Source organism: Methylobacterium sp. J-026, from assembly GCF_022829585.1.
Classification (GTDB): domain Bacteria; phylum Pseudomonadota; class Alphaproteobacteria; order Rhizobiales; family Beijerinckiaceae; genus Methylobacterium.
Genome location: NZ_JAKSYC010000156.1, coordinates 57,084 through 109,270, shown reverse-complemented (window position 1 = coordinate 109,270; position 52,187 = coordinate 57,084). Strand labels below are relative to the sequence as shown.

Genomic DNA, 52,187 nt, shown 5'->3' with positions numbered 1-52,187 from the left:
ATCACGGCCTTCGCGGGTTTCGCGGCGCCGGGTTCGGCCTCGGCCCCGGCATCCCGGGGGTCCAGGCGGCGCAGGGCCAGCCCGAGGCCGTCGCCGATGCCGGTGGAGCGGCCGCTGATGCCGATCGTCGCCTCGTCCAGGCCATCGCCAACGCCGTCCACCACGCCACCGGGCGGCGCATCCGGAGGCTGCCGATCCGGCTGGAGGACGTGGCGTAGAGGGGGGCCACCTCTCCCTCCCCCCTTTGCGGGGGAGGGTGGCCCGCCAAGCGGGTCGGGAGAGGGGAGCGACGGTGCAGGAGGACGCTATTGTCCGTCTTGAAGGCCTCGCCTCTTTCTGAAGCCGCGCTCCCCTCTCCCGACCCTCGCTGACGCGAGGGCCACCCTCCCCCGCAAAGGGGGGAGGGAGCGCGCGCCATTCGAACGGCGTTCGACCCGGTCCTTGCCCTACTCCATCGTCGGCGCGAGCTTCTGCACGCTCTGCACATCCTCGCCGAGCCACGCCGCGTTCTTGGCGGTGCCGTCGAAGGTGGCGCTCGTCTTGAACAGCTCGTACTTGCCCTCCAGCGCGTAGGGCCTGGACCGCGACAGCAGCTCGGCCACCGCCGCCTTGTCCATCGGCTCGAAGGTCTTCACCGCCTCGAACGCCTGGTCGAGGTCGCGCTGGTTCTGGATGCCGGTGATCACCACCGAGACCGGCAGGTTCAGCGAGAAGTGCAGGTACTCGATCGGCTTGATCGGGGCGTCCGCCTTCAGGATCACCCCGTCGCCAAACGTCTTCATGGCGAGCGGCGCGATGCCCTCGGCCACGAGGTGCGGCAGCACCAGATGGCCGAACGAGCGGAAATGCGCGTCCATCACGTTGAGCGGCATCTGGCAGGAATCGAAGTGGAAGCCCCGCTCCTGCGCCACCGCCAGCATCTGCAGGTGGATGCGCGGGTCCTTGTGGCCGGTGAAGCCGATGTAGCGCAGCTTGCCCTGCTTCTTGGCCTCTAAAAAACCCTCCATGGCGCCGCCCTCGGCGAAGACCCGGTCGGGATCGTCGAAGCGCAGGATCTCGTGGTGCTGGACGAGGTCGATCCGGTCCGTGCGCAGGCGCAGGAGTGACTGGTCGATCTGCTTGAGCGCCTCCGCCTTGGTCCGCCCGTCCATCTTGGACATCAGGAAGACCTTGTCGCGGTAGCCGCCCTGCGCCAGCGCCGCGCCCATGCGCAGCTCGGAGCGGCCGTCGTTGTAGTCCCAGCAATTGTCCATGAAGGTGATGCCGCGGTCGATCCCGGCATGGATCAGCCGGGTCGCCTCGTCGTCGGTCACGGCGCTCTTGCCGAGGTGGAACCCGCCCATGCCGATGGCGGAGATCTTTTCGGAGGTCTTGCCGAAGGTCCGGTAGAGCATCTCGCCCCGGCGCTCGCCGGGATCGGTGACGAAGGGCAGGTCGGCGGGGTCCTGCGGGCGGGTGTTCGGGAGTGCGGGGGCGTTCACGGCCGCACCTGCGCTGCCGGCGCCCGCCAGAGTAGTCCCTGTAAGCCCTGCGCCGAGCACGGCGCCCTGTAGGAAGCTGCGGCGTTCCATCGGCTGTCTCCGTTCGCGGATGTCCGGGTGAGGGGAGGTAACAGGTCGTACCGGGTCATCGTTCGCGCTCCTCGGCGAGGCGTCCTGCCGCGTTGAGCAGGCGCAGGGCGGCGCAGGCGGCGCCGTAGCCGTTGTCGATGTTGACCACCGTGATGCCCGGCGCGCAGCTCGCCAGCACGGCGTCGAGGGCCACGCGCCCGCCCGCGGCGACGCCGTAGCCCACGGAGGTCGGCACGGCGATCACCGCGCCGGCGACGAGGCCGCCGACCACGCTCGGCAGCGCCGCGTCCATGCCGGCGGCGACGATCACCATCGGATGCGCCCGGATCTCCTCCAGCCGCGTGGTCAGCCGCCACAGGCCGGCGACGCCGACATCGGCGAAGAGTGTCGCGGCCCGGCCGGCATAGGCCAGCGTCCGGAGCGCCTCGCGGGCGACGGGGACGTCCGAGGTGCCGGCCGCCACCACGGCGACCCGGGCCGGGCCCCTGACCTCCGGCGGCGCGCCGAACACGGCCGTGTGCGAGACCGGGCAATAGTCGAGCCGCGCCATCTCCCGGAGGCGGGCGCATTTCTCCGGGTCGAGGCGGGTGAGGAGGAGCGAGGCGCCCCGGGCGCCGGCGGTCGCCAGGATCGCGTCGATCTGTTCCGGATTCTTGCCGGCGCAGTAGATCGCCTCCTCCAGCCCGATCCGCTCGGGCCGGGCGAAATCGAGGGTGAATTCTTCCGTGACGCTCATGATGGGGACGCCCCCGTCAGGAACGCGCTGCCGACCCGGTAGGGGGCGAAGCGGACGAGCCCGGCCAGACGCGGTGGCGCGATCGCCCGGATGCCGGCCCCGAGTCGTTCGCGATCCTCCGCGGCGAGGGCGGCAAGGCTCTCGGCATCGAGCTCCACCACCACGCCCTCGGCGCGGACCCGGCATCGGACGGCCCGTTTGGCGCCGGCCCCGGCGTCGAGGGCCCCGCCCACCAGGCGCTCGACCGCGTGGATGAAGCCCAGGGTCTCCGGCTCGATGGCGATGCCGGTCTCGACCCGGCTCGACAGGCAGGGCGCGGCCGGCAGCTCCGCCACCGCGCCGAGGCCGAGGTCGCGGGCGAGCGCCCGGACCGCCGCCTTGTCGAACCCGGCCTCCACGTAGGGGTGGCGGACGCCGTGCGTCCGGGCGGCGTCGAGGCCGGGGCGGTACTCGCCGAGGTCGTCGCGATTGGCCCCCGACAGGATCTGCCGGTCGGTGACCTGCCGGACCGCCCCGTACAGGTTGGTCTTGCAGAAGAAGCAGCGGTTGACCGGGTTGGCCCGGTAGGCCGGGTCGGCGAATTCCCCGGCCTCGATCACGCGCAGGTCCCAGCCCTCGCGGGCGGCCTCGGCCCGGACCCGGGCGGTCGCCTCCCCGGGAACGGCCGGCGAGACCGCGTGGACCACCAGGGTCGCCCCCGGCGCCAGCCGGTGGGCGAGGGTGGCGAGCGTCAGGCTGTCGACCCCGCCGCTCACCGCCACCGCGACGGGGCCGAGCCCCGACAGGACCGATTCGAGATGCCGGCGCGTCACCGCCCCTCCTCCTGCTCGAGCGCGCGGCGCTCGGCCTCCCGGCGCAGGGTCGCCCGGGCCGCGTGGCCCGCCTGGTCCTGGGCGTCGTCGGCCTCGGCCTTGGCGGTGCGCCCGCCCGGCCGGTCGACGACCTTCACCCGGACCGGCCGGCCGCCCTGCTCCACCGTGCGGGCGTCGCGGTCGAGCACCGCGCCCTCCACCCGGTGGTAGCGCAGGCCGATCGTGGTGGTCTCCCGGAAGCAGGCCTCGATGGCGGCCTCCAGGCTGTCCGGCCGCACCAGGGCCTGGATATGGGCCATCATCCGGCCCTTCTTGCCGATGACCGGGGCCTGCACGACGTCCAGCATCCCGGGCTCGGCGCGCAGCCGGTCGAGGCCCAGGGCGAGATCCTCGCCCGACTGGTCGTCGACCTCGAAGGCGATCACCGCGAGATCCCGCCGGCTCCCCGCGGCGGCGTCATCCTCCAGCACCAGGGCGCGCAGGCAGTTGCTCAGGCCCGGCAGCACCTTCGTGCCGAAGCCGATGCCGGTGCGCCCGAGGATGCCCCGGGGGCGGCCCCGCCCGGGAGCGTCGCCGCAGAGATGGCGCAGGATCGCCGCCCCGGTGGGGGTGACGCGCTCGCCGGGCACGCCGTCGTCGAGGGTGGAAAACCCTTCGAGCAGCAGGGTCGTGGCCGGCGCCGGGACGGGGAGGGGGCCGTGCTGGGTCTTCACCCGGCCGGACCCGAGCGGCAGGGCCGAAACGCTCCAGCTCCGCGCCTCCAGGGCGGCGATCAGGTGGGCGGCGGCCACGATGTCGGCGATCGAGTCGACGGCGCCGACCTCGTGGAAGGCCACCGCCTCGACCGCGAGGCCGTGGACCCGGGCCTCGGCCTCGGCGAGGTGGCCGAAGATGGCGAGGGCATGCGCCCGGACGGCGGGGGCGAGCTCGGCCGCCGTCAGCGCGGCACGAATCTCCGACCAGGGCCGATGGCCGTGAGGCCCGTCATCGCCGTGATCATGCCCGTGATCGTGGTGCGTGTGGGCGTGTCCGGCGTGGGTGTGCCCTGCGTGGGCGTGCTCTGCGTGATCGTGCCCACCGTGATCGTGCCGATGCGGCGCGGGGGCCCGGTCCGCCCCGGGGGCCGAGACGGCGAAGCGCAGCCCGCGCAGGATGCCGTCGTTGTGGGCCTGAACCGCGCAGGCGATGCCCGCGTCGGCCGCGCGCACGCTGGCGCGCACGCCCTCCAGGTGTTCGGGAAAGGCGTCCAGCAGCGCGGCGGCGAACATGTCGCCGGCGACGCCGCCGAGCGCGTCGAGGTGGATGTGCATCGTCTGCCGGTCGACCTGCCGTGAATCACGACGTTTCGCACAGATCGGCCGCGGACGCGGCAAGGCAAGGTTCGGCGGATGACCGCGACCGCGGCGTTTCGCCCGAAACCCGCGGCTCGAACGGAGCCATCCTGGTCCCTCGATGGTGCAGGGCAGTGCCCTGCACCATCCGCGGGGCTCTGCCCCGAGACGCCGCCAAAGGGACGATCCCCTCGGAATCCACGCGATCGGGTCGACAGGCGATCCCGCGCGGCAACGGTCAACGATACGGTCTACGTGGCGGCCCCGACCGTATCGGCCATGTGCGCCCGGCGCGTGCCCAGGGGTTCCGGCTCGCCCACGGTCGTGTCCTCGGCGGTCTGATGCTCCATCTCGGCGTTCACCTGGGCGCCGGCCAGCACGATCATGGTCGAGAGCCAGATCCAGGTCATGAATCCGATGGCCGCGCCGAGCGAGCCGTAGGTCTTGTTGTAGCTGCCGAAATGGGCGACGTACCAGGAGAACAGCAGCGACGCGACCAGCCAGAGCAGGGCCGCCAGGCCGCCCCCCGGCGTGACCCAGCGCCAGCGCGGGGCGTCCCGGCTGGGACCGTAGCGGTAGAGCATGGCGAGGCCGAACAGGACCGCCACGAGCAGCGTCGGCCAGCGCAGGAGCGTCAGCCACCACGCATCCGTGCCGAGCCCGACATAGGACAGCACCACCGGCAGGACCACCACCGCCGCCAGGGCCAGGACGAGGAACAGCAGCGCCCCCGCGGTGAAGGCGAGGGAGGCGAGGTTGAGCATGACGACGTTGCGCTTCTCGCGCTCGTTGTAGACGAGGTTGAGCGCGTCGAAGACGTGCTTCATGCCGCCGTTGGCGCTCCAGATCGACAGGACGATGCCGAGGAGCAGGCTGAACCCGAGGGTGGTGTCGCCCTGCGCGTTCAGGCGCTTGACCTGGTCGCCCACGATCTCCAGCGCCCCCTGGGGCAGGATGCCCTGGAGGCTGGCGAGCTGGTCGTTGATGGTCGAGGCGTCGGCCACGAGGCCGTAGCAGGAGACCAGGGCCGCCACCGCGGGGAAGATCGCCAGGAGCGTGAAGAAGGTGACGCCGGCCGCGATCAGCGAGAGCCGGTTCTCGCCGATGGCGCGATAGGTGCGGAGCGCAATATCCTTCCAGCCCTTGGCGGGGATCTCGGTGGGTCCCGCGGCGGCGCGCCCGCGATCGGTCTGGCTGCGGGCGACGGCGTGCGCCGCGTCCCCCGCATGCGCGGGGGACGGCCGGCGCGCCCCGTCCTGGGCGGGGGCCGGTCCGGCGGGCCGCCCCCCGTGCGGGCGGGTTCGCGGGAGGGCGACCACGCCGATCAGCGCGGTGGCGAGGGCCAGCGTCCAGACCATGGAGGCGGGTCCCTGAGGACCGGCATCCTCGGGGCGGGCGGGTTCGGGGGCTGGCATGGCGGATCTCGGACGGGGTCGGGCCGGCGACGGGGCGGAGATTCCGAGGCGTGTGACGACGCGTCCGAAGAGCCGCAGCTGCGAGGGGAACGCCGCATCGCGTGCAACGGTTCGCCCTGCAGTTGAAACATGGACGGTGAACCACCCAGGCCGGCGGCCGCGGCCGAATGGCCTTCGGGGAAAGCGCTAACCCATGTTGCGGCATCGGCCGCCCGGGCACGTCACAACGATCCCGCGGGTTCGACCGGCCCGCGCCGACGCCCGGACCTGAATGCCCGACACCGCAGGCTCATCCCTCTTCGATCCCGTCGAGGAAGCCCGGCACGGCCTGCCGGAGGCCGTGCGCGCCCATCTCGGCAGCCTGCTCGGCCATACCTACGACCGGATCGGCCCGGCGCCGGGGTCCGCCTCGGACCGCTTCGCCGAGCTCCTGGCCCGCCTCGAGACCGCGCTCGCGCAGGAATCGGGCGCGCGGGAGGCGTCCTTCCGCGCCGGCCTCCTGGAGGTGGTGCCGGCGCTGCACCGCTTCGCCGTCTCCCTGACCCGCGACCCGGCGGCGGCCGACGACCTCGTGCAGGACACGCTGCTGCGCGGCTGGCGCGGCCGGGGCGGCTTCACCACCGGCACCAATCTGGAAGCGTGGCTGTTCACGATCCTGCGCAACGTCTTCTACAGCCAGCACCGCAAGCACGGCCGGGAGGTCGCCGACACCGACGGCAATTACGCCGAGCGGCTGACCAGCATCCCGGAGCAGGGCGGCCACCTCGACCTCCAGGATGTGCGCGCGGCCCTCGACCGGCTCGCGCCGATGATGCGGGAGGCGCTGGTCCTCGTGGCGATCGAGAACCTCAGCTACGAGGAAGCCGCCGCCGTGATGAACTGCCGGATCGGCACCGTGAAGAGCCGCGTCTGGCGCGCCCGCGAGCAGCTCGCGCGGATGCTCGGCTACGGAGGGGACGAGATCGGCAGCGACGGCGTGATGCTGTCGGTGACCGGCACCACGGCCTGATCGGCGGCGAGCGCCGTTTTCAACGTCGAACGATCAAATTCGGCATTTATCCAGATGTATTCATCAGGAATTTGACTTAGGTAAAAGCGCCCGGGCACAGACCTGGGCGATATGAGGAGGGTTGGGCCGATCCGTCGGCTCGGCTCGGCTCCCGTCGGTGTGACATCCCCCCGATCCACCGACGGGAGCCCCCTCGGATCCTCAGCGCGCAGCGCCGTCCGCCCGGTCCGCGTCGAGTTGCAGCAGCAGCTCCGCCAGGCGCGGATCCAGGACCTCGTCGATCACCGGATCGTACATCGCCCGCAGCTGGCGGCCGAGCCGCACGCGCGTCTGCGCGTCGAGGACCGGACCGCCCGCGACCGGGATGACCCGCAGGGCGGCGGGTGCTCCGCCGGGGCCCGTCCGCGCGGCCTGTCTGGAAGCGGCGGGTCTCGGGGCGGCGTTCTGGGGTTCGAAGTGAGGCATGCCTCCTACATCGGCCCGCGGCGGGGCGACGGCAACCGCCCGGCCGCACGGAGTTTCGGGACTGGAGCGATGGCGCATCGTCCCACCCCGGTCCGGGGGTCAGCGCAGCCCGTGGGCCGCGAGTTCCTCCGGTGCGTGCCCGGCCGCCGCCTGCCGCGCCAGGATCGCCTCCAGCGCGGCCGGACGGTCGTCCCAGGCATCGACGCCGACATCGCAGGACCGGGTCGTGTCGGCCAGCCAGCCGTGGCTGTGGCCGTAGAGGTGGCGCGTCTCCCGCCACAGGCCCGGCCAGGCCCGATGCGCGTAGTGCGAGAGGAACAGGCGGTGCTCCCGGCCCTCGGCGTCCGGGATCGACAGGCGGGCGCTGTCCACGGGCGGCTCCGCCCAGGGCAGATCCAGCACCCGGTTCGAATCGTGGTTGCCCCGAATCAGGCGCTTCGTCCCGTTCAGCCGGGCGAAGATGGCCGCGCAATGGGCGCGGCTCGCATGGGCGGCGAAGTCGCCCAGGTGCCAGACGCTGTCTCCGGGGCCGACGACGGCGTTCCAGCCGGCGACCAGGGCCTCGTCATGGGCCTCGACGGTGTCGAACCGGGCCCGGCGCTGCCGGAGGATGTGCGGATCGCCGAAATGCGTGTCCGCGGTGAAGAAGATCGCCATGCCGCCGAGACCCGCCCCCGCACTCGCATCCCTCGAGACCGTCACGCCGGACCGCGCGTTCGCGCATCCCGGTGGACCGGAGCGCACGCCCCGGAATCGGCATCCGGTCGACGGGCGCGGCGCCGGTCGCGCCGGTGGGTGCCGGCCTCAGCGGCCGACCGTCCGGCGCAGGGCCTCGACCATCGCCTCGACCGTTTGCTGGGCGGTCTCGCCGAGGTCGATCTGGGCCTCTCCGGCGGTGACGAGGCCGCGCCCCGCCAGTTCGGTGACGCCCTCGGGATCGGCCTCGTGGCCGGCGCCGTCCCGGCGGATCACCGAGGTGACGCGCTCGCCGCTGACGAGCCGATGGTAGGCCGCGAAGGCGAAGATCGAGAGCGCCTTGTCGGAGAGTCCGTTCACGTCGTCGGCCATGCCTGCTGTCCTCGCCTGCGATCCCTGCGTGCAGCCCCGGGGTCGGGCCCGACGGACGAACGCCGCACGCGGCCGGCGGCTCCGGATGCCGGCGGGGGTGCGACGACGGGTGCGGCATCGCCGACACGCGCGCATCGCACCGGGACTGTCTTCCTGCTAATCTGCCGCCCTCCATGACCGCACAGACCGACCTGACCGAAGTGGAACCCAGCCCCAGCGCGCCGCGGGGGCTTGCGCGTCCCGATCTCGACTATCGCCTGCGCCAGCAGGCGATCCTGTCGGAATTCGGCGTCGAGGCCCTGCGCGGCACCGACGTCGACCACCTGCTACAGCGGGCCGCGGCGCTGTGCGCGGAAGGCATGGGCGCCGAGTTCTGCAAGGCCCTGGAATACCGGCGCGGCGCCGACTCGCTGCTGGTATTGGCGGGCGTCGGCTGGGGGCCCGAGGTGATCGGTCGGGCCCGGGTCGGGGCCGACCTCGCCTCCCCGGCGGGCTTCGCCCTCAAGACCGGCCGGCCGGTGATCTCGAACCACCTCGCCGCGGAGACCCGGTTCCGCACGCCCCAGCTCATGGCCGACCACGGCATCCGCCGGGCGATCAACGTGCTGATCGAGAACCGGGACGGCGCCTTCGGGGTGCTGGAGGTGGACGACACCCGCGAGGGCATGTTCGAGGAGGCCGACATCGCCTTCATGCAGGGCTTCGCCAACCTGCTCGGCGGCGCCATCGAGCGCCAGCGCACCGAGAGCCTGCTGCGCGCCGCGCTCGCCCGCCAGGATCTCCTGGCCCGCGAGATGAGCCACCGGGTCAAGAACAGCCTCGCCATCGTGGCGAGCCTGCTCGCCCTCCAGGCCCGCGCCGCCGAGGCCGAGCCGGCCGTGCGGGCGGCCCTGTCGGACGCGCGCAGCCGCGTCGAGGCGATCGCGGGGGTCCACGACCAGCTCTGGCGGCAAGGCGACGAGGCCGAAGGGCAAGGCGAAGGGCAAGGCGGAGGGGAGGGGGTTCCGGGCGAGCTGGATCTGGCACCGTTCCTGGAGAAGCTCGTGGCCAATCTCGCCAGCGGCAAGCCGGGCCAGCGGCTCGTCTGCACGGCCGCCCCGCACCGGATCTCGGCCGACCGGGCGATCCCGATCGGGCTCCTGGTCAACGAACTCGTCACCAACGCGCTCAAATACGCCTACCCGCCCGGGACGCATCCGGAGGGCGGCGAGATCCGGGTCCGGGCCGAGGCCAGGCCCGAGGGCCTCGTGGTCGAGGTCGCCGACGACGGGGTCGGGCTGCCCCCGGGCTTCGCGATCGGGCGCGCCTCGAAGAGCCTCGGCATGCGGGTCGTCGGAAGCCTGACCGGCCAGCTCGGCGGCAGCCTCACGACGCCGCCGCGGGCGCGGGGGGCCTGCTTCCGGCTGGAGGTGCCGCTGACGGCGTGAGGGCAGGGGCCTTCTCGGGCTCCCCTGCGCCGGGCCCGCTCAGGCCGCCCGCAGGCGGCGGCGCGCGCCGGAATCCTGGGCCACGGGCATGTCGGATCCGGCGATCGGCCGGAAGCGCCCGCCCGCGCCGTCATAGGCCAGGAGCGCGCCGGTCTCGATCTCGAAGAACCAGCCGTGCAGGCGCAGGCTCCCCTTGGCCAGCGCGGCCGCGACGCTCGGATGGGTGCGCAGGTTGGCGAGCTGCACCACCACGTTCTCGAGGGCCAGGGCGTGGTGGCGGGCCTTCGCGTCCATGTCCTCGGGATAGGCCTCGCAGACGATCCGCTCGGCGGCCTCGGCGTGGCGCAGCCAGGCCGCGACGCTGGGCATCCGCGCCAGGAGATTCCGGTTCATCAGCCCGTGCATCGCGCCGCAATCGGAATGGCCGCAGACCACGATGTCGCGCACCTGGAGCGCCACCACGGCGTACTCGATCGCCGAGGAGACGCCGCCGATCACGTCGGAGGCCGGGGGCACGATGTTGCCGGCGTTGCGGCAGACGAACAGATCACCCGGCCCCGCCTGGGTGATGTGCTCGGGGGAGACGCGGGAATCCGCGCAGGCGATGACCAGCGCGCTCGGGTGCTGCCCGTCGCGCACGAGCTGCTCGTACATCGCGCGCTGGCCGGGGAAGACGGTGCCCTGGAAGCTGGCGATGCCCTGGATGAGGCTGTTCATGACGGGATCCCTGACGGTGGGGGGTCGGGGGGAGCGGGGGATGCGGCCGCCCGGGACGGAGCCCGGCCCGATCGCGTCGTCCCGCACGGTCATCCGCCGACGTCGGGCACGTGCCCGGGCCGTCGGAGCGACCATGGGCATAGGCACCGCCGGGACGGTCGGATGTGCGTCCCGACACGGGACCAGGCGGAGCTTCCCGATCCTCCGCCTCGGATCGACCCGGTGCGCGCACGCCTCTCGGCACGCCCGCGCGGGTTTGACGGGTTCAGCCAGCGGACGCGCGCCGCGGATCGATCGTCCCGCGCCGCCGAGCGCCTCCCGGGTCCGGGGCCATGAGAGCGCGGGTCGCGTTCCGCTGTCGGGCCAGGAACGAGATCAAGAGCGGGATCAGGAGCGGGATTGCCTGGCCCGCAGGCCCGGCGGCGGTGCCACGGCCTCCGCGCGGGCCACCGGCAGGGGGACCGCCGCCACGTAGACGAAGCCGTCGGCCTCGTAGGCGAGACGGGCCGAGTTTCGACCCGCCAGGCCCCGCTCCAGGAGGCGCGTGCCGAATCCCGTCCGGGCCGGGGGCACGACCGGGGGACCGCCGCGCTCGCGCCAGCTCAGCCGCAGGGTCCGGGCGCCCGGACCGGTCTCCAGCGTCCAGGCCAGCGCTACCCGGCCCCCCGGGACCGACAGGGCGCCGTGCTTGACCGCGTTGGTGCACAATTCGTGCAGGATCATCGTGAGCGCGAGCGCCCCTTCGGGCGGCAGCCGCAGGTCGGGGCCCTCCAGGGACAGGCGGGGCGACGCCCCGCCGGAGGCGGCCTCCGCGGGAAAAATCTCCCCCAGGAAGGGACGGACGGCCTGGTCGGCCACGCTGCGCAGATCCGCGCTCGCCCAGCTCTCCCGGGTCAGGATGTCGTGGGCGCGCGACAGGGCGAGGAGCCGCGCCTCGAAGGCGTCGCGCCCAGCCGCGGCCCCGCCGCCGAGATTGCGCAGGCTCTGGGCCGCCATCGACTGCACGGTCGCCAGGGTGTTCTTCACCCGGTGATTGAGCTCGTCGATCAGCAGCCGGTGGGCCTCCGCGCGCCGGGCGAGCTCGTCGGCCGCCGCGCCCAGGGCGTCGGCGATCATCTCGCCCTCGCACACGAGGGAGCGGGGGAGCGGCGGCAGGGGTCGGTCGCGGCCCAGCGCCCCGGCCGCGGCCGCCAAGTCCCGCAGGGGGCGGGCGATCAGGCCGGCGAGCAGCCACGCGAGCAGCGCCGCCGCGAGCGCCACCGCGCTGCCCGCCGCCAGGATGTCCCCGCGCAGGGCCGCCGCCGCCGCCAGGGCCCGGTCGGCGGTCTGGCGCACCACCACCTGCCAGCCGAGGCCGGGATAGTCGCGGTAGCCCGCCGTCGCGGCGCGCGCGCTGAGATAGGCGGTGCCATCGGGCCAGGGACCGACCCGGCTCGTGCCCTGCGGGTCGAGGACCCGCCCGCCCGCCAGCGCGTCCCGGGGCAGGGGGCCGCCCAGCAGGGCGGGGGGCCCGAGGAGCACGGTGCCGTCGCGGGCCAGGATCAGGATCTCGGCCCCCTCGCGGCGACCCCGGAGCGAGCCTTCGAGGGTGCGGGCCATGTCGCGCGCCCAGGTCCAGTCGAGATGGGCGGCGAGCACGCCGACGACGCGCCCGTCCGCGGCCCGGACCGGGGCCGCGACGTCGAGGAGGCGCAGGGGTTCATGGACGGGGCGGGGTTCATGGGCAGGGCCGGGCTCATGGACGGGACCGGGTTCACGGGCCGCATGGCCCGGGGCCAAGACCGCCTGCAGGAGCTTGGCCGGGTGCACGTCCTCCACGAACGGGGTCTCGCGGCCGCGGCGGAAATAGGACCGGCCGGAGACGTCCGTCCCCTCCAGGGCCCCGGTGCTGGTCACCGCGACGCGCCCGTCCGCATCGATCAGCCCGATGATCGCGTAGGCCGGATAGGTCGCCTGCATGCGTTCCATCAGGGCGCGCTTGGCGGCCGGCCCGATGCCGGGATCGCGCAGGCTGTCCGAGGCCGCGGCGATCTGGATGTCGCGCCAGCGCTCGAACATCCCGAGATCGAGGCTGCGGGCCATCTGGCCGGCGATCTCGGCGAGCTGGCCGCCGACCTCCGCCTCGAGGCGGCGGCTCGCCTCGCGGCTCACCAGGGCGGCGAGTGCCAGGGTGGCCAGGAAGCCGAGGGTGCCGAAGCCCAGCGCCAGGACCACGCGCAGCCGCGGCACCGGAAACCCGCGGCGCGGATCGGTCCGGCCCGGGGGATCGGCCGGCCCGGCCGTAGACGCGGTCGCAGAAGGGGCTGCAGAAGGGGATTTCGATCGCGCGACCGCTTGCATCCGATCTCCCGCGGATCCGGCCCGTCTCCGTCGACCAAGCCTTCTCGACTTCAAGCCGTCGTCCCACCGTCTGAGCACGCACCGGTGGGCGCAACAAGGGTGCGGCGCCTCAGGGGGATGCGGAATCTCCATCCTGAGTTGCAAATATGACCCGGCCGCCCCGGATCCTTCAGCCCACCAGCAGGGCGTGGGCCGCCCGGACCAGGATCCCGTCCGGCCGGCGCAGGGCGTCGAGGACCGAGAAGTGCTCGGCTCCGGGCACCGGCAGCAGCGGCCCGGGGGCGTGGGCGGCCGCCCGCAGGGCATGCAGGTTGCGGGCATCGTGGATCAGAGCCGGCAGTTCGCCGGTGCCGTAGGCGATGCACAGGGGCTTGCCCACCGCCGGCAGGCGCAGGGGCGAGAGGGTCTCGACCTCCGCGTCGCTGAGGCCGAGCTTGGCGTCGAGACCGGTCTGGCGGATCGGCGCGAGATCGTAGACGCCCGAGATGGCGAGCCCCGCCGCCACGGCCGGGTGGCCGAGCTGCACCGCGGTGAGCAGCGCCCCCGCCGACCAGCCCGACAGCACCAGGGGGCCGCGGATCCCGTGGGCGGGCCCCTGCGCGGCGAGCCAGTCGAGGGCCGTGCCGATCTCGGCCGCGATCTGAGTGAGGCGCGCCTCCGGGGCGAGGGTGTAGCCGACCATCGCCACGGACCAGCCGGCGGCGTTCGGTCCTTCCGCGAAGCAGGCGAACAGCTCCCGGGCGCCCCGCTGCCAGTAGCCGCCGTGGAGGAAGACCAGGCAGGGCGCGGTGCCGTCCCGGGCCGGATAGAGGTCGAGGGCGTTGCGGGCGCCCGGGCCGTAGGGCCGGTCGAGATGCCCCGGATGCGCGGCCCGGTAGGCGGCCGAGGCGGCGTCCCGGGCCGCGATCTGCCGGGCGCTGTCGGCCACCGCGCGGGTGTTGTCGTAGCAGGCGTCCCGCGCCTCCGGATCGAGGGCGGTCCAGTGGCGGCGCGGATCGGCGGGGGTCGGATCGTCCAGGCGGAAGTCCAGAACCATCGTGGGTTGTCTCCGGCATCCCCATCACCCGCACCATGGCAGGATGCCGGGATCGGGTCGAGGCGGGTCAGTAACCCGGCCAGGCTCCCGGAATCGTCCCGCCGTAGCCCCAGCCCGTGAAGGGCGGCGCCGCGACCCGCTCGCGCGTGGCCGGGGCGAAGATCCGGGCGAACGGCCGCGGCTCCTGCCAGGCCCGCCAGTCCCGCAGCCGGTCGCGGTCGGCCATCCGGGCGAGCGTCCGGTCCATCTCGGAGGCCGGCCGTGGATGCCGCCCCGGCTGTGGCCGGGCCTCGGCGCGGGCCAGGGTCAGCAGGAGGAGGGGGAGGATCAGGGCCGGGAAGATCGCCTTGGGCGGGGGGCGCATGGGTCTCGGGCTCGACGGGAGGGGCCTGCACCGGCAGCTACGCGGCGGGCGGTCCTCCGGTTCCGGGATCCCCCGACGGCCGAAAACCCCGTACAGTCCCGGCCGGTCCCTCCTGATGATTCGCGCGGTCCATGACAGAGCCCGGACAGAACGCCGCCCCGCGCGCCGCCGAGGCCCCCGACCCGGTGGCGCTGCTGGCAACCCTCGTCGGCTTCGATACGGTGAGCGACCGCTCGAACCGGCCGCTGATCGACTGGGCGGAGGCCTATTGCCGCCGCCACGGCGCCGCGGTGGAACGGGTGCCGGACGAGACCGGCCGGAAGGCCGCGCTGCTCGTCAGCCTCGGCCCGTTCGCGAGCCGCCCCGGCTACGTGCTCTCCGGCCACAGCGACGTGGTGCCGGTGGCGGGCCAGCCCTGGTCGTCGGACCCGTTCACCCTGCGGGAGGCGGGGGGCCGGCTCTACGGGCGGGGCACCTCCGACATGAAGGGGTTCCTGGCGGTCTGCCTCGCGCTCCTGCCCGAGATGGCGGCGGCGGACCTCGCCACCCCGCTCCACCTCGCGATCTCGTACGACGAGGAGGTCGGCTGCCTCGGGGTGCGGCCGCTGATCGCCCGGATGCTGGAGCGCGTACCCCGGCCGCTCGGCTGCTTCGTGGGCGAGCCCACCGGGATGGAGGTGGTGGTCGGCCACAAGGGCAAGGCCGCCGCCCGCCTCACCTTCCGGGGCAAGGCCAGCCACTCGGCCCTGGCGCCCCAGGGCGTCAACGCGGTGGAATACGCCGCCCGGTTCATCGAGCATGTCCGGCTGTCCGCGGAGGCGCTCGCCCGGGACGGCGCCCGCGACGGCCTCTACGACGTCCCCCACACCACCGGCCTGTCGAGCGTGGTCCAGGGCGGCGCGGCGCTCAACATCGTGCCCGACACCTGCAGCGTCAGCTTCGAGTACCGGGCGATCGGCGCGGACGATGCCGGGGCCCTGGCGGCTTCGGCGATCGCCTACGCCACCGACACGCTGGCGCCGCTGATGCGGGCCGTGGACCCGGCCTGCGGCGTCGAAGTCGAGCCGCTGATCGACTATCCGGGCCTCGACACCGACCCGGAGGCGCCGATCGTGACCCTGGCCAAGGGGCTCGCCGGCCGCAACGGCCATTCCAAGGTCTCGTACGGGACGGAGGGCGGCCTGTTCGAGCGGCTCGGCGGCGTGCCCGCCGTGGTGATCGGCCCCGGCTCCATCGCCCGCGCCCACCGGGCCGACGAGTACGTGACCCGGGCCGAGCTCGACGCCTGCGCGGGCTTCGTGCGCCGCCTGATCGCGACCTGCCGGACCTGAAATCAGGGGATCCCAAAGGGCGTGCCCTTTGGTGGGGTGTCGGGGTGAAACCCCGACGAACGGCTCTTCCACGCCCTCGCGAGGGGGTGGAAGAGCCGTACCGCAGGGCTCTGCCCTGCACCCGCGAAAGGTCTCGACCTTTCGAAACCATGATTATCGCCGATACGCCGCCCTATCGCGCGGGGATCTGATCCGAACCCCGGACCCCGCGATGGATGATCCCCGGCACGGCCGCTACGCCTACAGCGCCCTTCCCGACCGGCCGGTCTACGACTGGCCCGGCGGGCGGCGGCTCGCGGTCTATGTCGGGCTCAATCTCGAGACCTTCGATTTCGGGGCGGGGCTCGGGGCCGAACTCGCCCCGGGCGGCCCGCAGCCCGACGTGCTGAACTACGGCTGGCGCGACTGGGGCAACCGGATCGGGGCGTGGCGGCTGCGCGACACCCTCGAGGCCCTGGCCCTGCCGGCGAGCGTCCTGGTGAACAGTCGGCTGTACCGGGACTGCCCCGGCCTGATCGAGGCCTTCCGGGCGCGGGGCGACGAGATCGTCGGCCACGGCCGCACCAATGCCGAGCGCCAGGGGACGCTGCCGGAGGCGGAGGAGCGCGCCCTGATCGCGGAGGCCACCGCGATCCTGACCCGGCAGGAGGGCCGGGCGCCCGCGGGCTGGCTCGGCCCGTGGATCTCCCAGTCGCGGGTCACGCCAGACCTGCTCGCCGAGGCCGGCTACCGCTACCTGCTCGACTGGTGCCACGACGACCAGCCGACCTGGATGGCGACCCGCGGCGGCGGCCGGATCCTCGCCGTGCCCTACCCGCAGGAACTCAACGACATCCCGGCGATCGTCGCCCGCAAGGAGACGGGCCGCCAGTTCGCCGACGCGCTCGTCGACGCCTTCGACGAGATGCTGGAGCAATCCGCCACGGCCCCCCTGGTGATGGGGATCGCGCTCCACCCCTACATCGTCGGGCAGCCCCACCGGCTGCGGCCGCTCCGGGCGGCGCTGGCCCACATCGCGGCCCACCGGGACCGGATCTGGCTCACCACCGCGGGGGCGATCGCCGCGCAGGTCCCCGGCCCCGGCCCCGAGATCGGAACCGGGCCGAGGCCGTCGGCCTTTGACACCGCATCGTCTTTCTCCGAAACCCGGTGACCATCCTTCGGGACGATGCTCCAGACCGCCGCCATGCTGCGCCTGCGGGACTATCAGCGCGCCAGCCTCGACGCGCTCTCGGCCGCCTGGGGGCGGGGAGGGGGCGACGCGGCGGCGCCCGGCCACCTGGTCGTGCTGCCCACCGGGGCCGGCAAGGCCCTGGTCATCGCCGCCCTCGCCCGGGAGACGCTCGCCGAAAACCCCCGCGCCCGGGTGGCGATCGTCACCCATAGCCGCGAGCTCGTCGCCCAGAACTTTGCCGAACTGACCCGCTACTGGCCGGAGGCGCCGGCCGGGATCTTCTCCGCCGGGCTCCGGCGGCGGGAGGCCGGGGCGCAGGTGCTGGTCTGCGGCATCCAGTCGGTGGCCGACCGGCTCGACGCGGTGGGTCCGCGCGACCTCGTGATCGTCGACGAGGCCCACCTGATCCCCCGCGCCGCCGACACCCGCTACGGCCGGTTCCTGGCGGGCCTGCGGGCGGCGACCCCCGGCCTGCGGGTGGCGGGCTTCACCGCGACCCCCTACCGCCTCGATTCCGGTCGCCTCGACGAAGGCGCGGGCCGCTTGTTCTCCGGAATCGCCTACGAGGCCGACACGTTCGACCTGATCCGGCGGGGGTTTCTGGCGCCCCTCGTGTCCAAGGCGACGCTGACCCAGCTCGACGTCTCCGGGGTCGGACGGCGCGGGGGCGACTACATCCCGGGGGAGCTGGAGGCGGCGGTCAACCGCGACGGGATCACTCGGGCCGCGGTCGCGGAACTGGTGGATTATGGCCGGGGGCGGCGGGCGTGGCTCGCCTTCTGCGCCGGCCTCGCCCATGCCGATTCCGTGCGCGACGCCGTGCGGGCGGAGGGCTATGCCTGCGAGACTGTCTCGGGCGAGACGCCCCGCCGGGAGCGCGACCGGATCGTGGCGGGGTTCCGGGCCGGACGGACCCGCTGCCTGACCTCGGTGGGGGTACTCGGCACCGGTTTCAACGTTCCCGAGGTCGATCTCGTGGCGCTCCTGCGCCCGACCCGCAGCACCGGGCTCTACGTGCAGCAGGTCGGCCGGGCGCTGCGCTGCGCGCCGGACAAGGCCGACGCGCTGATCCTCGACTATGCCGGGCTGGTGCGGATGCACGGCCCGGTGGACGCCGTCACCGTCCGGAGCGCCGCCGAGGTCCAGGGCCAGCTGCGCGGCGGGGCAGGGGGCCTGCGCGCCAAGCCCTGCCCCGGCTGCGGTGCCCTGATCGCCCTCAACGCCTCGACCTGCGAGGCCTGCTGGACCGAGCCGGAGGCGGAGGCCCTGCCCCCGCACGACGCGGCGGCCGACGACGCGCTGCCGATCCTCTCGACCGATCTCGGCGGGCACGGCATCGGACCGGGCGGCCCTGCCCCCGTGCCGGAGCCCGCCTGGCATCCGGTCACGGGGCTGAGCCTGCAGGCCGCGCCGGACGGACTCGACCTCGTGATCGGCTGGCGGGACGGCGCCGCGGAGGCCGATTGGCACGTGCGCCTGCGACCCGAGCGGAGCGGCTACGAGCGCGAGAAGGCGGTGCATTGGTGGCGCGGCCTCGGCGGCGGCCGGGACGCGCCGATGACCGCAGCCGGGTTCCTAGACCGCGCCGCCTGCCTGACCCGGCCGGCGGCGATCCGGATCCGGCCCGGCCGGCTGTCGGAGCAGATCGAGTGCCGGGCGCCGGACGGGCGGATTCTCGGCGCTGTGCGGCGGCGGCCCGGGTACGACGCGTGACATCCGCGCGGGGAGGGGACCGGGACCGCCCTCGCCCGGTCGGCCCGGTGCGGATGCAGCGCAGCCTCGGCGGGTCCGGCGGAGCACGCCGCCCCGTCCGCCGCAGCGTTCCCGAAGGCTGGATTTCCTAAGGCCAGATTTCCCGAAGGCCGGATTTTTGCCGAACGGCGATCCAGGCCCCCTCACCCCGCCGCATCGATGTGTTTAGTTCCATAATATATCTTATGCGAATTCCGGATGGGCATGGGCCGAGAGCAGCCGGGGTGTCGTCTTTCGGTCTGTCGGCGGTTCCGGCGTCGCCGGACCGAAGCCGGGCCGCCGCTCCGCCGGGACGGCGGTGTCGGAGATCGTCCGCCTCTGAGTCGGAGGCAGCCCCGTGGCTGGACGGATCGGACCGCGCCGTCGATCGGGGGCAGGGCCGGTTGGGTCCCCTCCCCGCAGGTCGGACGCCGCTCCGGTCGCCTGCCGGCCTTGGCGGTGGTCGCCCGGGATGGGGCCACGGTGAGATCGTGGCCCGAGGGCATCGTCCTGAAGGTCGGGATCAGGATGATGGACTGTGATCGCGCCCGTTGCCGCGCAGGATCGCCTGTCGACCCGATCGCGTGGATTCCGGAGGGATCATCCCTTTGGCGGGGTCTCGGGGCAGAGCCCCGGGTCGGTGCGGTGGCCGGTCACCACCGCTCAGCCGGATCGGGGGTCACTTCGGGGACCGCGCGGCACGCGCGCCCGGTCGCTCCGTCAGCGGCTCCCGCATCGCCCCGGACGGTGCCGCCCCCGGCGGTCGGGATAGGCCGTCGCGCCCGGGGAATCGAACGTATCGATCGGCCGCACATCCGGCAGGGTCCGATCGTTTTCATAGACCAGACCGATATACGAACTTGGGACTTGGTTAATCCTAAATCTTGGCACGCTCTTAACGCGCCACCGCCTAGGGTCGCCCCGCCGGTCGGTCCTGCTGCGCAGGCCTGGCCGACAGGGTCATTCTCGGCAGGAGCTTCGTCGATGCTCAGGTTCCTCGCGGCGCCCGCCGCCTGTCTGATCCTGTGCGGCGCCGCCGCCGCGCAGGACATGCCGGGGCTCGCAACCCTGGCGCCCCCCGATCTGATGCAGCCGAGCCTCGTTGCGCCCGAACGGGGAGCCGATGCCGGCCGCCCCGACGCCGGCCCGGCCGTGCCGGTCGGCGCCAGGGCCGGCCAGTCCCCCCTCGGGGTCCGCGCGGCACGCGGCGATCCGGGTGGGAAACAGGCGCTCGCCGACCTGAAGTCCGGGCCCGCCCGGCCCTGGTGCGCCCAGGATCGCCGGGTCGGGACCGGCGCCGGCTTCTGCCTGATCAACTGAGCCGGCCGGTCCGGCGCGGGGCTCACGAGGCCGCGTAGACCGAAACCTCGTCGAAGGTCTCGTCGGCCCCCGGCGCGTAGGCGAGGGAGGCGACGAGCAGCACCAGCACGGCCGCGCCGATCGCCGCGGCGACGAGCAGGCGCGTGAGGAGTTCCGCGTGCGCCCGGGCGGCATGGATCACCGCGCAACCGAGCACGAACGCGCAGGCCTGCGCCGCCGGGCTCACGAGGGCCGGCGTCACCACCCGCCTCCGGGGCTCCGATCCCGGTCGATCCCGCCCATGGTCCCCTCCCCGGCCCGAACGGCCCATCTCCGGCACGGTCCATGCCGCCGCCTTCGAGACGGCGGATCGCCCTGCCGCGGCGACGGTACGATCCGGCTCGCCCGCCGCGCGACCCCAATATGGGGGACCCGGCCCCGCGGCCGGCGATCCGTCACGCGTTCGTGACCCGTCCGCGCAGGGTCACGCGGGCGTCGAATCCGGGGTTGCCAGCGCATAGGTGGCCTCGCCGACGCGGCGCAAAGGTCCGCCCGGGCCGGACCGCTTCCACAGGCGGGTGTTGAGGGCCGCCACGGGATCCCGGCCCGGCAGGGTGAAGCCCTGGCCCAGGAGGCGTTCCAGGATCTCGGCTGCGTGCAGCGGCCGGCCCGCCTGCGCGATCGCCGTGCAGGCGGCCTGGACCAGGGCCCGCCCGTAGCGCCGGGCACCGGCCGCATCCTCCGTGAAGGCCACGGCCGGCGGGACCGCCCCGCGCGTCTCCGCGGTCCCGGAGGATCCGCCGCCGGACGCGCGTGCCGCGATCGGCGGCGCGGGGAGCGGGACCGGCTCGGGCGCCGGACCGTCGGCGGGGCCGGCACCCGGTTCGGGCGTCCGGTCACGGGTCGCGGCCCCTGCCCCCAGGCGGCGGCCGAGGTCGCGGTACAGGATGAGATCCGCGATGTCCCGATCGAGCGCCTCGCGCTGCCGGCGCAGGGCTTCGAGCCGCATCGCGATCTCGGCGTCGGACAATCCCATCGGCCATTCCCTCTCGTCGGAGGGAACATACACGCTTTCCCTTTCTAGGGAACAGAGATCGCTATCTTCCCTGCGTAGCCGTCCGGAATATTCCATCATGATTGTCCGGTACCCGGCCGGCTCACGGATCGAGCGCGGTCTGCCGCGCGTGTCAGGGATCGCCGCCCACCGGCCGGGCCGGTCCCTCAGCGCCGCGCCCGTATTCCCTTGGCCGCCGGCCGGGGCGGAACCAGCAGCGCGCTCGGATCGGCCGGGTGCAGGGTCAGGCCGCCGTCGTCCAGCATCATCGGCAGGCGGGGGAAGACCTCGCGCAGGTGGGCGAGATCCGCCTTGAACGCCTGCCGGAAGCTGCGGATCGAGGCGTTCTCGGCGCCGAACTGCGCGTGGAGGTTGGACCATGTCAGCCGCAGCGGCCGCTGCAGGGACCGCAGCCGGTAGCCGGTCCAGAACAGGAGGTCGAGCTTGCGCGCCGAGCCCGAGAAGGCGCGGGCGGCCCGGACGTCGACCGGCAGGGCGTGCCGGATCAGGGTCTCGTAGAATTCCGGATCGAAGCGCACGGTGCGCCCCGCGGTGTCGTCGCCCTCGCCGGCGCGGGGGCGCCACAGTTCCAGGCTGCGGAAGGGCGGGACGTTGAGGGTGGTGGCGCTGTCGCGCCCGTCCCAGAGGCCGATCTGCATGGAGCAGGCGGCCAGGCGGTTCAGCTGCTCCTTGAACTGGCGGATGGTGCCGCGCTCGCCGCCCGTGACCGCGAAGCCCATCTCGCGCATGAAGCCCGACAGGGTCTCGGCGACCTTCACGGTGGGGCTGCGCTGGCGTACCGCCTCGGTGCAGAGGTGGAGCAGCACCAGCCGGGCCTTCGGCCCGTAGGGCAGCCCCTGGGGCGTGAACGCGCCGGTCTCGGGGTCCTTGATCCGTCCGGCGATCAGGCTGAGCGAGTTGCGCCCGTAGGTCCGCGAGAACTCGCGGACCGGCCCGGGGTCGCGGTAGGGCAGGCCGCACAGGGCCAGCACCGAGTGGATGTGCTGGAGGCTCGACGGCAGCGCCGGCTCGCTCTCGATCACGAGCCGCACGGCGTCGCGGCGGCGCTGGTCGCGCGAGAGGGCGGCGCGGCGGAGTTCCGCCTCCCCCAGGAGGGCGGCCTGTGCGTCGCGCTCGCGCTGGCGATGCAGGACGTGCTCGACGATCTGCGCGAACAGGAAGCCGCCGCGCGCCGCCTCGACCTCGGCCCGCAGGTCCGGATCGTGGATGTCGGCGATCTTCTCCTCGATGCCCATCGCCCCTCGGCCCGAATCGCACGGACGCGCGCCTTCCCGGCAGACGGGAGGGCGGCCCGATCCTGCCATGCCACGATTCGGCCGCCGAAGTCCGGGGGCGGTCCGGCTTGTCCCGGTAATCCCCGCTTCCCGCCCCGTTTCCCCGGGCCGCGGACAGCCGAGCGCGCAGACTTGCATACGGCCCGGATCGGTCGCCGCATCCGGCGCAGAGTTCGATACGGCCGGGGGTGCGCATTCCGTCCCCGCTATCCACCGCGCCCGGCTCGAATCCGCGCCGAATCGGATACGCCGCCGCGCAGACTCCGATACGCCGCCGTGCCGCACCGGCGCAGACTCCGATACGTCCGGGCGCAGAGTTCGATGCGCGACCGCGCAGAGTCGGATACGAGAAACAGGCTCAATCCCCTGGCGCAGCTCACGAATTTCGCACCCCATATAGCTTGCTGAACTGACTCTCTGAGAGATTCTTACAGATAATCTTCCTAGTGCGTCGGAGCTCGTTCGTTCTGACGAACGCACCTCTTGGCGGGCACGTCTGCACATGGTTTCAAGGGAATATGCCGGTCTTGTCCACATCCCGGATCCGCCCGGGACCACGGCACGGCCGCATCCCCGCTCCCGACCCGGTCGCCCACGGGCGCCTTGACGCGGACCGCGCCGCCCGGTTTCTCGGGAGCGCCCGAGAGGGCCTTCAGAAAGGCCGAGCCGATGCCCCCCTTCCCGATCGCGTTCCGATGACGGACCGCCGCACCGACGGCCGTTCCCCCGAAGGCCGGCCGCCCCGCCCCCGTCCGTCCGGACCCCGGGGGCCGGGCATCCGGCCCGGGAACCGGTCCTTCACGAAGGGACCACGGCGGGACCTCGACGACGACGGACCTGCGGTGCTCTACGGCTGGCATCCCGTGGTCCAGGCGCTCGGCAACACGGCCCGCGGCCTGCATCGGCTGCTCGCCACCGAGAACGCGGCCGCGCGGCTGGAGGCGGAGTTCGTTGGCGCCCTGCGGATCACCCCGGAACTGGTCCGCCCGAGCGAGATCGGCCGGCTGCTCGGCCCGGACGCCGTCCACCAGGGCCTCTATCTCGAGGCGGAGCCCCTGCCCGCCCCCGGGCTCGACGACCTGCCGGCCGACGCCCTGCTGCTGGCCCTCGACCAGATCACCGACCCGCACAATGTCGGGGCCATCGTGCGCACCGCCGCGGCCTTCGGGGTGTCGGGCATCCTCACCACCGCGCGCCACGCGCCGGGCGCCACCGGGGTCCTGGCGAAATCCGCCTCCGGCGGGCTGGAGCACGTGCCGTTCGTGACCGTCCGGAACCTCGCCGAGGCGCTGATCGCCCTGGGCGAGCGGGGGTTCACGCGGGTCGGGCTCGATTCCGACGCGCCGGAGAGCCTCGACGCGCTGACGGTGGCCCGGCCGCTGGTGATCGTGCTGGGCGCCGAGGGCAAGGGCCTGCGCGAGCGCACCCGGGGCTGCTGCGACGTCCTGGCCCGGATCCCGTTCTCGGGGGCGATCCGCAGCCTCAACGTCTCGAACGCCGCCGCCATCACCCTCTACGCCCTGGGCCGGGCCTGAGCGTCGCGGAGCGGCGCGACGGGGTTCCGGGGCGTTGCGCCGGACACGTTCGGAAACACCAAACCGGCCGCGGACGCCGCTGTCCCGCCTAGGCAAACTCCTCAACCTTCCGTAGAACGGGTGGCGAGGGGGGCGTAGGCTCAGAGGCACGCGCCGGATGCTGGACGATGCGTTTACCTACGGGGGCTGGGCCTTCAGCCTCGTCGCCGTCGGCGTGTGGATCTGGCTCGCGCGCCGGGCCTTCCCGAACTTCGACTCCTTCGTGAGGGGGTTCGACGACGAATTGCAGCTGGGCGCCAGTTCCGAGGAACGTGCGCGCAACGCGCGCTGGCGTCAGGTCCGGCAGGCCGCAATGGCCCTGACGGCGGTGGCGGCCCTGTGCCTGTCGATCGGCTTCGCGATCCCCGACTGACCAGGGGCCGACCGGGGCGCCGCGTCGTGCGTCGTCTCCGGTTCCGATCAGCGGGCCGCGTCCCCGCTGTCCGCGGCGGCGCGGTCACGGCGCAGCAGGTAGATATCCATGATCCAGCCGTGCCGGATGCGGGCCTCCGCCCGGATCCGGCGGATCTCGTCGCCCACGCTGCCCAGCCGGCCGGCGATCAGGATCTCGTCCGGGCCGCCGAGATAGGCGCCCCAGTGGATCGCCAGGTCCGGATCGAGATGGGCGAAACTCGGATCGCCGTCGAGCATCACCACGACGCTGTCGGCGCCGTCGGGCCAGCCGGCCGCGAGGCGCCGGCCGGTGGTGATCAGCACCGCGCCGCCGATGCCGTTCAGCGGCACCCCGTGGCGGGCGGCGAGCACCTGCACGCTGGACAGGCCGGGGATCACCGTGCGGGCGAAGGCCACGCGTCCGTGGGCGGCGATCCGGTCGAGGATCCGCAGGATGCTGTCGTAGAGGGCCGGGTCCCCCCAGACCAGGATCGCCCCGATCTGCCCGGCCCCGAGCTCCGCCGCGAAGGCCGCCTCCAGCCGCTCGGCCCGGGCCGCGTGCCAGGCCTCGACGGTGCTCCCGTAATCGGCCGGCCGGCGCTCCCGGGGCGGGTCCTCCACGGTGACGACCCGGTGGGCTTTCCGGATATGGGCCGCGCAGATCCGTTTGCGGATCGCCACGAGGTCGGCGGTCTCGGCGCGCTTGTCGAGCACGAACACGACGTCGATGTCGGAGAGCGCCCGCACCGCCTGGAGGGTCAGGTGCTCGGGATCGCCGGTGCCGATCCCGATGACCCGGATCTGCCTGTCCTGCATGCGCAATCCCGGTTTCAAAGGGGCCCCGACCGTTTGCGGGTGCGGGGCTTGCGCCCCGATCACCCGCCGGAGGGGTCATGCCCTCTGGACGCCCATTTGGCCAGGATCGCCCGGGCGATGGTCAGGTCCTGCAGGGCGATGCCGGAGGAGTCGAACACCGTGATCGCCTCCGGATCGGTCCGGCCCCCCTCCCCGGCCCGGAGCACGTCGCCGATCGCCCGCAGGCCCGCCAGGGCGCGCGCGGAGGCGTGCTGGAACTCGCCGAGGGTGCGCGCCTGCTCCGGCAGGTCGCAGAACAGCTGCGCCCGCTCCAGCAGGGCGGGGGGCAGCTCCTGCTTGCCCGTCGCGTCCGCCCCCATGGCGGCGACATGCGTGCCGGGCCGGACCCACGCGTCCTCGAACAGCGGGGCGCGCGCCGGCGTCGCCGTGACGATCACGTCGGCGGCCGCGCAGGCCTCCCGGGCGGCGGCGGCCCGCACCGCGATCCCGGATCCCCCCTGCCCCGCCAAGCGCTCGGCGAAGCCCGCGACCTTGGCCGTGTCCCGGGCCACGACCAGGACCTGGCGGATCGGCAGCACCCGGGCGAGCGCCGCGCACTCGAACGCCGCCTGGTTTCCGGCCCCGAACACGGCGAGCACCGTGGAATCCGGACGGGCCAGGACGCTGGCCGCCACCGCGTCGGCGGCGGCGGTGCGGTAGGCGTTGACCCGGCCCGCCTCGATCACCGTGTCGATGCGGCCGACCGCCTGGTCGAACAGCAGGATCACCGAATTGTGCCGGGGCAGGCCCCGGTCCGGGTTGCCGGGCCAGAACGAGCCGACCTTCAGGCCGGCATAGGCGGCGGTCGAGCCCGACTTGATCGAGAACCGGTTGGCCGGCTCCGAGCCGTGGCCGAGCACCGCCGGGAACAGGACGGTGCCGGGGGCGACCGCCGCGACCAGTGCCTCCCGGGCTGCCTCGAACGCCATGGCGTGATCGACCAGCGCCGCCGATTCGTCCTCCGAGATGAAGCGCATGGATTCATGGACCTCCCAAGTCATGGTTTCGAAAGGTCGGGACCTTTCGCGGGTGCAGGGCAGAGCCCTGCTGCCGGGCTTCGCCCGGTATCGGGGCGCCGCCCCGATACCCCGCCAAAGGGCCGAAGCCCTTTGGGAACCCGTTACGGCACGCGTGGCGTCACAGGGTCATGCCGCGGGCGGTGACCGGCCAGATCGCCTCGACCCGGCCGTTCCGCACGCCCACGTACCAGTCGTAGACGTTGACCGTCGGGTCGCAATGGCCGGGGATCAGCTTCAGGCGCTCGTTGAGCTTGAGGACGTTGCCGGGATCGCTGAGCACCCCGTGCTCGTCCGAGCACTTGATGTATTCGACGTCGTCCCGGCCGAAGACCTTCGGCAGGCCGCTGTCGATGCTCTGCGCCTTCAGGCCGGCATCGCAGATCGCGACATCCGCCTTCGCCTTGCTCATGATCGCCGTGTAGATGAACAGGCTGTTCTCGAAATCCGCGATCGGCCGGCCCTCGGCGTCCTTCACCCGCTGGTAATCCGCGTCCATGAAGACGTAGGAGCCGCATTGCAGCTCGTTGTAGACGCCGCTGCCGCCCTCCAGGGCGAAGCTGCCGGTCCCGGCCCCCGCCACGATGGCGCAGGCGAGACCCTCCGCCTTCAGCAGGTCGACGGTGCGCTTCGTGTCGTCGATCGCCGCCTGGATCAGGGCCCTGCGCTCGGCGTAGTCGCGCACGTGCTGGGCCTTGCCCTGATAGGCCTGCAGGCCCGCGAAGGTCAGCCCCGGCGCCGCCGCGATCTTCTTGGCGATCGCCAAAGCGGGCGCGCCCGGGGCGACCCCGCAGCGGCCGGCGCCGACATCGATCTCCACGAGGCATTCGAGGGTGACGCCGTACGTCACGGCCGCCGCCGAGAGGGCGTCGACATTGCCGGAATCGTCGACGCAGACCAGCACCCGCGCCCGCTTGGCCAGGGCCGCCAAGCGCTCGATCTTCCTCGGCGCGGTCACTTGGTTGGAGACCAGCACGTCGCGGATGCCGGCGCTCACCAGAGCCTCGGCCTCGCTGACCTTCTGGCAGCATATGCCGCAGGCGCCGCCCCGCTCGATCTGCATCACCGCGATGTCGGAGGATTTATGGGTCTTGGCGTGGGCCCGGTGGCGCAGGCCGTGCTCCGTCATGAAGCGGCCGAGCGTGTCGATGTTGCGCTCGAGGGCGTCGAGATCGACCAGCAGGCAGGGGGTGTCGACCTCCTCGACCGGCATTCCGACGCTGGCGGGGATGTTGTTGCGCATGGTGTTTCCTCCGGATCTGTATTGGCGGGTCCCGTCAGGGGGCGAGGCCCAGAAGCTCGGCGATGCGCGGCGTCGCCTTGATGCCGGTGCCGGTCAGCACCACCACGGTGGTCTCCCCGGGCCGGATCGCACCGCCGGCGGTGAGGTCGGTGAGCGCCGCCGCGGCCATCGCGCAGGTCGGCTCGACGTAGAGGCCCGAGCGGGCGAGCGCCATCAGGGCCGCCTCGATCGCGGCCTCGGAGACCGCCACGGTGCCGCCGCCGGACCGGCGCAGGGCCGCCAGCACCGCCCGGCCCCGGACGGGCTGGGCGATCGATGCGCCCTCGGCCAGCGTCGGGCGCGGGGTGACGGGCGCGTAATCCGCGGCGCCGGCCGTGAACCCCGCGTGCAGGGGCGCGCAATGGGCGGGCTGCACCGCGTAGAGGCGGGGCAGGCGGGTGATCGCGCCCCGGCGCAGCAGCTCCGAGAAGCCGATGTCGCAGCCGAGCACGTTGCTGCCCGCGCCGCAGGGGATGATGACATTGTCGGGCGCGGAGAAACCCAGATCCTCCCAGAGCTCGTAGGCGAGGGTCTTGGTGCCCTGGAGGAAATGGGCCTGCCAATTGTGGCTGGCGTAGAAGATCGTGTCGGACTGCCGGATCGCGGCGTCGGCGGTGTCCTGGCGGGTGCCGGGGACCAGCTCGACCTCGGCGCCGGCGGCGCGCATCTGCACGGTCTTGGCCGGGGAGGTCGAGGCCGGGACCAGGATCCTGGCCCGCATCCCGGCGGCGGCCGCGTAGGTCGCCACCGCGGCGCCGCCATTGCCCGAGGAATCCTCCAGCACCGCGTCGATCCCCTGCTGGCGCAGGATCGACAGCATCACGGACGCGCCGCGATCCTTGAAGCTGCCCGAGGGGGCGAACCATTCGAGCTTGAAATGGGCGTGGCCGCCCCGCCAGGGCCGCCGCACCAGCGGCGTGCAGCCCTCCCCGAGCGTGACCGGGTCGGTCACCGCCACCGGCAGCGCGGCGGCGTAGCGCCAGAGGGACCGCACCCCCGTGTCGATCGCGTCCCGGCCGATCCCCGGCAGGTCGGTGATCATCAGCGGGCCGCCCGAATCCGCCCGCCAGCGGGGCGTCTCGATCGGGTAGGTCTCCCGGGTGACGGGATCGAGATAGGCGGGGGGCGCGGGCATCGCGGCTCGGGTTCCGGGGCGTCTCGATGATAGAATACAAAATAATCTGGGGAAACGCGCCGTCCGTCCCCCCGAAAGGACGGCGCGTTTCATCCCGGTCCGGCCCCGTATGGCCGGCCCCGGACCGGGATCGTTTTCGCCGGTCGCCGCGGTGGTCAGGCCGCGAGCGGCAGGCTGGTCCCCTCCGGGGCATGCGCGGCGGCGAGCGCCCCGGCGACGATCTCGGCGGTGGCGCCGGACAGCGTCCAGCCGAGATGGCCGTGCCCGGTGTTGTAGAAGACCCCCGGCAGGCGGCCCCGGCCGACCTTGGGCAGCATGTTCGGCAGCATCGGGCGCAGGCCGCTCCAGGCCACCACCCGGTCGGTGTCGACCAGCGGGAACTGCTCCCGGGTCCAATCGACCAGCGGCTGGATCCGGTCGTGGCGGATGTCGCGGTTGAAGCCGTTGAACTCGGCCGTGCCGGCGACCCGCAGGCGCGCGTCGCCGAGGCGGCTGGTGACGATCTTGGCCGCCTCGTCGAGGATGCTCACCTCGGGGGCCGCCCGCTGCGCCTCCGGCGTCATCAGGTTCACGGTGATCGAGTAGCCCTTCACCGGATAGACGTTGACCCGGTCCCCGAGCATCGCGGCGAAGTGCCGGCTGGCGCAGCCCGCGCAGATCACCACGGCGTCGACGTGCAGGACCTGCTGGGCGCCGGCCGGACGGTCGGACTGCTGGCCCGCCTGCCGCCAGCCGATGGCGTAGCCCCCCTCCCCCGGCGCGATCGTCTCGACGGTGGCATCCTGGATGAAGCGGACACCCTTGCGGGCGCAGGCGGCGGCGAGGCCGCGGGTGAACTTGTGGATGTCGCCGGTGGCGTCCGAGGGCGTGAAAAAGCCGCCGTGATAGGTCCCGGCGAGGGTCGGCTCGAGGGTGCGGATCTCCTCGGGGGTCACGGCGTGGCGCTCGAGCCCGCCCTCCCGCAGCAGGGCGTTGACGGCATGCGCCTTCTCGAAGCTCGCCCGGTCCCGGTAGAAATGCAGGATGCCGCGGGTCTTCAGGTCGAAATCGATGCCCTCCGCCTCCGCCATGGCGAACAGGGCCGCCCGCGCCTTCAGCGCCAGCCGCACGGTCTCGACGGTGTTCTCCCGGTAATGGGCGATCTCCCGCATGAACTCCGCCATCCAGGACAGCTTGTGCCAGGAGGGGGCGGGATTCATCAGCAGCGGCGCGTCGCGGCGCAGCATCCACTGGACGCCGTGGAGCACGGTGGAGAGCTTGTTCCAGACCTCGGCGTTGCAGGCCGAGAGCTGGCCGCCATTGGCGAAGGAGGTCTCCATGGCGGCGTAGCGCTGCCGGTCGAGGACGGTGACGCGGTAGCCGCGCTGGGTGAGCGCGTAGGCGGTCGTCACGCCGGTGATGCCGGCGCCGATCACGGCGATATGGGTCATGGGTCGGGAACTCCGGAACGTCTGGACGCGGGAAGGCCGCCCTCACGCGGTCGGCCGGTTTTCGCGCCCCATCTGTCCCGATGCCTGAGAGCTTGATCCGCGCGGCCCTGGCAAGGCTCCACGCGAACGTCCCCTTCGGCGGGTGCCCACGGGTATCCCCGCTGCACCGCTCTCCAGATCGCCCTGACGACACGGTTCCGGTGCCTGAGAGTTTCCGGGGCGGTTGCTCCGTCGGCGCCGGGTCCCCCTCTGTGGGGCGATCCCGGTCTCTCCCGCATCGTCGCGATGGGCTGATCCCTCGATACGCCGATTCGGCCGCGCGGGAGAAGCCCGGATTCCCCGCATCCTGCCCGTTCGGCGGACAGCGGGTGCGTGCTGTCACCGGCCGGGAGCGATCCCGGCCGCCGGCCGTTGACGGAGGATCCCTCAGGAGACGCCCGATGCTCACCAGAACCGCGATCTACGAGGGCACGGTGCGCGACGGCCAGGACGAGGCGTTCTTCCGCCGGGTGCGGGAGGAGCTGGAGCCGTTCTGGCGGCGCTTCCCGGGGGTGACCGCGGTGCGGGTCCAGCGTCTCGTCTCCAAGGATCCCGACGCGCGGCCGATCGCCATGATCCTGGAGATGGATTTTTTGGACCAAGCGGCCCTCGACGCCTGCCTGGCCTCTTCGATCCGCCCGGAATCCCACGCCGCCACCGAGGCGGTGATGCAGATGTTCGACGGCCGGTTCTACCACCTCGTCAGCGAAGGCCGGACCCTGCCGCCGGCCGATTAGCGCATCGTTCCGGACATCCAGGCCCGGATCGGCCGCTATCCGTGGCGATGTGTTACCGATCATAAACCTATCAATACGAAAATACCGGTCGAAGTGACAAATCTCTGCGAGATCCAAACGACTGGCAATCGATTTTAAGTCCCTCGGCACAGGATCCCTCAAGACGAAATCCCACCGGTCTCAGGCGGCGGCGCGATGGCGAAGTGGATACCGGGCGCGGCCATCTTCGGCCTGCTGTGCCTGATGGTCATCCCGGCTCCCGGGATCTGGGGCGTGCTGATCGGCGCCGCCTGCGTGCTGGCGATCGTCGGCAGCCTGTGCATGCTGCTCCTGGACCGGACCGCGACCGCCATCCTCGCGTGGCGCAGCCGGGCCCGGCAGACGCGCGGGAACCGGGCCCGGGCGGTGCGGGCCGGCTTCGGGATGACCCGGAAGGTCTGACGGTCCGGCGGGGACTGGATTCGCCGTCCCATCGGTGCGAGGTCCCGGCGGCGGCGCGCCCAGGGTGCCGCGACGACGCCACGACCAACCGGGACGGTCCGATGAAGCTCCTCTACTCCCCCGCCTCCCCCTATGCCCGCAAGGTGCTGGTCCTCGCCCACGAGACCGGGCTGATCGACCGGATCGAAGTCACGGCCGCCACGGCGTCCCCGACCGGCTCCGCCGCGGAGGTCGCCGCCCACAACCCGCTCGGCAAGATCCCCGCGCTGGTGCTGGAGGACGGGACCGCCCTCTACGACAGCCGGGTGATCTGCGAGTACCTCGACGGCCTCTCGGCCGGTCCGCGCCTGTTCCCCGAGGGTGCGGCGCGCTGGGACGCCCTGGTCCGGCAGGCGCTCGCCGACGGCCTGCTCGATGCGGCGCTGCTGACCCGCTACGAGCGGGTGCTGCGCCCGGAGGCGCAGCGCTGGGAGTCCTGGGAGGCCGGCCAGACCGGCAAGATCGCGGCGGCGCTCGACCGGTTCGAGGCCCTGGTCGCCGGCATGCCGACCCTCGACATCGGCACGGTCGCGATGGCCTGCGCGCTCGGCTACCTCGACCTGCGCTTCCCCGACCTCGCCTGGCGCGCGGGGCGCCCGGCCACCGCCGCCTGGTACGCGGCGTTCGAGGGCCGGCCCTCGATGACCGCCACGATCCCGAAGGGGTGAGGCGCCGGCAGAGGACTCCGCAGGGCCTGCGCCCTGCACCCGCAGGAGGTCCCCCGGATCGCTCGAAGCCAGGATCGGCCCCTACGGCCGGTCCTGGACCGCGTAGGGGTGGGACGAGGCGAGCGGGTCGGCGAAGAAGTCCTGGACCGTCCCGGCGCCGGTGCCGAAGGTGATGAGCAGGAAGCCGCCCGCCAGCGCCACGTTCTTCAGGAAATCCCAGAACAGCCCCCGGCCCGTGCCGCCGGACCAGAAGTCGCCCGGCACCCAGAACTGCTTCCAGAGCAGCGCCGTGACCCCGCAATAGCCGGCCAGCACGAAGGCGGCGGCCCGGTCGGCGGTGCCGGTCAGGATGCCCAGCGACATCCCGATCTCGACGCAGAGCCCGGCCAGGATCAGCGCCGTGGCGGGCGCGGTGGCGTGCACCGCCTCGCGCGCCTGCCCGACCGCCCCCCTGAAGTTCAGAATCTTGTCGAGGGCGCTGAACGGCAGGAACAGCAGCACGAGGAGCAGGCGAACGCCGAATGCGATCGCGACGCTGAGGCTGGCCATGGGCGTGACACGCTTCCCGATCCGGCCGTGCGGCCCGTTGCTCATCTAGCGTGCGTTCCGCCGAAGGGGATGCCGGTTCGGCGCAAGAAAGCACGTTCCGACACGGAGCCGGAGCCGTTCCCCGTCGCAACGCGGCCGGGGGCGGCTCTGCGCAGCGTCCCGAAAGGTGACCCCCCGCGATGATCCGCGCGCCACCGAAGCGGGCACCGGTCCGGTCAGGCCGCCCGCACCCGGGTCAGGAAGCCGCCCACGGCCTCGCGTAGGGCGCCCGCCTGCCGGGAGAGGTCGCCCGCCGCCTGCAGCACCTGGGCCGAGCCCTGGCTCGCGGTGTTCGCCGCCGTGCCCACCCCCGCCATGTGGCCCGAGACTTCGCGGGTGTCCTGCGAGGTCTGCGCGGTGGTCCGGGCGATCTCGGCGGTGGCCGCGCCCTGCTGCTCCACCATGGCGGCGATCTCGGCGCCGATCCGGGCGAGGGTGCGGATCACCTCGGTGATGCCGCCGATGGACCGGACCGAGGCCTCCGTGGAGTCGGTGATCTCCGCGACCTTGGCGGTGATCTCCCCGGTGGCCCTGCCGGTCTGCTCGGCGAGGTGCTTCACCTCGGCGGCGACCACCGCGAAGCCGCGGCCGGCCTCCCCGGCGCGGGCCGCCTCGATGGTGGCGTTGAGCGCCAGCAGGTTGGTCTGCCCGGCGATCTGCGAGATCATCGCGACGATCTCCCCGATGCTGCCGGCCGCCGCGGCAAGGCGCCGGACCTCCCCGGCCATGCCGTCCGCGTCCCGGGTCGCGGAGGCCGCGAGATCGGCCGAGGCCCCGACCTGCACGCCGATCTCCCGCACCGAGGCGGTGAGTTCCTCGGTGGCCGCCGCGACCGTATCGGCGGAGTGCGCGGCCGAATCCGCCGTCCCGGCCACCGCCCGGCTGAGGTCGGTGGTGTCCTGGGCGGCCCGGGCCATGCCGTGCGCGGAGGCCTCCAGCTGGGCGGCGGCGGCCGAGACCCCCTCGACGATGCCGCCGACCTGGCGCTCGAAGCTGTCGGCGAGGCCGAGCGCGGCCTGGCGCCGGGCGGCGTCGGTCTCGGAGGCGCGCCGCTCCTGCGCGGCCCGGGCCGCGCGGCGCTCGGCGACGCTGTCGCGGAACGTCAGAGCGGCCGCGGCGATCGCCCGGACCTCCTGGGGGCCGCCCGTGGGGATGTCCAGATCGGCGTCCATCCCCTCCTCCCGGCCGATCGCCGCCAGCACCCGGGCCATCCGGGCGAGCGGCCGGGCGATGGCCGTGCCGAGCCAGACCGCGAGGCCGGCCGAGAGGGCGAACAGGGCGAGGCCCCCGGCGGCCCAGAGGGTCAGCATCCGGTCGGCCCCGGCGCGCACGGCGCCGGCGGCGGCCACCAGATCGGCGGTCAGCCGGTCCTCCACGCCCTTCAGGGCATCGATGCGCTGCGTGGCGAGGCGGAACCAGGCGGGGGCGTCGCGGAAGGCGAGGGCCGCGCCCGGCATCGTCTCCTGGGCGGCCTGGCGCAGGCGCGCGACCTCCCGGGCCGGCTCCGTCGCCTCGGCGGCGTCGAGCAGGGCCGCCTGCCCGGCCCCGGCCCCGGCCCGGAACAGGCCCGCATAGGTCGCCTGCTCGGCCGAGAGGGTGACGAGCCGGCGGGCGGCCGCGAGGTCGAGGCTCCCGGACGCGAAGGCCGCCGAGGCGGCCGCCCGCTCCTGGCCGGCGGCCTCCTTCAGGGCCAGGAAGGCCGCGTAGGCGTTCGCCCGGGCGGCGAGGCCGGCCTCGTCGATCACCCCGCCCATCTCGCGCACGAGCCCCAGCCCCTCGCCGATCAGGCCGGTATAGAACGCCGCCGCCTGGGGCACGCCCGGCGTCAGGGCGTCCACCGCCCGGCGCTGCGCCGGGAGCCCGGCGAGCACCCGCGTGAAACCCGACCCGCGCGCCGCGAAGGCCGGGCCGAAGCCCGTCGCCGCCGCCATGGCCTCGGGCAGGCCGGCGAGCGCCGCATCGGTGCGCCCGCGCTGGGCCGCGAGTTCGGGCCCGAACTGCGCCCCCTTCGCGCCCAGGAACAGGCTGGAGGCACCGCGCTCGCGCTGGGCCTCGTGCACGAAGGCGCTGATCCGGGAGGCGAGGCCGACGAGGGTCTCCACCCGGTCCATCTCGGCGCGCCGCGCCCACTGGTCCGACACCGCCAGGCCCGCCGCCGCCGCGAAGGCCAGGGTCGGAGCGAGCGCCACCACCAGGATGCGGGCGCGGAGGGAGGAGAGGACGGGCATTGCGGCGGTCTCGGGTCTTGGCGGCTTCAGAACGCCCGATGTCGCCGCATTTGGTAAAGGTCCGGTTTACCAAGGCGATCGGCGATCTCTGTAGGTCTACATTCGGGCGGCGTTCTGATCAGCATCGGTGACTTCGATAGACGGATAGATAAAGATGTTTGCATTGAATATAGCTGTGCTGAAGGTGAGAAAAGCTTGTCGGCGGTGTATTAAACCGCTGGTTGTGATGTGGCGTAGATTTTCCGCGTGGCCAGACCGTCCGCCGCCATCTCGCGCAGCGGCGTCGTGATCCTGTTCGACCGGGCGCGCATGCCGGGTTGACCCGGGCCGCCTGCGCGCCATCCTGGGTGAGCATCACGGGCGGATCGACGCCGCGACCCTCCAGCGCGCCGAGGGCGCGATCGTGTCCCGGGCTTTGTGGCGTGAGGGGAACGCGATGGCCGAGGCGGATCCGGAGACCGGCATCTTCGACCTGGCGGCGCTGGCGGCGGCTTTGCCGGACAGCGCGGCGACGCTCCTGGTCGACACCTACCTGACCGACCGGGCGGCGGCGAGCGCCCGGGTGTTCCGGATCTACCGGCCGACCCCGCCGCATTACCATGCCACCTGCGACGAGTACCTCTACTGTCTCTCGGGCCGGGGCCGGGTCTGGCTGGGCGACCCGGCCGCCGTGACGGCGTTCGGCCCCGGCCAGCTGCTGTTCTTCGAAAAGGGCACGGTCCACGCGATGCCGGAGCTCGACCCCGGGGAACCGGTGGTGTTCCTGTCGATCGACACCCCCCGGCGGGCGCCCACCGACATCGTGTTCGTGAACCCGGAGGACGGCAGCCCCGCGACCTTCATGGCGCGCAACGCCGGGGCTTGAGCCTCAGACCCGCAGGGACCTCCCGGCCGCCGCCACGCCCAGGAGCAGGGCCGCCACGATCAGGAACGCCGCGGGCAGGCCGAGCGCCTGCGCCACGAAGCCGATCAGGGCCGGGCCCGCCAGCACCCCGGCATAGCCGAGCGTCGTCACCGCCGGCACCGCCACGCGCGCGGGCATCGCGGTCTGGCGGCCGGCCGCCGTGAACAGGACCGGGACGATGTTGGCGCAGCCCGCCCCGACCAGGGCGTAGCCGGCGAGCGCCGCCTCCCAGGCCGGGACCAGGACCGAGAGCGCGAGGCCGGCCGCCGCCAGGAGCCCGCCGAGCACGACCACCCGCCGCCGGCCGAGCCGGGCCACGATCCGGTCGCCCGCGAGCCGCCCGGCCGTCATGGTCACCGAGAAGGCCGCGTAGCCGAGCGCCGCCCAGGCGGGGTCGAGCCCGCGCTGCTGGATCAGGAATACGGCGCTCCAGTCGAGGGCCGAGCCCTCGGTGAGGAACACCACGAAGCAGAGCAGGCCGAGCACCAGCACCGGGCCGCGGGGCAGCGCGAAGGCGGGTCCGCCGCCGCCTGCTCCGTCCGCCGGCAGGATGCCGGGCCAGGAGGCCGCGAACAGGGAAGCGAGGCCGGCGACCAGGAGCAGCACGCTCCGATCCGCGCCGATCCCGGCAGCCAGCAGGCCGCTGGCGATGAGCGCCCCCAGGATGCAGCCGAGGCTGTAGAGGCCGTGGAAGCCCGACATCATCGGCCGGCCTCCGGCGCGCTCCACCGCCACCGCCTGCAGGTTCATGACGCAATCCACCGTCCCCATCCCGGCCCCGAACAGCAGCAGCGCCCCGGTGAGCGGCACGAGCCCCGAGGCCGTGGCCAGCACCGGCAGGGCGAGGCCGAGGGCCAGCGTCCCGGCGAGCAGGACCGGCCGGAAGCCGAGCCGCGAAGCCGCCGCCCCGGCGCTCGGCATCGCCAGGATCGAGCCGATGCCGAAGGTGAGGAGCAGCAGGCCGAGCCCCGCCGCGTCGAGGCCGGCGCGGGCCTTCACCAGCGGCACCAGGGGCGCCCAGGTGGCATTGGCGATGCCGACGATCAGGAACAGCAGCCGGGTGGACAGGCGCTGCCGGCCGGCGGCCCGGTCCTCGGCTCCGCCGCGGGCGGCCGGGGCGGTCAGGTCGAGCGTCGGCATCGGCACCAGCGGTCAGGAGGGTCTGGGGGCGGAACGGAAAAGCGCGCGCCGAAATCAGTCCGACGCGACGTGGGGCCTTGGCTGCTGCTGCGCAACATGGCGGATGGGTTGGGCCATACCGCTTTGGTTGCGCTCTCCGTCATCACGCGCGCAGCGCAGTGACCCCGGGCAGCGCGACACCGGGAAGCGTAGCGCCGACTGGATTGCTTCGCTTCGCTCGCAACGACGGTTGCCTTTCACCGCGTGGTTGCCGACGTACGCGTTTCGTTCTAGCAAGGGCGGCATATGACGGGCCTGCGTCCCGCCGGCCCCCACCTTGCCGTCGGCCCCCTCGGGCTCGACATGTGTCGGAGCGGCGGCTGGCCCGCGCGCGAATCCGATCCGGAATCCGATCCGACTGCGTCGACGCCTCGAAAGACCGCTGCCCTCATGGCCAAAGCCCAAGCTGGAAGTCGTGCCGCAAGCCGCGCCGGTGCTGCTCCGAAAGCCGCCGCCCCGGCACCTTCCAAGACGGCTCCAAAGGCGCCCTCCAAGACCCCTGTCGCCAAGACCCCCGTCGCTGCCAAGACCCCTGAGCGCAAGGCACCCCAGCCCAAGCCCGACCGCGCCGGATCCGAAAAGAGGCGCCCGGCCCGGCCCGGCGCGGCCGCGGAGGCCGCCACCGACGCCAAGCTGGAGGCCCTGTTCGACGCCGCGCCGACGCCCGACCTGGACCGGCGGGTCATCGCGGTCCGGGGCGCCCGGGAGCACAATCTCAAGAACGTCGACCTGACGATCCCCCGGGACAAGCTCGTGGTCTTCACCGGGCTCTCGGGCTCGGGCAAGTCGTCGCTCGCCTTCGACACGATCTACGCCGAGGGGCAGCGCCGCTACGTCGAGTCGCTCTCGGCCTATGCCCGCCAGTTCCTAGAGATGATGTCCAAGCCCGATGTCGACCAGATCGACGGGCTCTCGCCGGCGATCTCCATCGAGCAGAAGACGACCTCCAAGAACCCCCGCTCCACCGTGGGCACGGTCACCGAGATCTACGACTACATGCGCCTGCTCTGGGCGCGGGTCGGCATCCCCTATTCGCCCGCCACCGGCCTGCCGATCGAGAGCCAGACCGTCCAGCAGATGGTCGACCGGGTGCTGGAGCTGCCGGAGAAGACCCGGCTCTACCTGCTCGCCCCGGTGGTCCGCGGGCGGAAGGGCGAATACCGCAAGGAAATCGCCGAGTACCAAAAGAAAGGCTTTCAGCGGCTGCGCATCAACGGCGAATATTACGCGATCGACGACGTGCCGAAGCTCGACAAGAAGTTCAAGCACGACATCGACGTGGTGGTCGACCGGATCGTGGTCCGGGCCGACATCGCCGCGCGGCTGGCCGATTCCTTCGAGACGGCGCTGGAACTCGCCGACGGGATCGCCGAGATCGTGTTCGCCGACGTCCCGGAGGGCGAGACGCCCCGGACCATCACCTTCTCGTCGCGCTTCGCCTGCCCGGTCTCGGGCTTCACCATCGCGGAGATCGAGCCGCGGCTGTTCTCGTTCAACAACCCGTTCGGCGCCTGCCCGACCTGCAGCGGCATCGGCCACGAGATGCGGATCGACCCCGAGCTGGTGATCTCCGATCCGGCCCTGAGCCTGAAGCGCGGCGCGGTCGGCCCCTGGGCGAAGTCGACCTCGCCCTATTACGGCCAGACCCTCGACGCGCTGGCCGAGCATTACGGCTTCAAGACGAGCGTGCCCTGGCAGGGCCTGCCGGAGGCGGCCCGCGCCATCGTGCTGTACGGATCGGGCAGCCAGGCGGTCCGCTTCGCCTACGACGACGGGTTGCGCAAATACACGGTCAACAAGCCGTTCGAGGGCGTGATCCCGAACCTGGAGCGCCGCTACAAGGAGAGCGATTCCGACGCGGTGCGCGAGGAGATCGGGCGCTTCATGAGCGAGACGCCCTGCGCGGCCTGCGGCGGCAAGCGCCTCAAGCCCGAGGCCCTCGCCGTGAAGATCGCCATGGCCGACATCGCCGACGCGACCGCGCTCTCGGTCTCCGAGGCGCACCGCTGGTTCTCGGACTTGCCGGACAAACTCACGCCGAAGCAGAACGAGATCGCGGTCCGGATCCTGAAGGAAATCCGCGACCGCCTGAGTTTTCTGGTGGATGTCGGCCTCGAATACCTGACGCTCGCCCGGGGCTCCGGCTCGCTCTCCGGCGGCGAGAGCCAGCGGATCCGCCTCGCCTCGCAGATCGGCTCCGGGCTCACCGGGGTGCTCTACGTGCTGGACGAGCCCTCGATCGGCCTGCACCAGCGCGACAACGAGCGCCTGCTCGGCACGCTCAAGCGCCTGCGCGACCTCGGCAATTCGGTGATCGTCGTCGAGCACGACGAGGACGCGATCCTGCAGGCCGATTACGTGGTCGATGTCGGTCCGGGCGCCGGCATCCACGGCGGCGAGATCATCGCGCAGGGGACGCCCGCCGAGGTGCTGGCCAACCCGGCCTCGCTCACCGCCCAATACCTCACGGGCAAGATGTCCGTGCGCACGCCGACCGCGCGTCGCAAGGGCCGGAAGGGCAAGCTCGGGCTGTTCGGCGCACGGGGCAACAACCTCAAGGACGTGGATGTCGAGATCCCGCTCGGCACCTTCACCTGCATCACCGGCGTCTCGGGGGGCGGGAAGTCGACCCTGGTGATCGACACCCTGTACAAGGCCGTCGCAAAAAAACTGAACGGTGCCCTGGAGCACCCGGCCCCCTACGGCCGGCTGGAGGGGCTGGAGCACCTCGACAAGGTCATCGACATCGACCAGTCGCCGATCGGGCGCACGCCGCGCTCGAACCCCGCCACCTATATCGGCGCGTTCACGCCGATCCGCGACTGGTTCGCGGGCCTGCCGGAGGCCAAGGCGCGGGGCTACCAGCCCGGCCGCTTCTCGTTCAACGTCAAGGGCGGGCGCTGCGAGGCCTGCTCGGGCGACGGCGTGATCAAGATCGAGATGCACTTCCTGCCCGACGTCTACGTCACCTGCGACGTCTGCAAGGGCAAGCGCTACGACCGCGAGACCCTGGAGGTGAAGTACCGGGCCAAGTCGATCGCCGACGTGCTCGATTCCACCGTCGAGGAGGCGGCCGAACTGTTCAAGGCGGTGCCGGCGATCCGCGAGAAGCTCGAGACCCTCAAGCGCGTCGGCCTGCATTACGTCCATGTCGGCCAGCAGGCCACCACCCTGTCGGGGGGCGAGGCCCAGCGGGTGAAGCTGTCCAAGGAGCTGTCGAAGCGCGCCACCGGCCGCACCCTCTACATCCTCGACGAGCCGACCACCGGCCTGCACTTCCACGACGTCGCCAAGCTGATGGAGGTGCTCCACGAACTCGTGGACCAGGGCAACACGGTGGTGGTGATCGAGCACAACCTCGAAGTGATCAAGACCGCCGATTGGGTGATCGACATGGGTCCCGAGGGCGGCAACGGCGGCGGCCGGGTGGTGGCCCAGGGCACCCCGGAGGAGATCGCCCGCTCGACGGCGAGCCATACCGGCCGGTTCCTGCGCGCGGTGCTGGAGCGGCGTCCCGCCCGCCGCAGCGCCGCCGAGTAGCCCGCCGCGTCACCCGCCCGGTCGCCTACGACGCGCGAATCCGGTGGCGCAGGGTGCTCCGACCCGGCAGGTTCTGCCGGGTGGCAGCCGGATCCGGTCCGCATCCGGGGTGATTCGAGCCGTCCTGCCGCCGCCCGGACCCGGCGCCGACGCGTCCGGACGCGGATTTCGGCCGCCTCCGGGCCCGCAGGGTCGGCGCGCCCCATGCCCGATCGCCCCCCTCGGGCTTGCCGGTTTCTCCCGCGAACCGCGGCGCCAACAGCTTGACCATTCAACGATATTCTTCCGGATGGGACGCTCCGCGCCGGTCCTGTGGACAGTGTTGCATCGCCGCAAAAATGCGGCTTTTGCGCAACGGTTCGGCCGGTTGTGCCGTTTCAGCGAGCATTCCACTGTCTTTCCGCAGGTCTCTGTAGAATAGTTGCAGACGTTGAGACGGGCAGGCTCCGTGGGGGCGCTCGGCAGGTCCGAAGCCGGCAGCCGCGATGGGCGAGCAGACCGGCATGGAAATGCCGAATGCGGGACGGATGCCTTGGGACCTTGGGAAGGAATGAGAAAATGATGAAACACTGGCTCGCGGCCGGCGCGGTCGCGCTCACGGTCGGCATGACGTCGACGATCGCGCAGGCGCAGACCACGACCGTGCCGGGCGAGCAGGTCGGCCTCGCCGTCGGCGCGCCCCTGCCGGAAGGCATCTACGCGATCAACACGTTCACCTACCGCCGCACCGACGGCCGGAACGACGCCGACACGGCCGTCAACATCCCGGTCCTGGTCTGGTCGACCCCGCTGGTGCCGCTCGGCGGCCGGGTCGAGCTGCTCGTCGCCCCCCCGACCGTGTTCGCCTTCACCCGCAACCCGGCGGGCCAGGCCAACAAGGACATCTCGATCAACGTCGGCACCTTCGTCGGCGGCATCTGGGCGTTCGACCTCGGCAGCAACTTCGGCGTCAGCTTGCTCGGCGGCGTGTACCTGAACGACCTCGACGGCGACCGCGGGTCGATCAATGGCCGCGTCGTCAACGGCGTTGTCACCGGCACGCCTGTGCTGCCGCAGCTCTCCTCGAACACCTACCGCTTCGGCGTGGCCGGCAGCTACACCGGCGACGGCTGGAACATCACCGGCAACCTGACCGCCAATATCTACGACTCCCCCGGCCGCTTCCCGGGCCAGGTCGGCGCCGCGATCGGCCCGCTGCGCCTGTCGGACGCCCTGAACTTCGACATCACCGCGACGAAGAAGTTCGGCAACTTCGAGATCGGTCCGGTCGCCTACGGCACCTACAACTTCGACATCAGCCAGTACAGCGCGGCGGCCGGTAACCGCGGCCGCTTCGCCATCGGCGGGCTGGTCGGCTACGACTTCAAGATCTTCACCGTCCAGGCCTACGTCGCCCGCGACGTGGTGACCGGCGCGAGCTACACCAACGCGTTCGGCCGCACCCGCAGCGACTACTCCACCGACGGCTGGATCCGGTTCATCGTCCCGCTGTACTCGCCGGTCGCCGCCGCGTCGCCGATCCCGGCGCCGCTGGTCCGCAAGTACTGAGACGCGCCCCCCGGTCCCCCGCCCCGCGGCGGGTGACCGGGGGCTTCGACAGACCGTCCCTCCGGACGGTGGACCGCCCGGCCCCGGCCGGGCGGTCTCGTCGTTTGGCCGGTGCGGCGAATGGCGTGCGGGTGGCCTCGCATGGGTGTCGCCGGCGGCGCGGGCATCCTATCTTGTGCGCTTTCGTGCGCCCGGTTCCCGCCAGGGCGCGGACGAGCCGAAGGACTCTCATGGCGACGCAGGGTGAGTGGAAGATCCCCGCGCAGGCCCAGCCCAGGCCGGCGGATTACGGCTACGACCTCGACCGGGCGCTCTCGGCGGTGCTGGCCCTGTCGGCGCGGGTGCCGGACGGCGCCTTCACGGCCGAGACGCTGGGCACCGAGCGCGCCGGCAACGGCGTGGTGATCCGCGAGGACGGCCTCGTGCTCACCATCGGCTACCTCGTCACGGAGGCCGAGACCGTCTGGCTGACCACCCGGGACGGCCGCTCGGTGCCCGGCCACGTCCTGGGCTTCGACGCCGCCACCGGCTTCGGCCTCGTCCAGGCGCTGGGGGACCTCGGCGTGCCGGCCCTGCAGCTCGGCCGTTCGGCCGGGCTCAAGACCGGCGACCGGGCGGTGCTGGCGGGGGCGGGCGGGCGCCAGCGCTGCGTCGCCGTCGAGGTGGTCGCCCGCCAGGAATTCGCCGGCTACTGGGAATACGTCCTGGACGAGGCCCTGTTCACCGCCCCCGCGCACCCGCATTGGGGCGGCACCGCCCTGATCGGCCCCCAGGGCGAATTGCTCGGCATCGGCTCGCTGCAATTGCAGCAGGGCGGCTCCGGCAGCGCGCGCCCGATCAACATGGTGGTGCCCATCGACCTGCTGCCGCCGATCCTCGATGACCTCGCCACGCGTGGGCGGGTGAACCGGCCGCCGCGCCCGTGGCTCGGCCTCTACGCCACCGAGAGCGAGGAGGGCATCGTGGTGATGGGGCTGGCCGATGGCGGCCCGGCCGAGACCGGCGGCCTCCAGCCCGGCGACGTGATCGAGGCGGTGGCCGGCGAGCCCGTGGCGGATCTCGCCGCCCTGTTCCGCAGCGTCTGGGCGCTCGGCGCGGCGGGGGTGCGAGTGCCGCTCAACGTCCGCCGCGAGGGGCGCGGGGTGAAGCTCGCCCTGGTCTCCGCCGATCGGGAGCGGTTCCTGCGCACGCCCTCGCTGCACTGACGGTCCGGACACCCCTGCGGCGTGCGCGGCCTTGCCTGCACGGACTTGCCCGTGCGGACTTGCCCGTGCCGCCGCGAGCCTGTCCCCGGCACAACCTGTGGCTCAGCGTCGGTTCAGGCGGCCGCGCCGAATCTCCCGCGACCGGCCGTCGATCCGCCGGATGTGAACGAGGAGATCCCGTCATGACGATTCCGGGCGCATCGCGCGTGAAGGCGCTCATCCTGGTGGCCGCGGTCACCGGCGGCCTCGGGCTCGCCGGCTCCGCTCAGGCGGCCGGCGGCTGTGGCCCCGGCTTCCACCCCAATCCCTGGGGTCTCTGCCGCCCGAACTGGGGCCCCCGGCCCTACGGCTCCTGGCGCCGTCCGGTCTATTACGGCGGCTACGGCTACGGCCGGCCGCGGCCCGTCTACCGGCCCTACGGCTTCTACGGGCCGCGCCCGTTCTATTGATACCGGACCTCACGGATCCCGACCCGCGGTCGGGATCCGTGAGACCTGGGGGAGCGGGCACGCCCCTCGCTCCCGGTCATCGGGGCGCTCCGCGGCCGGCGCCACGCGCCAGAGGCCGGTGTCCCGGACCGACATGCGCCTAAAGAATGACCATTCGTAAACCTTGCCGATTTCTTAATCCGGTCATGCAATCATCGCAGGTCTGATGCTTGAGCTTGGGACTCCTGCTGCGCTGCAGCGGGTTTATATGTGCGTTGCACCAACAAGAGGCAGCGATGCGCAAGGAAGCGTCATCGTCTGCCCGAGCAGAGGTCACAGCACATATGTCCGCCGCCCGTAGCGTCCTGAGCCGCGTACGCGCCTATCTCCGGTACCGCGACACCGTTTCCCAGCTGTCGCGCCTGTCGGATCGCGATCTTGCCGATCTCGGCATCAACCGCAGCGAGATCCACGGCATCGCCCGCGCCTGATCGCAGCGTCCGCACGCCGATCGAAGGACCGCCGTCCGCTGATCCGGACGACGGTCCTTCGCGTATCGGGACCGCAGCCGGCCGGGCGCCCCGCACCGAAAGCGGCCGAAGCCGTCGGGATACGGCCGGGCCCCGCGCCCTTTTCACCGCCGGACCGGTGACCCTGCCGGCGAATGGTGCTTAATCGCGGGCATGACACAGACCATCCACATCGTCGGCGGCGGCCTCGCCGGGTCCGAGGCCGCCTGGCAGGTGGCCGAGGCCGGCCACCGCGCCGTCATCCACGAGATGCGCCCGGTGCGCGGCACCGAGGCCCACCGGACGGACGGGCTCGCCGAGCTCGTCTGCTCGAACTCCTTCCGGTCGGACGATCCCGAGGCCAACGCCGTCGGGCTGCTGCACCAGGAGATGCGCAGTCTCGGCTCGCTGATCATGCGGGCCGCCGACGCCAACCAGGTGCCGGCGGGCGGGGCGCTCGCGGTCGACCGTGAGGGCTTCTCCGCCGCGGTGACCCGGGCCCTGGAGCAGCACCCCAACGTCACCCTCGTGCGCGGCGAGGTCGAGGGCCTGCCGCCGGAGGATTGGGGGCCCTGCATCGTCGCCACCGGCCCGCTCACCGCCTCGGGCCTGGCCGAGGGCATCCGCGGGCTCACCGGCGCCGAGTCCCTCGCCTTCTTCGACGCCATCGCGCCGATCGTCCACCGCGACTCCATCGACATGGAGGTGGCGTGGTTCCAGTCCCGCTACGACAAGCCCGGCCCCGGCGGCACGGGGGCCGACTATCTCAACTGCCCGATGACCCGCGCACAGTACGACGGGTTCGTTGCCGCCCTCGTGGAGGGCGAAAAAATCGAGTTCCAGCAGTGGGAGGGCACGCCCTATTTCGACGGCTGTCTGCCGATCGAGGTGATGGCCGAGCGCGGCGCCGAGACCCTGCGGCACGGCCCGATGAAGCCCGTGGGGCTGACCAACCCGCGCGACCCGCTGGTCAAGGCCTGCGCGATCGTCCAGCTGCGCCAGGACAACGCGCTGGGCACCCTCTACAACATGGTCGGCTTCCAGACGAAGCTGACCTATGCCGAGCAGGTGCGGATCTTCCGCACCATCCCCGGCCTGGAGCGGGCCGAGTTCGCCCGGCTGGGCGGCCTGCACCGCAACACCTACCTCGACAGCCCGCGCCTGCTCGACGCCACCCTCCGGCTGAAGGCCCAGCCGTCCTTACGCTTCGCCGGCCAGATCACCGGCTGCGAGGGCTATGTCGAGAGCGCTGCGGTCGGGCTGATGGCCGGCCGCTTCGCGGTGGCGGAGGCCGCTGGCCACCCCCTCGCGCCGCTGCCCCAGACGACGGCGCTGGGGGCGCTGATCGCCCACATCACCGGCGGCCATGTCGCGGCGGATGGCGAGGCCAATGCCCCGCGCTCGTTCCAGCCGATGAACGTCAATTTCGGCCTGTTCCCGCCCCTGGCGCAGGCGCCCCGCAACGAGACCGGCCGGCGCCTGCGCGGGCCCGAGAAGGCGGTGCTGAAGAAGCGCGCCCTGACCGACCGGGCCCGGGCCGACCTCGGGGCCTGGATGGCGGGGGCGCAACCCGCGGACTGGAGACAGGCGGCGGAATAGCGCCGCGTCCCGGTTTCAAAAGGTCCGGGACCTTTTGCGGGTGCAGGGCAGCGCCCTGCTGTCGGGCTCCGCCCGATCGCGGGGCTCCGCCCGATTGCGGGGCTCCGCCCCACGACACCGCCAAAGGGCTGGAGCCCTTTGGAAACCCCGTACGCGCATGGGCCTTGCACGGTCCGGGTGTTCAGCACCCGGGCCGCCCATGACTGCGATCGACACCCAAGCCTTCCTGGCCGACCTCTACGAACTGCGCGCGATCGGCCGGTTCCGCACCGGCGTCCACCGCCCGACCTTCTCGGCCGCCGATATGGAATCCCGCCGCTGGCTGATGGCCAGGCTAGAGGCCTGCGGGCTGGAGGCATCCATCGACGGGATCGGCAACGTGCTGGGGCGCCATCGCGGCCCCGGCCCGCATCTCCTGGTCGGTAGCCACATCGAGACTCAGAACGAGGCCGGCTGGCTCGACGGGGCGCTCGGCGTCGTGGCCGGGGTGGCGTTGGCCCGGGCCGGGCTGGCGGTGGACGTCGTCGCCTTCGCCGACGAGGAGGGCCACTTCTCCGGCGGCTTCCTGGGCAGCCGCTCGGCGATCGGCGACCTGACCGAGGCCGAGATCGATGAAGCCCGCAACCGCACCGACGGCACCCCCTTGCGCGCGGCGCTCGCGACCGCCGGCCTCGCCGGCCTGCCCCGGATGCGGCTCGACCCGGACCGCTACCGCGGCTTCCTGGAGATGCATATCGAGCAGGGCACGCAGCTCGAATCCGCCGGCCTGCATCTCGGCGTGGTGAGCGGCATCGTGGCGATCTGGCAGTTCCGGATCGTGTTCGAAGGCAACCAGGACCACGCCGGCGGCACCACCATGGCCGAGCGCCGGGACGCGGGTCTCTCGGCGGTCCGGCTCCTGGCGGCGATCGACCGGGCATTCCCGACGGTCTGCGGCCCGCGCAGCACCTGGACCACGGGGCGGATCACCCTGGATCCCGGCGGCTACAGCATCATCCCCGGCCGGGCCGAGGTGGCCTTCCAGTTCCGCGACGTGGCGATGCCCGTGCTGGAGCGGATGGAGGCCTGCCTGGAGGCGCTGGTGCGCGAATCGAACCGGCGCGAGCGCTGCCCCGCCACGCTGACGGCCCTGTCCAAGGCGATCCCCGCCCCCTGCGATCCGGCGCTGATGCGCGCGCTCTCGGAGGCCGCCGAGGCGGTCTGCCCCGGGGGCTGGCAGGTGATGCCCTCGGGCGCCGGCCACGACGCCCAGAACGTCGCCCGGATCCTCCCGGCCGCGATGCTGTTCGTGCCCTCGATCGGCGGCATCAGCCACCATTGGGCGGAGGACACCAGCGACGCCGACCTGGCGCTGGGGGTGCGGGCGCTCGGGGATGCGGCGGCGCGGGTGCTGGCGGGGTGAGGGTGTCATGGAGCGTAAGGCCGCAGGGCACCGTCAAAGGCCTTCGACGGCAAAGCCGTAAGTATTTATTTCGATCATATGGGAAATTTCGTAAATAATTCAAAATATCGAACTCTAAGGTATCGGTATTTACTGCGTCGATCGAGTCAATGAAAGCTGATCCGACGCAACGGCTATGTCCAGGCGGATCCCGCGAGGCCTTGCCTGAACGCCGGTGGGCATCCTGGGAGGGAGGACCCACAACGCAAAGCCGGTTTCGGGCCGCGTCGTCGGGCGAGCATTTCCCAACGTCCAAGGTCTCGGCAAACGCAGACATGCTGCTCTGCGAGCTATTTAATCAAATCCTTCAAAATGATATAAAATCATCCCAGCGACACGCACCGTTTGGAAAGCCCTTTTTGGCGCAGGGCGACTGACGCGCGACTTGACCCATGCCGGGTGAAATTTTTTGAACAACTATACGATGATATAAATTTCTTATCTGTAATAAAGATTAGAATATTTACTTCGAAATAACTAGAAAAAATCGCGAGACGGTCGATTTTATGACCATAGACGACGCTTGACGCGTCTCTGTGTGGCATATAACTCACAAACTATGCTTGATAGGCATGTCATTGTTTGGAGATGAGCGAATCAGATCGATATGAATGTCCACAATAACGAATGTTATGCAAATAAAAACCTCGGAACGGCAATGATATTAGAGGATATATTATTATATGGAATATATAATCAGCAGTCTTGCTGGGAATAAGTGTCTCAATATTGAAAGTTGATCGAGCGTCGGGGTCGGAGGGACAGGTGGCCGCCACTGCCTTATCGGTCGGGGTCATCATACCGTCGCGCCTGCAGCGGATTGAGCCCGAGTCGCGGACGAGCAAGTATTTCGTAGAGCGCGCGATCGCCAGCGCATTGGCGCAGTCCGTCGTCGTAGAGAACAACGTCAGGCTCAGTTTCATTGTGGGCATCGACACGGATGCGGATATCCCGCCGCATCTTGCGGAGCGGAGCGATATCGTCTGGGCGCGCAGCGACGGTCGTTCTCAGGCTGGAGCTCTGAATGCCGGTATCGATGCGGTCGGAAGTCAATTCGACTGCATCGCATTCCTGGAAGACGATGATCGCTGGAACCAGAACTATCTGAATCTGTGCTCGGCGGCGCTGAGAAGCTACGGCTTCGTCTCGACGACCCAGCTCGAAGTCGACGAGGGCGGCGAGATCGTCCGCATCAACGACTTCCCGACGCCGTCCGGCTGGATCATGCGGCGCGACACCCTCCGGCGCGTCGGCCGCTTCGATCCCGCGATGCGCTGGCATCTCGATAACGAATGGCTCGGCCGGCTCGGTGACAGCGGAATCCGGCGTTGCCACCTCATCGACGCCCTGGCGCCCGCGACCGTCGCGCTCGCGGAGCAGGTGCGGCCTTGGATCGCCAACGTCGCGCGACTCGGCGGGGCCAATTCGGAGCTGCAGCGCCATACCCTGCTGGCGCCCCTGGTCACGCGCTTGGTGCATTCCCGCTCGGGCATGGCTCGGATCGCCGCCGATCCGGCCCTCATTCAGGAGAGCCGGACGGAATACGCGACGCTCAACCGCCGGTACGGCCGCATCCCCTGGTGAGACAGCCCTGGGCAAGGATCCGGCGTGATGAGACGGAGGCCAGAGATGGTGGACGGGATTGTGGAAGGGGCTGCGTTCAGTGTCCGAACAGCTGCATGTTGCGATCGACGCGCGGGCAAACCTCGGGGCGGCCGGCGGCGTGGCCGAGGTCACGCGCGGACTGGTGACGCATCTTTATCATCTCCCGCCGGACGCGTTCAGATTTTCTCTGATCGTGGATTCCGCGGCGCGCGACGATCTGCGCGCCATCATGCCCGATCATTGCAAATTGCTGCCGCTGCAGGGGGAGGCCCTACCCGTGCGCGAGCGCGAATTGAGGCTGGCCGGCACGCAAGTGGCCAAGCGGATGTTCAATTTCCAAGATGCGAGTGCGACCCTTCAGGTTAATCTCTTAGACGCCACCGGACCCTTGCGGGCCGCGGGTGTGGCGGCGGTGCACGCCCCGACGCAATTCACGCTCGATTCCGATCTGCCGCTCCTCTACCATCCGCACGATCTCCAGCATCTCCATCTGCCGCAGTTCTTCTCCGACGATGATCTCCGGCATCGCGAGGTCATCTATCAGTACTTTTGCAGAGCAGCGACGATCGTTCCGGTGGCCTCGCGCTGGATCGCCGATGATGTCCATCGGCAGTACCGCGTACCGCTCGAAAAGATGCCCATCATTCCGTTCGCGCCGCCCGCCTCCGACCGCACGCCGCCGACACCCGCCGAGGTTCGGGCGATCTGTGAGCGTCTCCAGCTTCAGCCGGGCGGTTTCCTGCTCTATCCGGCAGCCGGCTGGGAGCACAAGAATCACATCCGCCTGGTGGAGGCCGCCGCCCTGTTGCGGGCCCAGGGTCTGACGGCGCCACTCATGGTCTTCACGGGTGCGTTCACGCCGTTCTCGCTGCGCATCCTGGAGCGGGCGGCCGAACTGAACGTGACCGATTGCATCCGGTGGGGCGGTTACATCGCCCATCGCGATCTGGTCCTGCTCTATCACTTGGCTCGGGGTGTCGTCGTGCCAACGAAGTTCGAGGCCACCAGCTGCCCGATCTACGAGGCGTTCGCGATCGGTTGCCCTGTCGCCTGCTCCACCGCGACGTCGCTTCCGGCACAGACGGCCGGGGGGGCGCTCCTGTTCGATCCCGACAACAGCGGCGAAATCGCCAGCGCTCTCTTCAAGCTGTGGTCGGATGCGCCGATGCGGGACCAACTCGCCGCCCGCGGGCGGGAGGTCGTCGCCCAGCACACCTGGGAATCAGTCGTGCGTCGGTTCGGCGTGCTCTACCGCAAGGCCGCCGGTCGGCCGTTGAGCGAGGCGGACGAGAGACTGCTCGCAACCGGTCCGTCCGTCTGATCGGGACCGCGCGTCCCGCCCTCCGAGGGCGCGTCGCCCCGGCCTTGCCGGGCGGCAGTCGCCGCTTGACGCGGCTTGCGGAGCCCCTCCCCTCGGAGGGCGCCTGCGATCCCGGCAGCGCCGCGAAGGCCGCTCCGATGCGGGCCCGCCGAGGCAACGCTCTGCCGTCTCGCCCGTTGCTCCGAAGCGACACCGGAGGGCGGCCATGCAGATCCGCAAGGAAGCGACCTACGACGGGGTGTGGACCGTGTTCGTCGGCGAGGGGCTCTGCTTCAGCGATCTGAGCGAGCCGGCCGCCGACGCGCTGGTGGCGGCATTCGTGCGGTTCGCCCTCTCCCGGCACTGAGCCTCACCCCCCCGGCACCAGCGACCGGAGCGGGATCACGTCCGGCCGGTATTCCTGCATGCCGCCGGCGATCCGCTCCTCCACGGCGTCGAGGAATCTTTCCGGGTCGGTGATCGAACACTGGCGCAGGTCCCAGAAGGCGTAGCGCCACCATTGCACCTTCAGGTAGCGCTCGATCAGTGTGTCGGGGAAGCGCATCTTCACCACCCGGGCCGGGCTCCCGGCCACGATCGCGTAGGGCGGCACGTCCTTGGTCACCACCGCCATGGCGCCGACGATCGCCCCGTCGCCGATGGTGATGTCGGGCATCAGGAAGGCGCCGTGGCCGATATAGACGTCGTTGCCGATGCGGACGCGCTTGGGCCAGAGATACGGGCCGCAGATCTCGTAATCCTCGGCCCGCGGATCGACGCGGTCGAACACCGCCGCGTGGTGCGTGTAGAACAGCGGCGAGGTCGAGCCGCAATGCACCGGGTGGCTGCCGCGGCCGACCTGCACGCTCTCGCCGATCGAGCAGTAGCGGGCGATGTCGGCGCCGAAATAATAGCCGCTCACCGCGTAGGAGAACGCCCCCATGGTGAGGCAGTAATCGACCCCCATCCACTTGAGGCTGCACGGCGGCTCGAAGGTGCAATCCTCCGGCAGGCCGAACGGGGCCGGATGCAGCACCGAGATGCCGCGCCGCAGCATCTCCTGTTTCATGTCCTCGTTGACGGAGATCATGCGGCGTCCTCGGCGATGGGGCGTTCGGTCCGGACCCGCGCCCTGTCGGCGCCGACCCCGAGGCGGCGCCGGATCTGCTGCGGGGCGGAGGTCCCGCGGCGCGTCTCGGGGCTCGGCGGAGGCGCCCTCACCGCCTGCCGCCACGGGGCGCGGTCACGGCAGCGGTCTCGGATCGGGTCATGGGCGGCTGTCGGGGGGGGGGCGTCGGGATGTGCGGGATGGCGGCGTCGGTGACCGGTCGCACTAACGGAACCGGCGAGGCCCGTAAACCGGGTCGCCCCCGGACGATCCTGGTCCCGACGCGGCGGCCCCGCAGATCCGAGCGCCGGGTCGCCCGCCCGAGCCGTTGCATGCGGCGGAATTTCGATATATCTAAAAAAACGTCATATCGAGAGTGAGTCGACATAGGGGCATCCCGATCCCATGGACACCTTCCGCAGCGATCCGTTCCACACCCATCCCTTCGACGCCTATCGCGTCCGGGCCCATCGCGGCCCGATGGGGGGCGATCCCCACGGGCGGCACGGTCCCCACGGGCCACACGGCCGCGGCGAGCGCCGGATGTTCGGCCGCGGCGGCCGCGGCGACCTCGCGCGCTTCTTCGCCCATGGCGACCTGAGGCTCGTGATCCTGCACCTGATCGCCGAGAAGCCGCGGCACGGCTACGAAATCATCAAGGCCATCGAGGAGCGGGTCGGCGGCGCCTACAGCCCGAGCCCCGGCACGGTCTATCCGACGCTCACGCTCCTGGAGGAACTCGGCCACGTCACGGTGACCCAAGGGGAGGGCACCAAGCGGCTGCACACGATCACTCCCGAGGGCCAGGCCGTCCTCGACGGCAACCGCCCGACCCTGGAGGCGATCCTCGCCCGGATGGCGCAGGCGGAGGCCGCCCGGGGCGACGGGCCGCCGCCCGCGCTGGTGCGCGCCAGGGAGGGGCTGACGCTCGCCCTGCAGATGCGCCTCGCCCGCGGGCCGCTCGACGCCGGGCAGGTTGCCGCCATCACGGCCGCCCTGGAGGCGGTGACCGCCGCGGTGGAGCGGGCGTGACCGGCCGCCATCGGGATACGGCCGGTGCCTGATCCGCGGCTGGGGCGCGTCGCCGTCGGGATCACCCTGTTCCGGCCGGACCCGAGCCAGGTGGACCGCGTCCTGGCGCAGGTCCCGGCCGGCTACGCCGCGGTGATCGCCTTCGACAATGGCGGTCTCGCCGCCGGGGACGCGGCGCGCCTCGCCCGC

General features: G+C 72.1%; 49 protein-coding genes and 2 riboswitches (1 of these 51 only partly in view). Of the genes, 25 read left to right on the top strand and 24 right to left on the bottom strand.

All coding sequences use genetic code 11. From position 1 onward, the window contains the following. On the top strand, positions 1-218 hold a 218-nt coding region (locus MKK69_RS14705; protein ID WP_243968872.1), incomplete at its 5' end, for a hypothetical protein. Between the two features lie 228 nt (positions 219-446). Here the strand turns inward: MKK69_RS14705 and MKK69_RS14700 are convergent. The 5 genes from MKK69_RS14700 to MKK69_RS14680 form a co-directional block, all read right to left on the bottom strand. Beyond that, entirely contained in the window at positions 447-1,571 is a 1,125-nt protein-coding gene (locus MKK69_RS14700; protein WP_243968853.1) for an aldo/keto reductase, read from the bottom strand. Positions 1,572-1,626: 55 nt separating this feature from the next. Continuing rightward, on the bottom strand, positions 1,627-2,307 hold the full coding sequence (gene larB, locus MKK69_RS14695; protein WP_243968850.1) for a nickel pincer cofactor biosynthesis protein LarB: 681 nt from the start codon (positions 2,305-2,307) through the stop codon (positions 1,627-1,629). Next, a complete protein-coding gene (locus MKK69_RS14690; RefSeq protein ID WP_243968848.1) occupies positions 2,304-3,119 on the bottom strand; it encodes an adenine nucleotide alpha hydrolase in 816 nt (271 codons plus the stop codon). The genes larB and MKK69_RS14690 overlap by 4 nt, the downstream gene beginning before the upstream one ends. Next, entirely contained in the window at positions 3,116-4,429 is a 1,314-nt protein-coding gene (locus MKK69_RS14685; protein ID WP_243968847.1) for a LarC family nickel insertion protein, read from the bottom strand. The genes MKK69_RS14690 and MKK69_RS14685 overlap by 4 nt, the downstream gene beginning before the upstream one ends. A gap of 272 nt (positions 4,430-4,701) precedes the next feature. Continuing rightward, positions 4,702-5,865 (bottom strand): YihY/virulence factor BrkB family protein, encoded by a 1,164-nt coding sequence (locus MKK69_RS14680; protein ID WP_243968845.1) that lies wholly within the window; start codon positions 5,863-5,865, stop codon positions 4,702-4,704. 271 nt (positions 5,866-6,136) lie between these two features. Between MKK69_RS14680 and MKK69_RS14675 the strand changes: the two genes are divergently transcribed. Further along, positions 6,137-6,874: a sigma-70 family RNA polymerase sigma factor gene (locus tag MKK69_RS14675; RefSeq protein WP_243968843.1), complete on the top strand. Its 738-nt coding sequence runs from the start codon at positions 6,137-6,139 to the stop codon at positions 6,872-6,874. A 201-nt stretch (positions 6,875-7,075) separates the two neighbouring features. Here the strand turns inward: MKK69_RS14675 and MKK69_RS14670 are convergent, their stop codons facing one another. The 3 genes from MKK69_RS14670 to MKK69_RS14660 all read right to left on the bottom strand — a co-directional run bounded on the left by MKK69_RS14670 (position 7,076) and on the right by MKK69_RS14660 (position 8,407). Next, complete coding sequence (locus MKK69_RS14670; protein WP_243968842.1) at positions 7,076-7,339, bottom strand: hypothetical protein; 264 nt, start codon at positions 7,337-7,339, stop codon at positions 7,076-7,078. 99 nt (positions 7,340-7,438) lie between these two features. Then, positions 7,439-7,996, bottom strand: coding sequence for a metallophosphoesterase (locus MKK69_RS14665; RefSeq protein ID WP_243968870.1), 558 nt, complete (start codon positions 7,994-7,996; stop codon positions 7,439-7,441). Positions 7,997-8,143: 147 nt separating this feature from the next. Then, positions 8,144-8,407 (bottom strand): hypothetical protein, encoded by a 264-nt coding sequence (locus tag MKK69_RS14660; RefSeq protein WP_243968840.1) that lies wholly within the window; start codon positions 8,405-8,407, stop codon positions 8,144-8,146. A 173-nt stretch (positions 8,408-8,580) separates the two neighbouring features. Between MKK69_RS14660 and MKK69_RS14655 the strand changes: the two genes are divergently transcribed. Next, positions 8,581-9,834: a sensor histidine kinase gene (locus tag MKK69_RS14655; protein ID WP_243968838.1), complete on the top strand. Its 1,254-nt coding sequence runs from the start codon at positions 8,581-8,583 to the stop codon at positions 9,832-9,834. A 39-nt stretch (positions 9,835-9,873) separates the two neighbouring features. On the opposite strand, the gene MKK69_RS14650 is transcribed toward MKK69_RS14655, so the two are convergent. From MKK69_RS14650 to MKK69_RS14635, 4 genes are all read right to left on the bottom strand, one after another. Further along, the gene (locus MKK69_RS14650) at positions 9,874-10,551 is read right to left on the bottom strand and encodes a carbonic anhydrase (protein ID WP_243968836.1); all 678 of its coding nucleotides are present in this window, start codon (positions 10,549-10,551) and stop codon (positions 9,874-9,876) included. Between the two features lie 387 nt (positions 10,552-10,938). Further along, positions 10,939-12,891 carry a sensor histidine kinase gene (locus MKK69_RS14645; protein WP_243968834.1) on the bottom strand — a complete coding sequence of 651 codons (1,953 nt, stop codon included), beginning with the start codon at positions 12,889-12,891 and terminating at the stop codon, positions 10,939-10,941. 169 nt (positions 12,892-13,060) lie between these two features. Further along, the gene (locus tag MKK69_RS14640; protein ID WP_243968832.1) at positions 13,061-13,927 is read right to left on the bottom strand and encodes an alpha/beta hydrolase; all 867 of its coding nucleotides are present in this window, start codon (positions 13,925-13,927) and stop codon (positions 13,061-13,063) included. Between the two features lie 67 nt (positions 13,928-13,994). Then, positions 13,995-14,291, bottom strand: coding sequence for a hypothetical protein (locus MKK69_RS14635; protein ID WP_243968830.1), 297 nt, complete (start codon positions 14,289-14,291; stop codon positions 13,995-13,997). 131 nt (positions 14,292-14,422) lie between these two features. Here MKK69_RS14635 and argE point away from each other — a divergent pair, with 131 nt between their 5' ends. The 4 genes from argE (at position 14,423) to MKK69_RS14615 (ending at position 19,847) form a co-directional block, all read left to right on the top strand. Then, positions 14,423-15,622, top strand: a complete 1,200-nt coding sequence (gene argE / locus MKK69_RS14630; protein ID WP_243968828.1) for an acetylornithine deacetylase — start codon at positions 14,423-14,425, stop codon at positions 15,620-15,622. A gap of 211 nt (positions 15,623-15,833) precedes the next feature. After that, positions 15,834-16,775 carry a polysaccharide deacetylase family protein gene (locus tag MKK69_RS14625; RefSeq protein ID WP_243968826.1) on the top strand — a complete coding sequence of 314 codons (942 nt, stop codon included), beginning with the start codon at positions 15,834-15,836 and terminating at the stop codon, positions 16,773-16,775. Positions 16,776-16,808: 33 nt separating this feature from the next. Next, positions 16,809-18,509 (top strand): DEAD/DEAH box helicase, encoded by a 1,701-nt coding sequence (locus tag MKK69_RS14620; protein WP_243968868.1) that lies wholly within the window; start codon positions 16,809-16,811, stop codon positions 18,507-18,509. A 1,002-nt stretch (positions 18,510-19,511) separates the two neighbouring features. Continuing rightward, on the top strand, positions 19,512-19,847 hold the full coding sequence (locus MKK69_RS14615) for a hypothetical protein (RefSeq protein WP_243968824.1): 336 nt from the start codon (positions 19,512-19,514) through the stop codon (positions 19,845-19,847). A 22-nt stretch (positions 19,848-19,869) separates the two neighbouring features. Here the strand turns inward: MKK69_RS14615 and MKK69_RS14610 are convergent, their stop codons facing one another. The 3 genes from MKK69_RS14610 to MKK69_RS14600 form a co-directional block, all read right to left on the bottom strand. Next, positions 19,870-20,088, bottom strand: a complete 219-nt coding sequence (locus tag MKK69_RS14610; RefSeq protein ID WP_243968822.1) for a hypothetical protein — start codon at positions 20,086-20,088, stop codon at positions 19,870-19,872. A gap of 222 nt (positions 20,089-20,310) precedes the next feature. Further along, complete coding sequence (locus tag MKK69_RS14605; RefSeq protein ID WP_243968820.1) at positions 20,311-20,862, bottom strand: winged helix-turn-helix domain-containing protein; 552 nt, start codon at positions 20,860-20,862, stop codon at positions 20,311-20,313. A 185-nt stretch (positions 20,863-21,047) separates the two neighbouring features. Continuing rightward, positions 21,048-22,136: a replication protein RepA gene (locus tag MKK69_RS14600; RefSeq protein WP_243968818.1), complete on the bottom strand. Its 1,089-nt coding sequence runs from the start codon at positions 22,134-22,136 to the stop codon at positions 21,048-21,050. 734 nt (positions 22,137-22,870) lie between these two features. Here MKK69_RS14600 and MKK69_RS14595 point away from each other — a divergent pair. Beyond that, positions 22,871-23,710: a TrmH family RNA methyltransferase gene (locus MKK69_RS14595; RefSeq protein ID WP_243968816.1), complete on the top strand. Its 840-nt coding sequence runs from the start codon at positions 22,871-22,873 to the stop codon at positions 23,708-23,710. 157 nt (positions 23,711-23,867) lie between these two features. Further along, positions 23,868-24,122: a hypothetical protein gene (locus tag MKK69_RS14590; RefSeq protein ID WP_243968815.1), complete on the top strand. Its 255-nt coding sequence runs from the start codon at positions 23,868-23,870 to the stop codon at positions 24,120-24,122. Positions 24,123-24,169: 47 nt separating this feature from the next. On the opposite strand, the gene cobF is transcribed toward MKK69_RS14590, so the two are convergent. From cobF to MKK69_RS14565, 5 genes are all read right to left on the bottom strand, one after another. Continuing rightward, on the bottom strand, positions 24,170-24,958 hold the full coding sequence (gene cobF, locus MKK69_RS14585) for a precorrin-6A synthase (deacetylating) (RefSeq protein ID WP_243968813.1): 789 nt from the start codon (positions 24,956-24,958) through the stop codon (positions 24,170-24,172). Positions 24,959-25,017: 59 nt separating this feature from the next. After that, positions 25,018-25,974 (bottom strand): ornithine cyclodeaminase family protein, encoded by a 957-nt coding sequence (locus MKK69_RS14580; RefSeq protein WP_243968811.1) that lies wholly within the window; start codon positions 25,972-25,974, stop codon positions 25,018-25,020. Between the two features lie 160 nt (positions 25,975-26,134). After that, positions 26,135-27,256, bottom strand: coding sequence for a DSD1 family PLP-dependent enzyme (locus tag MKK69_RS14575; protein ID WP_243968809.1), 1,122 nt, complete (start codon positions 27,254-27,256; stop codon positions 26,135-26,137). A gap of 34 nt (positions 27,257-27,290) precedes the next feature. Beyond that, the gene (locus MKK69_RS14570; protein WP_243968807.1) at positions 27,291-28,430 is read right to left on the bottom strand and encodes a pyridoxal-phosphate dependent enzyme; all 1,140 of its coding nucleotides are present in this window, start codon (positions 28,428-28,430) and stop codon (positions 27,291-27,293) included. A gap of 155 nt (positions 28,431-28,585) precedes the next feature. Continuing rightward, a complete protein-coding gene (locus tag MKK69_RS14565; RefSeq protein WP_243968805.1) occupies positions 28,586-29,860 on the bottom strand; it encodes a D-amino acid dehydrogenase in 1,275 nt (424 codons plus the stop codon). 70 nt (positions 29,861-29,930) lie between these two features. Beyond that, positions 29,931-30,039, bottom strand: a riboswitch (glycine riboswitch). Between the two features lie 3 nt (positions 30,040-30,042). Next, positions 30,043-30,145, bottom strand: a riboswitch (glycine riboswitch). Positions 30,146-30,300: 155 nt separating this feature from the next. Here MKK69_RS14565 and MKK69_RS14560 point away from each other — a divergent pair. The 3 genes from MKK69_RS14560 (at position 30,301) to MKK69_RS14550 (ending at position 31,784) form a co-directional block, all read left to right on the top strand. Then, the gene (locus MKK69_RS14560; RefSeq protein ID WP_243968804.1) at positions 30,301-30,636 is read left to right on the top strand and encodes a hypothetical protein; all 336 of its coding nucleotides are present in this window, start codon (positions 30,301-30,303) and stop codon (positions 30,634-30,636) included. Positions 30,637-30,831: 195 nt separating this feature from the next. Beyond that, positions 30,832-31,077: a hypothetical protein gene (locus MKK69_RS14555; RefSeq protein ID WP_243968801.1), complete on the top strand. Its 246-nt coding sequence runs from the start codon at positions 30,832-30,834 to the stop codon at positions 31,075-31,077. A gap of 101 nt (positions 31,078-31,178) precedes the next feature. Next, positions 31,179-31,784, top strand: coding sequence for a glutathione S-transferase (locus tag MKK69_RS14550; protein ID WP_243968799.1), 606 nt, complete (start codon positions 31,179-31,181; stop codon positions 31,782-31,784). Positions 31,785-31,865: 81 nt separating this feature from the next. On the opposite strand, the gene MKK69_RS14545 is transcribed toward MKK69_RS14550, so the two are convergent. Together MKK69_RS14545 and MKK69_RS14540 are read right to left on the bottom strand one after the other, a co-directional pair. Continuing rightward, positions 31,866-32,333 (bottom strand): DoxX family membrane protein, encoded by a 468-nt coding sequence (locus MKK69_RS14545; RefSeq protein ID WP_313900856.1) that lies wholly within the window; start codon positions 32,331-32,333, stop codon positions 31,866-31,868. A gap of 215 nt (positions 32,334-32,548) precedes the next feature. Beyond that, the gene (locus tag MKK69_RS14540; protein WP_243968795.1) at positions 32,549-34,600 is read right to left on the bottom strand and encodes a methyl-accepting chemotaxis protein; all 2,052 of its coding nucleotides are present in this window, start codon (positions 34,598-34,600) and stop codon (positions 32,549-32,551) included. Between the two features lie 436 nt (positions 34,601-35,036). Here MKK69_RS14540 and MKK69_RS14535 point away from each other — a divergent pair, with 436 nt between their 5' ends. Further along, positions 35,037-35,465: a cupin domain-containing protein gene (locus MKK69_RS14535; protein ID WP_243968793.1), complete on the top strand. Its 429-nt coding sequence runs from the start codon at positions 35,037-35,039 to the stop codon at positions 35,463-35,465. A gap of 3 nt (positions 35,466-35,468) precedes the next feature. On the opposite strand, the gene MKK69_RS14530 is transcribed toward MKK69_RS14535, so the two are convergent. Continuing rightward, the gene (locus tag MKK69_RS14530; protein ID WP_243968866.1) at positions 35,469-36,644 is read right to left on the bottom strand and encodes an MFS transporter; all 1,176 of its coding nucleotides are present in this window, start codon (positions 36,642-36,644) and stop codon (positions 35,469-35,471) included. Between the two features lie 429 nt (positions 36,645-37,073). Here MKK69_RS14530 and uvrA point away from each other — a divergent pair, with 429 nt between their 5' ends. The 10 genes from uvrA to MKK69_RS14480 all read left to right on the top strand — a co-directional run bounded on the left by uvrA (position 37,074) and on the right by MKK69_RS14480 (position 50,225). Beyond that, positions 37,074-40,223, top strand: coding sequence for an excinuclease ABC subunit UvrA (gene uvrA, locus MKK69_RS14525; protein WP_243968791.1), 3,150 nt, complete (start codon positions 37,074-37,076; stop codon positions 40,221-40,223). A 558-nt stretch (positions 40,224-40,781) separates the two neighbouring features. Then, positions 40,782-41,771, top strand: coding sequence for a transporter (locus MKK69_RS14520; protein WP_243968789.1), 990 nt, complete (start codon positions 40,782-40,784; stop codon positions 41,769-41,771). A gap of 230 nt (positions 41,772-42,001) precedes the next feature. Further along, the gene (locus MKK69_RS14515; protein WP_243968786.1) at positions 42,002-42,976 is read left to right on the top strand and encodes a S1C family serine protease; all 975 of its coding nucleotides are present in this window, start codon (positions 42,002-42,004) and stop codon (positions 42,974-42,976) included. A gap of 182 nt (positions 42,977-43,158) precedes the next feature. After that, on the top strand, positions 43,159-43,425 hold the full coding sequence (locus MKK69_RS14510; RefSeq protein ID WP_243968785.1) for a GCG_CRPN prefix-to-repeats domain-containing protein: 267 nt from the start codon (positions 43,159-43,161) through the stop codon (positions 43,423-43,425). 323 nt (positions 43,426-43,748) lie between these two features. Next, complete coding sequence (locus tag MKK69_RS14505; RefSeq protein WP_243968864.1) at positions 43,749-43,895, top strand: DUF1127 domain-containing protein; 147 nt, start codon at positions 43,749-43,751, stop codon at positions 43,893-43,895. Between the two features lie 192 nt (positions 43,896-44,087). Then, positions 44,088-45,512 carry a methylenetetrahydrofolate--tRNA-(uracil(54)-C(5))-methyltransferase (FADH(2)-oxidizing) TrmFO gene (gene trmFO, locus MKK69_RS14500; protein ID WP_243968783.1) on the top strand — a complete coding sequence of 475 codons (1,425 nt, stop codon included), beginning with the start codon at positions 44,088-44,090 and terminating at the stop codon, positions 45,510-45,512. A gap of 199 nt (positions 45,513-45,711) precedes the next feature. Next, positions 45,712-46,914 carry a Zn-dependent hydrolase gene (locus MKK69_RS14495; RefSeq protein ID WP_243968781.1) on the top strand — a complete coding sequence of 401 codons (1,203 nt, stop codon included), beginning with the start codon at positions 45,712-45,714 and terminating at the stop codon, positions 46,912-46,914. A gap of 804 nt (positions 46,915-47,718) precedes the next feature. After that, positions 47,719-48,537, top strand: a complete 819-nt coding sequence (locus MKK69_RS14490) for a glycosyltransferase family A protein (RefSeq protein ID WP_243968780.1) — start codon at positions 47,719-47,721, stop codon at positions 48,535-48,537. A 79-nt stretch (positions 48,538-48,616) separates the two neighbouring features. Beyond that, entirely contained in the window at positions 48,617-49,879 is a 1,263-nt protein-coding gene (locus MKK69_RS31205) for a glycosyltransferase family 4 protein (protein WP_243968778.1), read from the top strand. 205 nt (positions 49,880-50,084) lie between these two features. After that, positions 50,085-50,225, top strand: a complete 141-nt coding sequence (locus MKK69_RS14480; protein WP_243968777.1) for a hypothetical protein — start codon at positions 50,085-50,087, stop codon at positions 50,223-50,225. Positions 50,226-50,228: 3 nt separating this feature from the next. Here the strand turns inward: MKK69_RS14480 and MKK69_RS31000 are convergent, their stop codons facing one another. Beyond that, positions 50,229-50,948 (bottom strand): CatB-related O-acetyltransferase, encoded by a 720-nt coding sequence (locus MKK69_RS31000; RefSeq protein WP_279598382.1) that lies wholly within the window; start codon positions 50,946-50,948, stop codon positions 50,229-50,231. Between the two features lie 423 nt (positions 50,949-51,371). Here MKK69_RS31000 and MKK69_RS14470 point away from each other — a divergent pair, with 423 nt between their 5' ends. Together MKK69_RS14470 and MKK69_RS14465 are read left to right on the top strand one after the other, a co-directional pair. Beyond that, positions 51,372-51,998, top strand: coding sequence for a PadR family transcriptional regulator (locus tag MKK69_RS14470; RefSeq protein ID WP_243968775.1), 627 nt, complete (start codon positions 51,372-51,374; stop codon positions 51,996-51,998). A gap of 24 nt (positions 51,999-52,022) precedes the next feature. After that, on the top strand, positions 52,023-52,187 hold the 5' portion of the coding sequence (locus tag MKK69_RS14465) for a glycosyltransferase family 2 protein (protein WP_243968773.1). Its footprint extends 729 nt past the window's final position; only the first 165 of its 894 coding nucleotides appear in the window; its start codon is at positions 52,023-52,025; its stop codon lies off the right edge, out of view.

Excerpts from the sequence above, each read along its gene's own strand:
- MKK69_RS14700 (WP_243968853.1), bottom strand. The coding sequence starts at position 1,571 with ATGGAACGCCGCAGCTTCCTACAGGGCGCCGTGCTCGGCGCAGGGCTT.
- larB (WP_243968850.1), bottom strand. The coding sequence starts at position 2,307 with ATGAGCGTCACGGAAGAATTCACCCTCGATTTCGCCCGGCCCGAGCGG.
- MKK69_RS14685 (WP_243968847.1), bottom strand. The coding sequence starts at position 4,429 with ATGCACATCCACCTCGACGCGCTCGGCGGCGTCGCCGGCGACATGTTC.
- MKK69_RS14680 (WP_243968845.1), bottom strand. The coding sequence starts at position 5,865 with ATGCCAGCCCCCGAACCCGCCCGCCCCGAGGATGCCGGTCCTCAGGGA.
- MKK69_RS14675 (WP_243968843.1), top strand. The coding sequence starts at position 6,137 with ATGCCCGACACCGCAGGCTCATCCCTCTTCGATCCCGTCGAGGAAGCC.
- MKK69_RS14670 (WP_243968842.1), bottom strand. The coding sequence starts at position 7,339 with ATGCCTCACTTCGAACCCCAGAACGCCGCCCCGAGACCCGCCGCTTCC.
- MKK69_RS14665 (WP_243968870.1), bottom strand. The coding sequence starts at position 7,996 with ATGGCGATCTTCTTCACCGCGGACACGCATTTCGGCGATCCGCACATC.
- MKK69_RS14660 (WP_243968840.1), bottom strand. The coding sequence starts at position 8,407 with ATGGCCGACGACGTGAACGGACTCTCCGACAAGGCGCTCTCGATCTTC.
- MKK69_RS14655 (WP_243968838.1), top strand. The coding sequence starts at position 8,581 with ATGACCGCACAGACCGACCTGACCGAAGTGGAACCCAGCCCCAGCGCG.
- MKK69_RS14650 (WP_243968836.1), bottom strand. The coding sequence starts at position 10,551 with ATGAACAGCCTCATCCAGGGCATCGCCAGCTTCCAGGGCACCGTCTTC.
- MKK69_RS14645 (WP_243968834.1), bottom strand. The coding sequence starts at position 12,891 with ATGCAAGCGGTCGCGCGATCGAAATCCCCTTCTGCAGCCCCTTCTGCG.
- MKK69_RS14640 (WP_243968832.1), bottom strand. The coding sequence starts at position 13,927 with ATGGTTCTGGACTTCCGCCTGGACGATCCGACCCCCGCCGATCCGCGC.
- MKK69_RS14635 (WP_243968830.1), bottom strand. The coding sequence starts at position 14,291 with ATGCGCCCCCCGCCCAAGGCGATCTTCCCGGCCCTGATCCTCCCCCTC.
- argE (WP_243968828.1), top strand. The coding sequence starts at position 14,423 with ATGACAGAGCCCGGACAGAACGCCGCCCCGCGCGCCGCCGAGGCCCCC.
- MKK69_RS14625 (WP_243968826.1), top strand. The coding sequence starts at position 15,834 with ATGGATGATCCCCGGCACGGCCGCTACGCCTACAGCGCCCTTCCCGAC.
- MKK69_RS14620 (WP_243968868.1), top strand. The coding sequence starts at position 16,809 with ATGCTGCGCCTGCGGGACTATCAGCGCGCCAGCCTCGACGCGCTCTCG.
- MKK69_RS14615 (WP_243968824.1), top strand. The coding sequence starts at position 19,512 with ATGCTCAGGTTCCTCGCGGCGCCCGCCGCCTGTCTGATCCTGTGCGGC.
- MKK69_RS14605 (WP_243968820.1), bottom strand. The coding sequence starts at position 20,862 with ATGGGATTGTCCGACGCCGAGATCGCGATGCGGCTCGAAGCCCTGCGC.
- MKK69_RS14600 (WP_243968818.1), bottom strand. The coding sequence starts at position 22,136 with ATGGGCATCGAGGAGAAGATCGCCGACATCCACGATCCGGACCTGCGG.
- MKK69_RS14595 (WP_243968816.1), top strand. The coding sequence starts at position 22,871 with ATGACGGACCGCCGCACCGACGGCCGTTCCCCCGAAGGCCGGCCGCCC.
- MKK69_RS14590 (WP_243968815.1), top strand. The coding sequence starts at position 23,868 with ATGCTGGACGATGCGTTTACCTACGGGGGCTGGGCCTTCAGCCTCGTC.
- cobF (WP_243968813.1), bottom strand. The coding sequence starts at position 24,958 with ATGCAGGACAGGCAGATCCGGGTCATCGGGATCGGCACCGGCGATCCC.
- MKK69_RS14580 (WP_243968811.1), bottom strand. The coding sequence starts at position 25,974 with ATGCGCTTCATCTCGGAGGACGAATCGGCGGCGCTGGTCGATCACGCC.
- MKK69_RS14575 (WP_243968809.1), bottom strand. The coding sequence starts at position 27,256 with ATGCGCAACAACATCCCCGCCAGCGTCGGAATGCCGGTCGAGGAGGTC.
- MKK69_RS14570 (WP_243968807.1), bottom strand. The coding sequence starts at position 28,430 with ATGCCCGCGCCCCCCGCCTATCTCGATCCCGTCACCCGGGAGACCTAC.
- MKK69_RS14565 (WP_243968805.1), bottom strand. The coding sequence starts at position 29,860 with ATGACCCATATCGCCGTGATCGGCGCCGGCATCACCGGCGTGACGACC.
- MKK69_RS14560 (WP_243968804.1), top strand. The coding sequence starts at position 30,301 with ATGCTCACCAGAACCGCGATCTACGAGGGCACGGTGCGCGACGGCCAG.
- MKK69_RS14555 (WP_243968801.1), top strand. The coding sequence starts at position 30,832 with ATGGCGAAGTGGATACCGGGCGCGGCCATCTTCGGCCTGCTGTGCCTG.
- MKK69_RS14550 (WP_243968799.1), top strand. The coding sequence starts at position 31,179 with ATGAAGCTCCTCTACTCCCCCGCCTCCCCCTATGCCCGCAAGGTGCTG.
- MKK69_RS14545 (WP_313900856.1), bottom strand. The coding sequence starts at position 32,333 with ATGGCCAGCCTCAGCGTCGCGATCGCATTCGGCGTTCGCCTGCTCCTC.
- MKK69_RS14540 (WP_243968795.1), bottom strand. The coding sequence starts at position 34,600 with ATGCCCGTCCTCTCCTCCCTCCGCGCCCGCATCCTGGTGGTGGCGCTC.
- MKK69_RS14535 (WP_243968793.1), top strand. The coding sequence starts at position 35,037 with ATGGCCGAGGCGGATCCGGAGACCGGCATCTTCGACCTGGCGGCGCTG.
- MKK69_RS14530 (WP_243968866.1), bottom strand. The coding sequence starts at position 36,644 with ATGCCGACGCTCGACCTGACCGCCCCGGCCGCCCGCGGCGGAGCCGAG.
- uvrA (WP_243968791.1), top strand. The coding sequence starts at position 37,074 with ATGGCCAAAGCCCAAGCTGGAAGTCGTGCCGCAAGCCGCGCCGGTGCT.
- MKK69_RS14520 (WP_243968789.1), top strand. The coding sequence starts at position 40,782 with ATGATGAAACACTGGCTCGCGGCCGGCGCGGTCGCGCTCACGGTCGGC.
- MKK69_RS14515 (WP_243968786.1), top strand. The coding sequence starts at position 42,002 with ATGGCGACGCAGGGTGAGTGGAAGATCCCCGCGCAGGCCCAGCCCAGG.
- MKK69_RS14510 (WP_243968785.1), top strand. The coding sequence starts at position 43,159 with ATGACGATTCCGGGCGCATCGCGCGTGAAGGCGCTCATCCTGGTGGCC.
- MKK69_RS14505 (WP_243968864.1), top strand. The coding sequence starts at position 43,749 with ATGTCCGCCGCCCGTAGCGTCCTGAGCCGCGTACGCGCCTATCTCCGG.
- trmFO (WP_243968783.1), top strand. The coding sequence starts at position 44,088 with ATGACACAGACCATCCACATCGTCGGCGGCGGCCTCGCCGGGTCCGAG.
- MKK69_RS14495 (WP_243968781.1), top strand. The coding sequence starts at position 45,712 with ATGACTGCGATCGACACCCAAGCCTTCCTGGCCGACCTCTACGAACTG.
- MKK69_RS14480 (WP_243968777.1), top strand. The coding sequence starts at position 50,085 with ATGCAGATCCGCAAGGAAGCGACCTACGACGGGGTGTGGACCGTGTTC.
- MKK69_RS31000 (WP_279598382.1), bottom strand. The coding sequence starts at position 50,948 with ATGATCTCCGTCAACGAGGACATGAAACAGGAGATGCTGCGGCGCGGC.
- MKK69_RS14470 (WP_243968775.1), top strand. The coding sequence starts at position 51,372 with ATGGACACCTTCCGCAGCGATCCGTTCCACACCCATCCCTTCGACGCC.